At 74.8% G+C, this 55869-nt stretch carries 52 protein-coding genes and 1 tRNA gene (2 of these 53 cut by a window edge); 28 read left to right on the top strand and 25 right to left on the bottom strand.

Features of this window, described 5'->3' with window-relative positions:
* A protein-coding gene (locus tag ABEB06_RS09165) for a YndJ family protein (RefSeq protein WP_345696315.1) crosses the window boundary here: on the bottom strand, positions 1-372 show its 5' end (the start). The gene continues 471 nt to the left of window position 1, outside the view; 372 of the gene's 843 nt are visible here — the first part of the coding sequence; it begins with the start codon at positions 370-372; its stop codon lies beyond the left edge, outside the window.
* Positions 373-544: 172 nt separating this feature from the next.
* On the opposite strand from ABEB06_RS09165, the gene ABEB06_RS09160 reads away from it, so the two are divergent.
* Entirely contained in the window at positions 545-808 is a 264-nt protein-coding gene (locus ABEB06_RS09160; protein WP_345696314.1) for a DUF1876 domain-containing protein, read from the top strand.
* Between the two features lie 62 nt (positions 809-870).
* Here ABEB06_RS09160 and ABEB06_RS09155 read toward each other — a convergent pair whose 3' ends face one another.
* The 3 genes from ABEB06_RS09155 to ABEB06_RS09145 form a co-directional block, all read right to left on the bottom strand.
* Entirely contained in the window at positions 871-2115 is a 1245-nt protein-coding gene (locus ABEB06_RS09155) for an MFS transporter (RefSeq protein WP_345696313.1), read from the bottom strand.
* A 357-nt stretch (positions 2116-2472) separates the two neighbouring features.
* Positions 2473-3480: an SCO2583/SCO2584 N-terminal domain-containing protein gene (locus ABEB06_RS09150; RefSeq protein WP_345696312.1), complete on the bottom strand. Its 1008-nt coding sequence runs from the start codon at positions 3478-3480 to the stop codon at positions 2473-2475.
* A 43-nt stretch (positions 3481-3523) separates the two neighbouring features.
* Positions 3524-4747 (bottom strand): NAD(P)/FAD-dependent oxidoreductase, encoded by a 1224-nt coding sequence (locus ABEB06_RS09145; RefSeq protein WP_345696311.1) that lies wholly within the window; start codon positions 4745-4747, stop codon positions 3524-3526.
* Positions 4748-4911: 164 nt separating this feature from the next.
* On the opposite strand from ABEB06_RS09145, the gene ABEB06_RS09140 reads away from it, so the two are divergent.
* Positions 4912-5682, top strand: a complete 771-nt coding sequence (locus ABEB06_RS09140; RefSeq protein WP_345696310.1) for a VOC family protein — start codon at positions 4912-4914, stop codon at positions 5680-5682.
* A 288-nt stretch (positions 5683-5970) separates the two neighbouring features.
* Here ABEB06_RS09140 and ABEB06_RS09135 read toward each other — a convergent pair whose 3' ends face one another.
* Both ABEB06_RS09135 and ABEB06_RS09130 read right to left on the bottom strand, forming a co-directional pair.
* Positions 5971-6810, bottom strand: a complete 840-nt coding sequence (locus ABEB06_RS09135; RefSeq protein ID WP_345696309.1) for a DUF2470 domain-containing protein — start codon at positions 6808-6810, stop codon at positions 5971-5973.
* 91 nt (positions 6811-6901) lie between these two features.
* Entirely contained in the window at positions 6902-7513 is a 612-nt protein-coding gene (locus ABEB06_RS09130; RefSeq protein WP_345696308.1) for a TetR/AcrR family transcriptional regulator, read from the bottom strand.
* 115 nt (positions 7514-7628) lie between these two features.
* Between ABEB06_RS09130 and ABEB06_RS09125 the strand changes: the two genes are divergently transcribed.
* From ABEB06_RS09125 to ABEB06_RS09115, 3 genes are read left to right on the top strand one after another with little or no spacing between them, the layout of a single operon-like run.
* Positions 7629-8384 (top strand): SDR family oxidoreductase, encoded by a 756-nt coding sequence (locus ABEB06_RS09125; protein ID WP_345696307.1) that lies wholly within the window; start codon positions 7629-7631, stop codon positions 8382-8384.
* A gap of 31 nt (positions 8385-8415) precedes the next feature.
* The gene (locus ABEB06_RS09120) at positions 8416-9201 is read left to right on the top strand and encodes an SDR family oxidoreductase (protein ID WP_345696306.1); all 786 of its coding nucleotides are present in this window, start codon (positions 8416-8418) and stop codon (positions 9199-9201) included.
* Positions 9198-10166, top strand: coding sequence for an NADPH:quinone oxidoreductase family protein (locus ABEB06_RS09115; RefSeq protein WP_345696305.1), 969 nt, complete (start codon positions 9198-9200; stop codon positions 10164-10166). The genes ABEB06_RS09120 and ABEB06_RS09115 overlap by 4 nt, the downstream gene beginning before the upstream one ends.
* Positions 10167-10227: 61 nt before the next feature.
* Here the strand turns inward: ABEB06_RS09115 and ABEB06_RS09110 are convergent, their stop codons facing one another.
* The 4 genes from ABEB06_RS09110 to ABEB06_RS09095 form a co-directional block, all read right to left on the bottom strand.
* A complete protein-coding gene (locus ABEB06_RS09110) occupies positions 10228-11460 on the bottom strand; it encodes an acyl-CoA dehydrogenase family protein (RefSeq protein WP_345696304.1) in 1233 nt (410 codons plus the stop codon).
* Between the two features lie 3 nt (positions 11461-11463).
* On the bottom strand, positions 11464-12483 hold the full coding sequence (locus ABEB06_RS09105; protein ID WP_345696303.1) for a phosphotransferase family protein: 1020 nt from the start codon (positions 12481-12483) through the stop codon (positions 11464-11466).
* Between the two features lie 140 nt (positions 12484-12623).
* Positions 12624-14276 (bottom strand): APC family permease, encoded by a 1653-nt coding sequence (locus ABEB06_RS09100; RefSeq protein ID WP_345696302.1) that lies wholly within the window; start codon positions 14274-14276, stop codon positions 12624-12626.
* 307 nt (positions 14277-14583) lie between these two features.
* The gene (locus ABEB06_RS09095) at positions 14584-15186 is read right to left on the bottom strand and encodes a COG4315 family predicted lipoprotein (protein ID WP_345696301.1); all 603 of its coding nucleotides are present in this window, start codon (positions 15184-15186) and stop codon (positions 14584-14586) included.
* 215 nt (positions 15187-15401) lie between these two features.
* On the opposite strand from ABEB06_RS09095, the gene ABEB06_RS09090 reads away from it, so the two are divergent.
* The 3 genes from ABEB06_RS09090 (at position 15402) to ABEB06_RS09080 (ending at position 18172) form a co-directional block, all read left to right on the top strand.
* Entirely contained in the window at positions 15402-16349 is a 948-nt protein-coding gene (locus tag ABEB06_RS09090) for an ABC transporter ATP-binding protein (RefSeq protein ID WP_345696300.1), read from the top strand.
* Positions 16346-17176, top strand: a complete 831-nt coding sequence (locus ABEB06_RS09085; protein WP_345696299.1) for an ABC transporter permease — start codon at positions 16346-16348, stop codon at positions 17174-17176. The genes ABEB06_RS09090 and ABEB06_RS09085 overlap by 4 nt, the downstream gene beginning before the upstream one ends.
* A 111-nt stretch (positions 17177-17287) precedes the next feature.
* Positions 17288-18172: an IS5 family transposase gene (locus ABEB06_RS09080; protein ID WP_345696298.1), complete on the top strand. Its 885-nt coding sequence runs from the start codon at positions 17288-17290 to the stop codon at positions 18170-18172.
* Positions 18173-18229: 57 nt separating this feature from the next.
* On the opposite strand, the gene ABEB06_RS09075 is transcribed toward ABEB06_RS09080, so the two are convergent.
* From ABEB06_RS09075 to ABEB06_RS09055, 5 genes are all read right to left on the bottom strand, one after another.
* Positions 18230-18529 (bottom strand): hypothetical protein, encoded by a 300-nt coding sequence (locus ABEB06_RS09075; protein ID WP_345696297.1) that lies wholly within the window; start codon positions 18527-18529, stop codon positions 18230-18232.
* Positions 18526-19107 (bottom strand): hypothetical protein, encoded by a 582-nt coding sequence (locus ABEB06_RS09070; protein ID WP_345696296.1) that lies wholly within the window; start codon positions 19105-19107, stop codon positions 18526-18528. The genes ABEB06_RS09075 and ABEB06_RS09070 overlap by 4 nt, the downstream gene beginning before the upstream one ends.
* A 100-nt stretch (positions 19108-19207) precedes the next feature.
* The gene (locus tag ABEB06_RS09065; RefSeq protein WP_345696295.1) at positions 19208-20239 is read right to left on the bottom strand and encodes an NAD(P)/FAD-dependent oxidoreductase; all 1032 of its coding nucleotides are present in this window, start codon (positions 20237-20239) and stop codon (positions 19208-19210) included.
* The gene (locus tag ABEB06_RS09060; RefSeq protein WP_345696294.1) at positions 20236-20754 is read right to left on the bottom strand and encodes an isoprenylcysteine carboxyl methyltransferase family protein; all 519 of its coding nucleotides are present in this window, start codon (positions 20752-20754) and stop codon (positions 20236-20238) included. Before ABEB06_RS09060 ends, ABEB06_RS09065 begins: the two co-directional genes overlap by 4 nt.
* A gap of 6 nt (positions 20755-20760) precedes the next feature.
* Positions 20761-21822: a type III polyketide synthase gene (locus ABEB06_RS09055; RefSeq protein WP_345696293.1), complete on the bottom strand. Its 1062-nt coding sequence runs from the start codon at positions 21820-21822 to the stop codon at positions 20761-20763.
* Positions 21823-22366: 544 nt separating this feature from the next.
* On the opposite strand from ABEB06_RS09055, the gene ABEB06_RS09050 reads away from it, so the two are divergent.
* Entirely contained in the window at positions 22367-23122 is a 756-nt protein-coding gene (locus ABEB06_RS09050) for a UbiA family prenyltransferase (protein WP_345696292.1), read from the top strand.
* Between the two features lies 1 nt (position 23123).
* Here ABEB06_RS09050 and ABEB06_RS09045 read toward each other — a convergent pair whose 3' ends face one another.
* From ABEB06_RS09045 to ABEB06_RS09035, 3 genes are all read right to left on the bottom strand, one after another.
* Entirely contained in the window at positions 23124-23546 is a 423-nt protein-coding gene (locus ABEB06_RS09045) for a hypothetical protein (protein WP_345696291.1), read from the bottom strand.
* The gene (locus tag ABEB06_RS09040) at positions 23543-24217 is read right to left on the bottom strand and encodes a DUF6313 family protein (RefSeq protein ID WP_345696290.1); all 675 of its coding nucleotides are present in this window, start codon (positions 24215-24217) and stop codon (positions 23543-23545) included. Before ABEB06_RS09040 ends, ABEB06_RS09045 begins: the two co-directional genes overlap by 4 nt.
* A gap of 114 nt (positions 24218-24331) precedes the next feature.
* Positions 24332-25924: an alpha-amylase family glycosyl hydrolase gene (locus tag ABEB06_RS09035; protein WP_345701784.1), complete on the bottom strand. Its 1593-nt coding sequence runs from the start codon at positions 25922-25924 to the stop codon at positions 24332-24334.
* 297 nt (positions 25925-26221) lie between these two features.
* On the opposite strand from ABEB06_RS09035, the gene ABEB06_RS09030 reads away from it, so the two are divergent.
* Both ABEB06_RS09030 and ABEB06_RS09025 read left to right on the top strand, forming a co-directional pair.
* Positions 26222-28387, top strand: coding sequence for a CHAT domain-containing protein (locus ABEB06_RS09030; protein WP_345696289.1), 2166 nt, complete (start codon positions 26222-26224; stop codon positions 28385-28387).
* Positions 28384-29805: a lipase family alpha/beta hydrolase gene (locus tag ABEB06_RS09025; RefSeq protein ID WP_345696288.1), complete on the top strand. Its 1422-nt coding sequence runs from the start codon at positions 28384-28386 to the stop codon at positions 29803-29805. Before ABEB06_RS09030 ends, ABEB06_RS09025 begins: the two co-directional genes overlap by 4 nt.
* A 73-nt stretch (positions 29806-29878) precedes the next feature.
* Here ABEB06_RS09025 and ABEB06_RS09020 read toward each other — a convergent pair whose 3' ends face one another.
* Positions 29879-30763, bottom strand: coding sequence for an IS5 family transposase (locus ABEB06_RS09020; protein ID WP_345696287.1), 885 nt, complete (start codon positions 30761-30763; stop codon positions 29879-29881).
* A 517-nt stretch (positions 30764-31280) separates the two neighbouring features.
* On the opposite strand from ABEB06_RS09020, the gene ABEB06_RS09015 reads away from it, so the two are divergent.
* Positions 31281-32183 carry a DMT family transporter gene (locus ABEB06_RS09015; protein ID WP_425559766.1) on the top strand — a complete coding sequence of 301 codons (903 nt, stop codon included), beginning with the start codon at positions 31281-31283 and terminating at the stop codon, positions 32181-32183.
* A 14-nt stretch (positions 32184-32197) separates the two neighbouring features.
* On the opposite strand, the gene ABEB06_RS09010 is transcribed toward ABEB06_RS09015, so the two are convergent.
* The 3 genes from ABEB06_RS09010 to ABEB06_RS09000 all read right to left on the bottom strand — a co-directional run bounded on the left by ABEB06_RS09010 (position 32198) and on the right by ABEB06_RS09000 (position 34632).
* Positions 32198-33220 carry a C40 family peptidase gene (locus ABEB06_RS09010; RefSeq protein ID WP_345696285.1) on the bottom strand — a complete coding sequence of 341 codons (1023 nt, stop codon included), beginning with the start codon at positions 33218-33220 and terminating at the stop codon, positions 32198-32200.
* Between the two features lie 96 nt (positions 33221-33316).
* Positions 33317-34213, bottom strand: coding sequence for a M56 family metallopeptidase (locus ABEB06_RS09005; protein ID WP_345696284.1), 897 nt, complete (start codon positions 34211-34213; stop codon positions 33317-33319).
* Positions 34210-34632 carry a BlaI/MecI/CopY family transcriptional regulator gene (locus tag ABEB06_RS09000; RefSeq protein WP_345696283.1) on the bottom strand — a complete coding sequence of 141 codons (423 nt, stop codon included), beginning with the start codon at positions 34630-34632 and terminating at the stop codon, positions 34210-34212. Before ABEB06_RS09000 ends, ABEB06_RS09005 begins: the two co-directional genes overlap by 4 nt.
* Before the next feature lie 168 nt (positions 34633-34800).
* On the opposite strand from ABEB06_RS09000, the gene ABEB06_RS08995 reads away from it, so the two are divergent.
* A complete protein-coding gene (locus tag ABEB06_RS08995) occupies positions 34801-35358 on the top strand; it encodes a LemA family protein (RefSeq protein ID WP_345696282.1) in 558 nt (185 codons plus the stop codon).
* The gene (locus tag ABEB06_RS08990; protein ID WP_345696281.1) at positions 35355-36989 is read left to right on the top strand and encodes a DUF2207 family protein; all 1635 of its coding nucleotides are present in this window, start codon (positions 35355-35357) and stop codon (positions 36987-36989) included. The genes ABEB06_RS08995 and ABEB06_RS08990 overlap by 4 nt, the downstream gene beginning before the upstream one ends.
* 43 nt (positions 36990-37032) lie before the next feature.
* Here ABEB06_RS08990 and ABEB06_RS08985 read toward each other — a convergent pair whose 3' ends face one another.
* Together ABEB06_RS08985 and ABEB06_RS08980 are read right to left on the bottom strand one after the other, a co-directional pair.
* The gene (locus tag ABEB06_RS08985; protein WP_345696280.1) at positions 37033-40026 is read right to left on the bottom strand and encodes an AfsR/SARP family transcriptional regulator; all 2994 of its coding nucleotides are present in this window, start codon (positions 40024-40026) and stop codon (positions 37033-37035) included.
* A gap of 518 nt (positions 40027-40544) precedes the next feature.
* Positions 40545-40632 (bottom strand) — tRNA-Leu (locus tag ABEB06_RS08980).
* Positions 40633-40798: 166 nt separating this feature from the next.
* On the opposite strand from ABEB06_RS08980, the gene ABEB06_RS08975 reads away from it, so the two are divergent.
* On the top strand, positions 40799-41593 hold the full coding sequence (locus tag ABEB06_RS08975) for an HdeD family acid-resistance protein (RefSeq protein WP_425559594.1): 795 nt from the start codon (positions 40799-40801) through the stop codon (positions 41591-41593).
* A 222-nt stretch (positions 41594-41815) separates the two neighbouring features.
* A complete protein-coding gene (locus ABEB06_RS08970; RefSeq protein ID WP_425559593.1) occupies positions 41816-42370 on the top strand; it encodes an ATP-binding protein in 555 nt (184 codons plus the stop codon).
* Positions 42371-42417: 47 nt separating this feature from the next.
* Here the strand turns inward: ABEB06_RS08970 and idi are convergent, their stop codons facing one another.
* Complete coding sequence (gene idi, locus ABEB06_RS08965) at positions 42418-43005, bottom strand: isopentenyl-diphosphate Delta-isomerase (RefSeq protein WP_345696279.1); 588 nt, start codon at positions 43003-43005, stop codon at positions 42418-42420.
* Positions 43006-43355: 350 nt separating this feature from the next.
* Here idi and ABEB06_RS08960 point away from each other — a divergent pair, with 350 nt between their 5' ends.
* The 12 genes from ABEB06_RS08960 to ABEB06_RS08905 all read left to right on the top strand — a co-directional run.
* Complete coding sequence (locus ABEB06_RS08960; RefSeq protein ID WP_345696278.1) at positions 43356-44111, top strand: phosphocholine cytidylyltransferase family protein; 756 nt, start codon at positions 43356-43358, stop codon at positions 44109-44111.
* Positions 44099-45160, top strand: coding sequence for an iron-containing alcohol dehydrogenase family protein (locus ABEB06_RS08955; protein WP_345696277.1), 1062 nt, complete (start codon positions 44099-44101; stop codon positions 45158-45160). Before ABEB06_RS08960 ends, ABEB06_RS08955 begins: the two co-directional genes overlap by 13 nt.
* Positions 45161-45230: 70 nt before the next feature.
* Complete coding sequence (locus ABEB06_RS08950) at positions 45231-45968, top strand: CDP-alcohol phosphatidyltransferase family protein (protein ID WP_345701781.1); 738 nt, start codon at positions 45231-45233, stop codon at positions 45966-45968.
* Positions 45965-46846, top strand: coding sequence for a glycosyltransferase family 2 protein (locus tag ABEB06_RS08945; protein WP_345696276.1), 882 nt, complete (start codon positions 45965-45967; stop codon positions 46844-46846). The genes ABEB06_RS08950 and ABEB06_RS08945 overlap by 4 nt, the downstream gene beginning before the upstream one ends.
* Before the next feature lie 91 nt (positions 46847-46937).
* Positions 46938-47909 (top strand): ABC transporter permease, encoded by a 972-nt coding sequence (locus ABEB06_RS08940; RefSeq protein ID WP_345696275.1) that lies wholly within the window; start codon positions 46938-46940, stop codon positions 47907-47909.
* The gene (locus ABEB06_RS08935) at positions 47902-48711 is read left to right on the top strand and encodes an ABC transporter ATP-binding protein (RefSeq protein WP_345696274.1); all 810 of its coding nucleotides are present in this window, start codon (positions 47902-47904) and stop codon (positions 48709-48711) included. The genes ABEB06_RS08940 and ABEB06_RS08935 overlap by 8 nt, the downstream gene beginning before the upstream one ends.
* Before the next feature lie 136 nt (positions 48712-48847).
* Positions 48848-49774, top strand: coding sequence for a squalene synthase HpnC (gene hpnC, locus ABEB06_RS08930; RefSeq protein ID WP_345696273.1), 927 nt, complete (start codon positions 48848-48850; stop codon positions 49772-49774).
* A gap of 41 nt (positions 49775-49815) precedes the next feature.
* Positions 49816-50673 (top strand): presqualene diphosphate synthase HpnD, encoded by an 858-nt coding sequence (gene hpnD, locus ABEB06_RS08925; protein WP_345701780.1) that lies wholly within the window; start codon positions 49816-49818, stop codon positions 50671-50673.
* 88 nt (positions 50674-50761) lie between these two features.
* Positions 50762-52153, top strand: coding sequence for a hydroxysqualene dehydroxylase HpnE (gene hpnE / locus ABEB06_RS08920; RefSeq protein ID WP_345696272.1), 1392 nt, complete (start codon positions 50762-50764; stop codon positions 52151-52153).
* Positions 52150-53274, top strand: coding sequence for a polyprenyl synthetase family protein (locus ABEB06_RS08915; RefSeq protein ID WP_425559592.1), 1125 nt, complete (start codon positions 52150-52152; stop codon positions 53272-53274). The genes hpnE and ABEB06_RS08915 overlap by 4 nt, the downstream gene beginning before the upstream one ends.
* Positions 53275-53281: 7 nt before the next feature.
* Positions 53282-55237 carry a squalene--hopene cyclase gene (gene shc / locus ABEB06_RS08910; protein WP_345696270.1) on the top strand — a complete coding sequence of 652 codons (1956 nt, stop codon included), beginning with the start codon at positions 53282-53284 and terminating at the stop codon, positions 55235-55237.
* Positions 55234-55869: the 5' portion of a phosphorylase family protein gene (locus tag ABEB06_RS08905; RefSeq protein WP_345696269.1), read on the top strand. The gene runs 36 nt beyond the window's last position; only the first 636 of its 672 coding nucleotides appear in the window; the start codon lies at positions 55234-55236; its stop codon lies off the right edge, out of view. The genes shc and ABEB06_RS08905 overlap by 4 nt, the downstream gene beginning before the upstream one ends.

Below are 55869 nucleotides of genomic sequence, written 5' to 3'. Positions count from 1 at the left end.
GATGTCGAGGTCGAAGCCGAGCAGCCGGTGGCCGGAGCGTTCGGCGACCAGGGCGAGGCCGGCGACGGACGGCGCGGCGAGCGCGGTGACGGCGGCGAGCTCCCGGCAGAGGTCCGCCGGTCCGGCGGCCCGCCGCAGGGCGGCGGCGCGGCGGAGAGCGAGCACCGCGAGCAGGGCGGTGGCGGCGGCGTAGCAGGCGGCGAGTGCGGTGGCGAGCGGTCCGCGCGGCAGCCAGAGGCAGACCGCGCCGGGTGCGGCGAGCAGCGGCCACCGGCGGGCGAGCCGGGCGGCGGGCCCGTCGAGCAGGCCGAGGCCGAGCGGCAGTACGACCAGCATGCCGAGCAGCACGATGAGGTCGACCAGCATGGTCATCGGACGTCCCCCATGGTCGAACGTTGCATTGAACGTGTTCAAATCGAAGCGTCGCCGACTCTACCCCGGCGAATTGAACATGTTCAACACTGGGGTGGGGTGGACCCCGGGCGGGTCGGCGCGCACGCTGGAATGACCGGAATGCCGGACCCGCACCCCGGAGGTGGCGGCCATGCACACGCTCGTCGGATGGCACATCGAGATGGAGTTCCAGGAGGACGGCGACCGGACCAAGGCCGCCGCCATGGTCCGCCTCGCGGACGGCACCGAACTCCGCGCCCACGGCTTCAGCACCCGCCACCACGCCGACGCCCCGCAGCTGCGGGTCGGCGAAGAGGTGGCCGGCGCGCGGGCGCTCAACGAACTCGCCATGCAACTGCTGACCAAGGCCCACGGAGAGCTGAAGGGCAGGTCCCCCGACTCCCCGCTGATGTGACCCGCCCCACCGGCTGACCGGGCCTCCGCCCCACCGGCCGACCGCCCCACCGGCCGTCCGGGCTACCCGGCCTCGACGGGCGCGGCGGCCGGAACGGCGGTGCCCGGGCGCCGGGTGCGCTCGGCCCAGCGCGCCGCGGGCGCCATCGCCGCGCCCGCGGCGACGAAGACCCCGCCCAGCACCAGCCAGCCGGGCGGGCCCCAGCCGAGCACCAGCGTGGTCAGCAGCGCCGGGCCGAGCGTCCTCGCCACGGCCACGCCGGTCCCGAAGAAGCCCTGGTACTGGCCCTGTCGGTCGGCCGGGGCCAGACCGAAGCCGATCTCCCACGCACCCGACGCCAGCATCATCTCGCCGAGCACCTGGACCGCGCCCGCCGCCACCAGCACCCCGGCCGCCGCCCAGCCCGAACCGCCCGCCGCCGAGGCCGCGAACCCGGCACAGGACAGCCCCAGCAGCAGCCCCGCCCGGCGCACGTACCGGCCCGCCGAGCCGACCGACGTCACGCCCCGGGCCACCCGCACCTGGAACGCCACCACGCTCAGCGTGTTCAGCACCAGCAGCGCGGCCGCGGTCCAGTCCGGCGCCGCCGTCCAGCGGACCACCCACAGCGGGAGGATCAGCGACAGCAGCGGCATGTACAGCAGCATCACGGCGTTGATCAGCGCCACCAGCGCGTACGGGCGGTCCCGCAGCACCGCGAGCCGCGGCTCGCCGGGCGCGGACGGCACCGGCGGGACGGCCGGCAGCCGCAGCAGCAGGACGGCCGCCAGCAGGAAGCTCGCCGCGTCCAGCGCGAACACGGTCAGATACCCGGCGCGGGTGTCGACGTGCAGGGCCACGCCGCCCAGCGCGGCGCCCACCGCGAGGCCCGCGTTCACCGTCGACTGCAGGTACGCCCGGATCTCCGTCCGCCGCTCCGGCTCCACCAGTCCGGCCAGCAGTGCCTGCCGGGCCGCCGACAGGCCGGTCTGCACGCAGCCGTACACCACCGCCGCCAGCACGAACCCGGCGAACGAGCCGACCGTCAGGAACGCCGTCACCGCGACCGCGGTGGCCACCGCGAGCAGCACCGCCGTGCCGCGCGGGCCGCGCCGGTCCGCCAGGTGCCCCAGCGGCACCCCGGCGAACGCGCCCACCGCCCAGCCCACCGTCAGTCCGATACCCACCTGCGACGCCGACAGCCCCACCACCCGGGTGAAGTACAGCGCCGAGGTCACCAGATACGCGCCGTCGCCCAACGCGCTCGCCAACTGCGCCCCGGCCAGCCGCCGCCCCACCCCCGCGGGCGGTATCAGCCTGCTCCCCATCCCGGCCCCCCGTCCCAGCCCGCCCCCGGGCCGCAAGTGATCGACGCCCAGCGTAGGCCGTCGCCCCCCGACCACGCCGGTCAGCCGCCGCCGAACCACGCCCGCCGGGAGGCGCCCCCGCCCACAGCGCGACGCACGCCCGCGGCGGCCCCAGGCGGCTCTGCCGCACGGACTCGGCGCTGCCGGGCCACGTGTGCCCTTGGCCTCCGGCAGGGTGGTGCGCCGCGGCGCCTGCTCGCCGGGTGCCCCAGGCGCCCTTGCCGCAGGGACTCGCCCAGGCCTCCGGCCGGGGGGTGCCGAGTGCTGGGTCGCCGTGGTCCGAACGGGTCGGCCCGGGCCGTGCGGGCCGTCTACGGGTCAGTGGCCGGGGACGCCGTTGTCGGCGCTGAGGACGTTTCCGTGCTCCGGTGCGCCGGCCAGGCGGCGCAGGTCGCCGACGGCGGGGTCGGAGATCGACACGGTCAGGGTGTACGACGGCTGACCGGTGATCGTGTTGTTCGCGTCCGTGGGCGCGACCAGCTGCTTCTGGACCGCCAGGCCGTCGAAGCCGGGGCAGAGCGCCTCGGCCGGCATGGTCACGGTGGCGGTCGCGCCGTCCTCCCGGCCGACCCGGATCTTCCCGTCCGGGCTGTGCGTGGTCGCCCCGTCCATGGTGACCGGCAGGTGGTGCGCCCCGCCGACCAGGCCGTCGGGGCCTTCGATCTCGACCGCCACGCCCTCCGGGCCGAGCGGCTCGGTGAGGTCCAGCGGGCGGTCGCCGCCCGGCCCGAGCACGAGAGTGAAGGTGAAGTCACCCGGGTCGCTGCCGTGCTTCATGAATCCGTACTCGTGGAGGTCCAGCTGCGGGCCCGGCGGCGGGTCGTCCTGTTCGACGAAGCCGACGGGCACGGCCGGGGCGGCCGACGGCAGGGGGAAGTGGTGGTAGTCCTTCTGCCCGCACCGGCTGCCGTCGGAGACGCCCCCGCCGGGCAGCGGGACGTCGGCCGCCGGGCGCGGCGCGGCCTGCGCGGCGCGGTCCCGCAGGCCGGACAGGCCGTTGATCAGGCCGCTCTGCGGGCCGACCGCCACGGTCAGCGCCGTCACCGCGACCACCGCGGCGGCCATCACCACGTGCCGGAGCCGGACCCGGCGCCGCCCGCCGACCGCCGCCGTGCGGACGGGCGTCGGCGACCAGCGGCGGCCGCCCGGGTCGACCGGGGGCTCGACCCGCCAGCGGGCGGTCAGCATCCGGGTGCGGGCCGAGGGCTCCTGCACGGCGGCGCCGCGGACGAAGGACTCGTCGAGGACCAGCCCCTCGAACGGGTCGCCGCCCTCCGGCTCGGGCCGGTCGGCGGGGCGGGGGTCGGGATCGTCGGCTATCGGCACCGCGCCAGTATGCCCGCACCCCCGGACGGGCCCGCACGGGGTGTCAGGACGCTGCGTCCGCCAGGTCGGTGAGCGGGACGGCCGGGTCGGCGAGGCGTCCGGCGTCGACCGGGCGTCCGGAGCGGCACAGCGCGCGGATCGGGTCGACGACGTCCCAGACGTTGACGTTCATCCCGGCCAGCACCCGGCCGTCGGCGGCCAGCCAGAAGGCGATGAACTCCCGGCCCGCGACGTCGCCGCGGAACACCACCCGGTCGTAGCCGCCGGGTTCGGCGTAGCCGGTGTACTCCATGCCGAGGTCGTACTGGTCGGTGAAGAAGTACGGCACCCGGTCGTACACCGCGTCCCGGCCGAGCATCGACCTCGCGGCGACCGCGGGCTGGTTGAGCGCGTTCGCCCAGTGCTCCACCCGGATCGGCCGGCCGTACAGCGGGTGGAAGGCGTTGGCGACGTCGCCAGCCGCGAACACGTCCGGGTGCGAGGTGCGCAGGTGCTCGTCGGTGCGGACGCCGTTGTCCACCGCCAGGCCGGCGGCCTCCGCCAGGCCGGTGTCGGGGGAGATGCCCACGCCGACCAGCACCGCGTCGGCGGGCACCGCGGTGCCGTCGCCCAGCAGCACCGCGTCCGGCCGGATCTCCGCGACCTGGACGCCGAAGCGCAGGTCCACGCCGTGGGCCCGGTGCAGGTCCGCGAAGACCTGCGCCACCTCGCGGCCGAGCACCCGAAGCAGCGGCAGTTCCGCCGCCTCCAGCACGGTGACCTCGCAGTCCGCCGCCCGGGCCGCGGCCGCCGCCTCCAGCCCGATCCAGCCCGCGCCGACGATCACTACCCGGGCGCCCGGCCGGAACGCCGCGCGCAGCCGCTCGCTGTCCTCCACCCGACGCAGGTACAGCACGTGCTCGGCGTCCCCACCGGGCACCGGGATCCGGCGCGGCGAGGAGCCGGTCGCCAGCAGCAGGCGGGTGAAGCCGAGCCGCTCGCCACCCGCCAGGGTGACCGTCCGGGCAGCCGGGTCCACGGCCGTCACCGCAGTGGACAGGCGCAGGTCCACGTCGTGCTCGCGGTACCAGTCGGCCGGGTGGACGAAGATCTTCTCCCGCCCGGCCCTGCCCAGCAGGTAGTCCTTGGACAGCGGCGGCCGCTCGTACGGACGCTCGCCCTCCTCGCCGATCAGCACCACCGGCCCCGCGTGGCCCTCCGCGCGCAGCGCCTCGGCGGCCTTGGCACCCGCCAGGCCCGCCCCCACGATCACGAACGCGTCATCCATGCCGTCTCTCCTTCCCGGGCCGCCGTCCCGACGCCCTCCTCGACCTTCGCACCCGCGACCGCCCACCCGGACGAGCCGCGCCAGGGCGGATGTCGTGCCCACTCGATCGGAACCTGAACACCTAGGCTGGGCGGGAGCCAGTGACCTCGGAAGGAGACGGCTGGATGGGTGAGCAGACGGCCAGGGTGCGCTGTGTTCCGGCCGCGCCGTGCTGGGTCAGCCTGATGGCCCGTGACCTGGACACCGCCAAGGCGTTCTACGGGCCGCTGCTGGGCTGGGAGTTCGTCCCCGGTCCGGACCGCTGGGGGCCCTACCTGCGGGCCGCGGTCGAGGGCGTCGAGGTCGCCGGGATCGGCGTGGTCGCCGGCGACTGGCAGCCTCCCGTCGCCTGGACCACCTACTTCGGCACCGAGAGCGCCGACACCGCCGCGGAGGGCGTCCGCGAGCGGGGCGGCACCCTGGGCGTCGGCCCGCTGGCCTTCGACGCCGGACGGCTGGTGCTCGCCGCCGACCCGGCCGGGGCCGCGTTCGGCATCTGGGAGGGCGAACCCGGCGACGACAGCTGGACGGCCACCCCGGGCGCCCCCGTCTGGATCGAACTGCGCACCGGCGACCCGTTCGCCGCCGCGCTGTTCTACGGCGAGGTGTTCCGCTGGGACGGCCGCGACCCCTCGCACTTCGAGGTCCGGTACGAGCACGAGCGGGTCGTGCTGCGCTCCGAGGGCCGCAGCGTCGCCGCCCTGCACACGGCGAAGGACGTGGCACCGCACTGGGAGGTGTTCTTCTCCGTCGCCGACACCGACGCCGCCGTCCGCCGCGCCGCCGAGCTCGGCGGCCGCGCCGCCGGCGAGACCACCGACACCCCGTACGGCCGCGTCGCCCGCCTGGCCGACCCCGAGGGCGGCCTCTTCTCGGTCATCGGCCCCGCACTCTGACCCGCCGGGCAAAGACCGCTGCCGCGAGTCCCGCGGTCCCGGCGGCCCGCCGCAGCGGGAGTGGTCCGGGGCGGTCCGAGCGGGCGCCGGGCGCGCCACCCCGTTCCGCCCGAACGCCGGCCCGCTCCGCGGGGAACGCCCGGCGGCCCGGCGCTGCGCGCGGACGCGCGTGGGTCGTCCCCGGTCGGGGCGCGCGGTCGCGGGGGCGGCGGCCCCGGCGGCCCGCCGCAGCGGGAGTGGTCCGGGCAGCCCCCAGGTGCCGCTGTGGCGGTGCGGCCTGCGTCCGGGTCAGCCGGTCCGGTGGGTGAAGAGGCGGTGGATGGCTTCGGGGAGGTCGTCCGGGCCGGTGACCGGGTGGTGGAACTCGAAGCGGGCGTCGAGCACCGGCCCGTCCGGGCCGGCACCGAGGAGGCGCACGCGCAGGCCGTGCCGGTCGAGCGCGACCGGCCGGACGCCGACCAGCTCGTGGGCGGCCAGGTCGCCGGCGGCCGCCGGGTGGGCGAGGGCCTGCGCGCCGAGCGCGTACAGTTGGTCGGCGTGGGCGGCGGCGAGGTGCTGGAGCAGTCCGGCCTCCTGGCCCGCGACCGGGTCGGGGGCGGCGCCGGCGAGCAGCGCCGGGTCGACGCAGCACTCGCTGCCCCAGAGGTCGTCGACGGCGAGGTGGTCGGGGTGGAGGTGGAGCACGGCCCGCCCGGTGGGGGAGTGGCGGGGGAAGTGCGCGGCGATCCGTTCCCGGGAGTCGGCGGGGGCGAGGGCGAGCCGTCCCCGGACGTGGGCGCGGCCGCGGATGCGGTGGGGGACGGCGACGGGGGCGACGTCGACCGCCTCCAGTTCGGCGAGGGGCCGCTGGTCGTGGGAGAGGGCGGCGACGGCGGCGATCCGGTGGAGCGGCGAGTCGGTGTCGACGAGGACGGCGACCGTGCCGTCGGGCAGGACGGTGCAGGCGACCAGCGGCGGGATGCCGGGCCGGGCGGTGAGGTCGACGCCGGGCACGTCGAGCACCACGGAGGAGGCGAACTCCAGCAGGGTGCGGGCTCGTTCGGCGGCGGCCGGGACGGGCGCGGCGCGTCGGCGGGCGGGTCGCGGCGCGACGCGGGCGGCGACGGACTGGTGGTCGGCGTCGGGCATCCAGGCCTCCTCGATCAGGTAAGGCTAGGCTAACCTAAGTCGAGAGTCCTTGGGAAGTGGTGGCGGCCGCGCGCCGCGCGCCGGGCGGGGCTCAGGCTTTGGCTCCCAGCATGCGCAGCACCAGCACCCCGTACCGCCGCCCGAGCTCCTCCGGCGACTCGCTGCTGCGGTCGGTGTACCAGCGGGCGACGTCCACGCCGAGCGAGGTGACCGCGCGGGCGGCGGTCCGCAGGTCGGGGACCTCGAAGGCGCCCGCCTCGACGCCGCGCGCGATGATCCGCTGCACGGTCTCCTCGATCCGGATCCGCAGCGCGGCGACGGCCGCGAAGTCCTCCTCGGGCAGCGCGTGCAGCTCGTTGTTGACGATCCGCCCGACGGTGTGGCCGCGGGCGTGCCAGCGGGTGAACTCCTCGACCAGGGTGCGCATCTGGGCCACCGGCTCGTCGCCGCCGGCCTCCGCGCGCTCGACCAGGTCGAGGGTGGCCTGGTGGCCGGTGCGGGAGATCTCGGCCAGCAGGGCGGCCTTCGACGGGTAGTGGATGTAGAGCGCGGCCGGGCTCATCCCGGCGGCGGTGGCGATGTCGCGGGTGGTGGTGGCGTGGAACCCGCGCCGGGCGAAGGAGTCGACCGCGGCCAGCAGCAGCCGCCGCGCCGCCTCGGTGCTCTCCCCGGGCCACAGGTCGGCGGTGGCTTGCTCGCTCATGGGCCCAATCCTCGCAGATCCGTCGCGACCGGCCGGTGCCGGGCTGTTGACAGTGTGGCCCCGCACCAAGATGCTGAGCAAGCGCTTAGTCAGCCTCACAGTGAAAGGTCCGGCGATGACCCTCTCCTTCAAGGGCCAGGTGGCCGTGGTCACCGGAGCCAGCCGTGGCATCGGCCTCGGCATCGCCCGCGAACTCGTCCAGCGCGGTGCCAAGGTCTGCGTCACCGCCCGCGGCGCCGAGCCGCTGGCGGAGGCCGTCCGCGAGCTCGGCGGCCCCGACCACGCGATCGCCGTCGCCGGCCGCGCCGACGACGCCGCGCACCAGGAGGAGGCGGTCGCCCGCACCATGGAGGCGTTCGGCCGGCTCGACCTGCTGGTCAACAACACCGGCATCAACCCCTTCTACGGCCCGGTCCTGGACACCGACCCGGACGCCGCCGCCAAGATCTTCGCGGTCAACGTGCTCGCGCCGCTCGCCTGGACCCGTCGGGCCCGCGACGCGTGGATGGGCGAGCACGGCGGCGCCGTCGTCAACGTCGCCTCGGTCGCCGGCCTGCGCGCCTCCCAGGGCATCGGCATGTACGGCGTCTCCAAGGCCGCCCTGATCCGCCTCACCACCGAGCTCGCCGTCGACCTCGGCCCCGGCATCCGGGTCAACGCGGTCGCCCCCGCCGTGGTGAAGACCAGGTTCGCCGAGGCGCTGTACGAGGGCCGCGAGGAGAAAGTCGCGGCCGCCTACCCGCTGCGCCGCCTCGGCCTGCCCGAGGACATCGCGGGCGCCGTCGCCTTCCTGCTCTCGCCCGAGGCCGGCTGGATCACCGGCCAGACCCTCGTCCTGGACGGCGGCCTCACCCTCGGCGGCGGGCTGTGACCGGCCCGGCCGGCCGCGAGGAGGCCGGACGATGAACGCCTTCACCGGCCAGGGGGCCGTGGTCACCGGCGCCGGCCACGGCATCGGCGCGGCGCTGGCGACCGCCCTGGCGGCGGCCGGCGCCCGGGTCGTGGTCAACGACCTGGACGCCGACGCGGCCCGCGAGGTCGCCGAGTCCGTCGGCGGCGTGGCGGTCCCCGGCGACGCCGCGACCGAGGAGGGCGTCGCCGACCTGGTCGCCGCCGCCCGCCACGCCCTCGGCACCATCGACCTGTACTGCGCCAACGCCGGCGTCGGCCCGTCCGGCGGCCCGGACGCCGATCCCAAGGTCTGGGAACTCTGCTGGGACGTCAACGTGCTGGCCCACGTCCGGGCCAGCCGCCTGCTGCTGCCGGACTGGCTGGAGCGCGGCCGCGGCCGCTTCCTGTCCACCGTCTCCGCGGCGGGCATGCTCACCATGCTCGGCTCGGCGCCCTACTCGGTCACCAAGCACGCGGCCCTCGCCTACGCCGAGTGGCTCTCCGCCACCTACCGGCACCGCGGCATCAAGGTCCACGCGCTGTGCCCGCAGGGCGTCCGCACCCGGATGCTGGACTCCACCGGCGAGGCGGGCAAGGTGCTGCTCACCCCGACCGCCATCGAACCGGCGCAGGTCGCCGAGGCGGCCCTCGACGCGATGGCCGCCGACCGCTTCCTGATCCTGCCCCACCCCGAGGTCGCCGACTACTACGCGGCCCGCGCCACCACCCCGGACCGCTGGCTGGACGGCATGAGCCGCCTCCAGCAGGCCATCGACAGCCGCGAGGAGTCCGCATGAGGGCCTGGCAGGTCACCGAACTCGGCGAGCCCGACCGGGTCATGCGGCTGGCCGAGGACGTCGCCGAACCCGTCGCCCGCGACGGACAGGTGCTGGTCCGGGTCCGGGCCGCCGCGGTCAACTTCCCGGACGCGCTGATGGTCCGCGGCCACTACCAGGTCCGCCCGCCGCTGCCGTTCACCCCCGGCGTCGAGCTCTGCGGCGAGATCGCCGACGGGCCGCGCCGCGGCGAGCGCGTCCTCGGCACCGCCGCCGTCCCCGCCGGGGCCTTCGCCGAGTACGCCCTGATGGACGCCGCCGGCGCCTTCCCCGCCCCCGACGCCCTCGACGACGCCGAGGCCGCCGCCCTCCACATCGCCTACCAGACCGCCTGGTTCGGCCTGCACCGCCGGGCCGCGCTGCGCCCCGGTGAGACCCTGCTGGTGCACGCCGCCGCGGGCGGGGTCGGCAGCGCCGCCGTCCAGCTCGGCAAGGCCGCCGGGGCGACCGTGATCGGCGTCGTCGGCGGCCCGGAGAAGGCCGCCGTCGCCCGCGGGCTGGGTGCCGACCTGGTGGTCGACCGGCACGGCGAGGACTTCGTGGCCGCCGTCCGCGCCGCCACCGGAGGGCGCGGCGCCGACGTGGTCTTCGACCCGGTCGGCGGCGACGCGTACACCGGCTCCACCAAGTGCATCGCCTTCGAGGGCCGGATCCTGGTCGTCGGCTTCGCCGGCGGCACCATCCCCGCGCCGGGCCTCAACCACGCCCTGGTGAAGAACTACGCCATCCTCGGCCTGCACTGGGGCCTCTACAACGCCCACGACCCGGCCGCCGTCGCCCACTGCCACCGCGAGCTCACCGCGCTGGCCGCCAAGGGCGTCGTCAAACCCCTGGTCAGCGCCCGCCACCCGCTGGCCGGAGCCGCCTCGGCCGTCCAGGCGGTCGCCGACGGCACCACCACCGGGCGGCTGGCGATCGTCCCGTAGGAACGCGTCAGGGGCGCGGGGAACCGAACCGGTTCCCCGCGCCCCTTCCTCCGTGTCGCGGTCAGCCGAGGTGGCGCTTGAGCTCCCGGCGGGCCAGCGAGCGCTTGTGCACCTCGTCCGGGCCGTCGGCCAGGCGCAGGGTGCGGTTGCCGGCCCAGAGCTGGGCGAGCGCGGTGTCCTGGCTGACGCCGGCCGCGCCGTGCGCCTGGACGGCCTTGTCGAGGATCCACTCGACCGTCGCCGGGACGGCGATCTTGATCGCCTGGATCTCGGTGTGCGCGCCCCGGTTGCCGACGGTGTCCATCAGCCAGGCGGTCTTGAGCACCAGCAGCCGGGCCTGCTCGATCCGGACCCGCGCCTCGGCGATCCAGTCCTGCACCACGCCCTGCTCGGCCAGCGGCCTGCCGAACGCCACCCGCTCGACGACCCGGCGGCACATCAGCTCCAGCGCCCGCTCGGCGACGCCGATCGCCCGCATGCAGTGGTGGATCCGCCCCGGTCCGAGGCGCGCCTGGGCGATGGCGAAGCCCGAGCCCTCCTCGCCGATCAGGTGGCCGGCCGGCACCCGGACGTCCTCGAAGAGGATCTCCGCGTGGCCGCCGTGGTCCTCGTCCGGGTAGCCGAAGACGGTCATCCCGCGCACCACCGTCACCCCGGGGGTGTCGCGCGGCACCAGGATCATCGACTGCTGCCGGTGCGCGGGCGCGTCCGGGTCGGTCTTGCCCATCACGATCAGGATCCGGCAGTCCGGGTTCATCGCCCCGGTGATGTACCACTTGCGGCCGTTGACCACGTACTCGTCGCCGTCGCGCTCGATCCGGGTGGTGATGTTGGTGGCGTCCGAGGAGGCGACGTCCGGCTCGGTCATCGCGAAGGCGGAGCGGATCTCGCCGGCCAGCAGCGGCTCCAGCCACTGCTTCTTCTGCTCCTCGCTGCCGAACTGGGCGAGCAGCTCCATGTTCCCGGTGTCGGGCGCGGCGCAGTTGAGCGCGGGCGGCGCGAGCAGCACGGAGCGCCCGGTGATCTCGGCGAGCGGCGCGTACTGCAGGTTGGTCAGCCCCGCGCCCTCCTCCCCGGGCAGGCCGTGCTTGTCCACAAAGAACAGGTTCCACAGGCCGCGGGCCCTCGCCGCCGCCTTCAGTTCGCCGATCACCGCCGGGACGGTCCACGGTTCCCGGGCGGGGTCGGCGAGTTGGGCGGCGAGCACCGGCTCGGCCGGGTACACGAACTCGTCCATGAAGGCGAGCAGCCGGCCGCGCAGCTCCTCGGTGCGGGCGTCGTACGAGAAGTCCACGGTTCAGCTCTCCTTGAGTGATTCCAGTCCGAACTGCACGAAGGCGGGCACCAGTTCGCCGATCCGGTCGAAGCCGGCGCCGACCGTGCCGCCCTGGCTGTGGCGGTAGTGGATGCCCTCCAGCACCACCGCGAGCTTGAACGAGGCGAAGCCGGTGTACCAGCCGAGCCCGGAGACGTCCCGGCCGGACAGCTCGGCGTAGCGCCGGACGAGTTCGGCGGCCGGGGGGAAGCCGGGGGCGAGCGCCGCGCCGGGCAGCACGCCGTCGAAGCGCCGGGCCAGCTCGGTGTACATCACCAGCAGGCCGACGTCGGTCAGCGGGTCGCCGAGGGTGGACATCTCCCAGTCCAGCACGGCGAGGATCCGGTCGTCCGGCCCGACCAGGACGTTGTCGAGCCGGTAGTCGCCGTGCACCAGGGCGGGCGCGGGCGAGGTCGGCAGGGCCTCGGCGAGCCGCGCGGCGAGGGCGTCGAGCCCGGCCACCTCTCGCGAGCGGCTGGCGTCCAGCTGCTTGCCCCAGCGGCGCAGTTGGCGCTCCAGGAAGCCCTCGGGCCGGCCGAAGTCCGCGAGGCCGACCGCTCCGGGGTCGACGGAGTGCAGCTCGACCAGGGTGTCCACCAGGTGCAGGCCGAGGGCGTGGGTCCGCTCCGGGCCGAGGGCGGCGAGCTCGTCGGCGTCGCGGTGCGCGGTGCCGGGGACGTACCGCATCAGGTAGAAGGGCGCGCCGATCGGCCCGGTGTCCTCGACCAGCAGCAGCGGCTCGGGGACCGGCACGGCGGACGGGTGGAGGGCGGCCAGCACCCGGTACTCGCGGGCCATGTCGTGGGCGGTGGCGAGCACGTGGCCGAGCGGCGGGCGGCGGAGCACCCAGCGGTGCTCGCCGTCCTCCAGCAGGTAGGTGAGGTTGGACCGGCCGCCCTCGAAGAGGCGGGCCCGCAGGGGGCCGGTGACGGTACCGGGCAGGTCGGCGTCGAGCCGGGCCCGCAGCCGGTCGAGGTCGAGGCCGGGCGGGGTGTCGGGCACGGGGGTCCTCCTCGCGGGGGTGAAGCGTGACTAAGCGCTTGCTTAGCATAGGTGGAGGAGGCGCGGGGCGGAAGAACGGAAACGGGGCCCGACCGGTCCGGTACCGGTCGGGCCCCGCTCAGCGGTGCTGGTCCAGGGGGTCAGTGGCCGCCCTCGTCGACCACCTCGACGTCCTCGATGTTGCGCTGGATCGCCTCGGCGGGCAGCGCCACCCGGGTCGCCCAGGCGTAGACGGCCACCGAGAAGGCGGTGACGGCGGCGATGTCCCAGCCCAGCGGCAGGTTGCCGGTGCCGTCGCCGAAGCCGCCCTGCCAGGAGATCAGGCCCATGCCGACCAGGTAGACCGGCAGCCACTGGGCGGCCCGCCACTCCAGCTTCGGCGCGTTCGGCAGGCCCTTGCGGATGGCGTACGCCGCGTAGCTGCCGAGCAGCAGGTAGCCGATCAGGATGGCGACCGCCAGGCGGGAGAGGGTGTGCCAGCCGGCCCAGTAGATGATCAGGCTGGAGACCACGAACGCCAGCGGGGCGATCAGGCCGCCGCCGGGCAGGCGGTACGGGCGCTCGTGGGCGGGCAGCCGGCGGCGCAGCGCGCCGAAGGCGAGCGGGGCGCCGGCGTACATCAGCACGCTCGCGGAGACGATGAAGCCGACCAGCTCCTGCCAGCTCGGGAAGGGGAGGAAGCAGACCACGCCGGTGACGAAGGAGATGGTCAGGCCGAACCACGGCACGCCGCGCTTGTCGATCCGCTCGAACAGCTGCGGGGCGTAGCCGTTCTTGGAGAGGCCGTAGGAGATCCGCGAGGTGGAGGTGGTGTAGATCAGGCCGGTACCGCCCGGGGAGACGATCGCGTCGAAGTACAGCACCCAGGCCAGCCAGCCGAGGCCGACCAGGGTCGCCAGGCCGGCGAACGGGCCGCTGATGCCCGGGAAGTCGAGGTTGTCCCAGCCGTTGACGAAGGAGCTGACCGGCAGCGCGCCGATGAAGACCACCTGCAGGCCGACGTAGATCAGGGTGCCGATGGCGACCGAGCCGAGCACCGCGCGCGGGATGTCGCGCTTGGGGTTCTTGCTCTCGCCGGCCAGCTGGATGGCCTGCTCGAAGCCGAGCAGGGCGAAGATGATGCCGCTCGCGCTGACCGCGCTCAGCACGCCCTTGACGCCGAACGGCGCGAAGCCGTGCGAGGTGAAGTTGGAGCCGTGGAAGTTGGTGACCGCGAGCACCAGGATGGTGCCGAGCGGCACGGCGATCTTCAGCCAGGTGGTGATCGAGTTGGTGTGGCTCAGCACCCGGACGCCGAGGAAGTTGACCGCGACGAAGACCGCCATCAGGAACACCGCGACCACGAAGCCGCTGGTGGTCAGGGTGCCGTTGTCGTTCAGGAAGCCCTTGGCGAACTCCCAGTGGCCGGCGTAGCCGATCATCGCCTCGACCTCGATCGGCGCGACAGTGGCCGCCTGCAGCCAGGAGAACCAGCCGAACGACATGCCGGCCAGGCCGCCGAAGGTGTAGTGCGGGTAGCGCGCGGTGCCGCCCGCCACCGGGAACATGCCGCCGAGCTCGGCGTGCACGAAGGCGAGCAGCACGATCGCGACCGCGCCGATGCCCCAGGAGATCATCGCGGCCGGGCCGGCCACGACGACGGCGTTCTTCGCGCCGTACAGCCAGCCGGAGCCGATGATCGACCCGACGGATGCCCAGAGGAGTCCGATCAGCCCGACCTCCCGGCGCAGCGAGCGCCCGGGCTTTCCGGTCGGTGGGGAGACTGAGGAGACCAGCTGGTCGACAGATGCCATGGGGGAAGCAGGACCTCTCGGTGAGGGGCAGGGGTGCTGAGAGGTGCCCCACGCTAGGCAGCCGCCATGGCCCGGCAACAGTCCTCGAATCCGAATAGTTATATTCGGGCCGCCATTTTTGCAAAACCGAGATGCTTGGCATACATGCAGGTCAGGATCGGTTTCACGAGAATTTGAGCCTCACTTGAGGAATCCCCGCTGATTGCATCTATTCACGGTGGCATGCATAAGAATGAAAGGAATCGGGCGGCGTCGCGCCGGTTACCGGCGGGGACTATGTCTCACCATGCGGACAGCTGACGTCTCGTCAGCCGCCGCGGACCGGGTCGCCGAGCGCGTTGACGGCGTACCAGACGCCCGCGTACTCCTCGCTCTCCTGGCCGGCCGTGTCACCGGAGACCCGGTCCGCCGCGCAGCGGTACAGCGGGTGGCCCTTGTAGAGCACCTGGGCCGTGCCGTCACCGCGCTGTGCCGCCCCGAGCAGCCCCTCGTCCACCCCGGCGCCCGCCACCGGATCGCCCAGGGTGAGCAGCGCGGGCCACGCCGCGGCGCACTCCTCGGCGCAGGTCGAGCGGGTCGAGGAGTCGGCGCCGTACAGGTAGAGCGTGCGGCCCTGGTCGTCCACCAGGATCGGGCCGAGCCGGCCCACGCTGACCAGCGACACCACCGTGCCCGCGCCGGTCGCGGCGGGCGAGGCGGACGGAGACGGCTGCGCGGCCGCGGACGCCGCGGCGCCCTGCGCGGCCTGGGCGGCCTGCGCCGCGGCCGCCGAGGGGGAGAGCGCGGACTGCTCCGGGCTCGGCGAGAGCGCCGGCAGCGGGGCGAGGGTCGGCGGCGGGGCGCACGCGCCGGCCGCGGCGGCCAGCAGGACGGCGGCGACCGGGACGGCGGACGGACGGTACCGGGTCACGGAGACTCCTACGGACGGAAGGGGTACGGGCGGTACTGCCTCCACTACCGCCCGGCACCGCCCGCCCGGCCACTCCAGGGGCCGCCCGGTCGGCGGATGGAGTGAGCCCGCTGCCCTGGATGGTCGACCCCGGCCGGTCCGGTCGACACTGGGCATGAGGCCCTGCCACCGTGACGAGGCCCCGCAGGAGCAGCCACGCGACAGGGGGTGCCCCGATGACCGCGCCCGCGATCCGGGTCGCCGGACTGACCAGACGGTTCGGCGGGGTCACCGCACTCGACGCGATCGACTTCGCGGTGCCGGCCGGCACCGTCTTCGGCCTGCTCGGCCCCAACGGCGCCGGCAAGACCACCGCGATCCGGATCCTCACCACGATCCTGCGGCCCACCGCCGGGCGCGCCGAGGTGCTCGGCCGGGACGTGGTCGCCGCCGCCCCCGCCGTCCGCCGGCTGATCGGCCTGGCCGGCCAGTACGCGGCCGTCGACGCCAACCTCACCGGCCGCGAGAACCTCCGGCTGATCGGCCGGCTCACCCGCCTCCCGGCCACCCGGCTCGCCCCGCGCGCCGCCGAACTGCTCGACCGCTTCGACCTCACGGGAGCCGCCGACCGGCCGGTCCGCACCTACTCCGGCGGGATGCGCCGCCGCCTGGACGTCGCCGCCGCGCTGGTCGCCGACCCGCCCGTGCTCTTCCTCGACGAACCCACCACCGGACTCGACCCGCAGAGCCGCACCGCCCTGTGGCAGCTGATCCGCGAACTCGTCGCCGACGGCACCACCGTCCTGCTCACCACCCAGTACCTGGAGGAGGCCGACCGGCTCGCCCACCGGGTCGCCGTCCTCGCCGAGGGCCGGGTGGTCGCCGACGACGCGCCCGGCGTCCTCAAGGCGCGGCTCGGCACCACCGTCATCGAACTCGGCATGGGCGAGGACCCGCGCGCCGCCCGCGCCGCCGGCCTGGTCCGCGACCGCCTGCGGCTGGCCCCCGAACAGGAGGGCGCCCTCCTGCGGCTCGCCACCCCCGACGGCTCGCTGCTGCTGCTCGACCTGCTCCACCTGCTCGAGGGCGAGGCCCTCGCCCCGCGCACCATCGCCGTCCGCGAGGCCAGCCTGGACGACGTCTACCTCGCCCTCACCGGCCACCGCACCGGAGGCCCGACGTGACCGCGACCCCCCTGAAAGCCCGCGCCGACGCCGGCGCCGACGCCGAACCGCTGGGCGAACGGCTGCTCGCCCCCGTCCGCGACGGCCTCGCCGTCACCGGGCGCAACCTGATCGCCCTGCGCCGGGTGCCCCGGCTGCTGATCTTCTCCACCGTGCAGCCGATCGTCTTCGTGCTGATGTTCCGCTACGTCTTCGGCGGCGTCGTCGGCGCCGCCCTGCACGGCGTCCCGTACGTCGACTACCTGATGCCCGGCGTCTTCGTGCAGGTCGTCACCTTCGGGGCGGTCAACACCGCGATCGGCCTCGCCACCGACCTGCAGACCGGCCTGATGGAGCGCTTCCGCTCGCTGCCGATGGCCCGCTCGGCGGTCCTCTCCGGCCGCACCACCGCCGACCTGGCCCGCAACGTCTTCGTCGTCCTGCTGATGACCGGCGTCGGGTTCGCCGTCGGGTTCCGGGTGCACACCGGCGTCTGGGGCTACCTCGGCGGGGCGCTGCTGGTCCTCGCCTTCGGCTTCGCGATGTCCTGGATCTTCGCGGTGGTCGGCCTCGCCGTCCGCGACCCCGAGACCGCGATGGCCGCGTCCTTCCCGGTGCTCGCGCCGCTGGTCTTCGCCTCGTCCGCGTTCGTCCCCGTCGCCACCATGCCCGGATGGCTCCAGGTGTTCGCCGAGCACCAGCCCGTCACCATCACCGCCGGCGCGGTCCGCGCCCTGATGCTCGGCGGCCCCGCGGCCGAGCAGGTCTGGCACGCCCTCGCCTGGGACGTGGGCATCGTCGCCGTCTTCGCCCCGCTGGGCGTCCGGCTCTACCGGCGGGCCGTCTGAGGGCGCCGTCCGAGGGCGCCGTCTGAGAAAGTGTTGGGTAATTGATCAACTGCTTGGTGTGATGCCCTGGCGGTGATCTTTGCGGCCACGGTGTCCGTGAAGATCACCGCCATGTGTGTCTGTGCGTGCAAGCCTTCCTATTCCTCGTCGTTGACGGATGCCCAGTGGGCGGTGATCGAGCCGCTGCTGCCGGTGCGGGATCCGCGCAGGGCGGGTCGGCCGCTGAAGTTCCCGCGCCGGCTGGTCGTGGACACGGTGCTGTATGTGCTGGTCAGCGGTTGCGCCTGGCGGTTGGTGCCGCACGATCTGGCCCCGTGGGACGCGGCCTACCGGTGGTTCCGGGCCTGGACTGCGGACGGCACCTGGAACCGGGTCCACGACACGCTGCGCGAGCGGGTGCGGGTGGCGGACGGGCGGGATCCGCAGCCCTCGGCGGCGGTGCTGGACTCGCAGTCCGCCCGCAGCCACCAGGGCGGGCAGGCGGTCGGCTACGACGCCGGCAAACGGGTGCGGGGCCGCAAGCGGCACCTGCTGGTGGACACCTGCGGACTGGTGCTGCGGGCGGTGGTGCACTCGGCCTCGGTGCAGGACCGGGCGGGCGCGAAGTTGGTTCTCGCCGGGATCCGGAGCTCGTTTCCGCAGGTCGGGCTGGTCTGGGTGGACGGCGGATACGTGAACGTGGTCGACGCGGGACTGGTCGGCTGGGCGGCCGAGCACGAAGGGCTGGAGATCGTTGCGGTGCCGCGCAACGCCGATGTGAAAGGGTTCCAGGTACTGCCCCGCAGGTGGGTGGTCGAGCGGACATTCTCCTGGCTGGGACGGTGCAGACGGTTGGCACGGGACTACGAGCGCAAGACCGCGCACGCCGAAGCGATGATCAAGGTCGCGATGATCCGGCTCATGGCCGCCCGCCTCGCCGGCGAGGAGATCGAACCGCACGGTCCCATCGAGACCGAAGCGGCCCGCCGCCTCGCCGACGACCTCAAGAACGAGTAATCATCCGATTACCCAACACTTTCTGAGAGCTCCGAGGGCGGAGGCCCGGTCAGGTCGCTATTCGGCGGGTGCCGGGGCCTCCGGGGCGTGGGGTCCGGGGGCGGCCTGCTCGGCGGCCCAGACCGTGCGGCCGCCCCCGCGCCAACCCACCAGATCGGGATCGTCCAGGTCCGGATCGGCCACACCCGCCCGGCGGACGAACTCGGCGACGTCCTCCGCCGTGAACGCCTTGCCGACCGTCCGCCCGTAGATCTCCACCCGGCGGTACGGCTTGGCGCCGTGCGTCGGCGGCCGCACCACCACCGGCGGGTGGAAGATGTCCCCGCCGCCGGCGGTGCCGTCGCGTGAGTCATTCATGCATCCAGTGTCCCTCGCTCCGGCCCGCTCCTCCCGGGCGGCGACGGATCGACCAGCAGCCGCGCCCGGTGCAGCGGCGGCGGATCGCCCGGCAGCCGGGCCAGGTGCCAGTAGATCCGCAGCACCGTGCGCAGGATCCCCCGTACTCTCACCAGCAGCAACGCCGCCAGCGGCAGCTCCAGCAGCAGGGCGGTCAGCAACGCGGCCCGCAGGTCCCGGGTGCCCCACGACAGCAGCACGTCGAACCACGCGTCGCACAGCAGCAGCACCGCCGCCGCCTGCGCCCACGGCACCAGCAGCTGCCGGCGCCGCCAGCCGTACCACGCCGTCGCCGCCAGTGCGCACAGCAGCGCCACGTCGAAACCCACCCACGCCGCCCGCCACTGCTGCGACTCGTACCGCACCGGGAGGTTCGCCGCCAGGTAGCCGATCCACGGCAGCAGGACCGCGCAACACACCAGCAGCAGCGTCAACCCGCGACGCCGCCGCCGGGCCGCCTTCCGCTCGTAGTCGGCCCCGAGCACCGCCGTCAGGTCCACGTGCCCGCACCGGGGACACTCCGGGGGCTCCTCGGCCATGCACGCTCCTTCCGGTAGGGCGACGGACACCGGCACCGGGGGCCGCAGGGCCCCGCCAGGGCGGGGCCGGGGGCGCGGCGGGGGCGGTCGGGGCGGTCGGTCACGCGAGCAGGTTCACTCCCGCGCGGAAGAGGGCCGGGAGGGCGGCGGCGGCGGGCACGATCCGGTCGGCGAGGAGCGGTCGGCGCCGGGCCCACAGCAGGGACTCCGTGAGCAGCCGGTAGTCCCGGCTCACCCGGCGCCACGCCTGCTCGTACGCCTCCGGGCGCCCCGCGACCACGCACCGGACCAGCGCCTCGGCGGACGCCACCGCCATCGCCACGCCCTCGCCGGTCAGCGCGTCCACGTACCCCGCCGCGTCGCCGACCAGCAGCACCCGCCCCGCGACCCGCGCCGCCGCCCGCTGCCGCAGCGGCCCCGCGCCGCGGACCGCCGAGACCGCCGCCGCCTCCGGCAGCCGCTCCGCCAGCCGCGGGAACCGCGCCAGCTGCCGGTCGAACGGCGCCCGCTCGCCGCTCAGCACCGCCACCCCCACCACCCCGTCGGCGACCGGTGTCACGTACGCCTCCGCGTGGCGTGCCCAGTGCACCTCGACCAGGTCGCTCCACGGCGGGACGGCGTAGTGCCGGCGCAGCCCGTACCGGGCCGCCGGGCCGCCGCGCTGCGGGCGGTGCAGGCCGAGGGCGCGCCGCAACGGCGAGTGCAGCCCGTCCGCCGCCACCGCGTGCCGCGCCGACAGCCCGCCCAGCCGCACCCCGGCGGCGTCCTGCTCGACCTCGGCCACCGCCCGGCCGCGGACGGTCCGGACGCCCAGCTCCGCCGCCCGCGCCGCCAGGGCCGCCTGCAGCTCGGTGCGGCGCACCCCGAGCCCCGGGCCGGCCGTGAACCGGGCCTCCGCGCACCGGGCGCCGTCCGCCTCGACGTAGCGGATCCCGTGGAAGGGCCGGCCCCGCAGCTCCACCCCCAGCTCCCGCAGCGGCCGGACGGCCGAGGGCATCAGCCCCTCGCCGCACGCCTTGTCCACCGGTGCGGGCCGCTGCTCCAGCACCACCGTCTCCAGGCCCGCCAGCGCCGCGTGGACGGCCGTCGCCAGCCCGGCCGGCCCGCCGCCGACCACCAGCAGGTCGATCACGCCGCCACCCGGCACAGCGTCAGCGCCCGCTCCTCGCAGCGCACCCGCACCGCCAGCAGCCACGCGTTCAGCACCGTGAAGCAGAACGCCGTCACCCACGCCGTGTGCACCAGCGGCAGCGCGAACCCCTCGACCACCACCGCCACGTAGTTGGGGTGCGCCAGCCACCGGTACGGTCCGCCGCCGACCAGCGGCAGCCCCGGCACCACGATCACCCGGGTGTTCCAGCGCGGCCCGAGCGTGGCGATGCACCACCAGCGCAGCGCCTGCGCGCCGAGCACCGCCGCCAGCATCGGCCAGCCCAGCCACGGCAGGAACGGCCGTTGGCCGGACCACACCTCGAGCAGGCAGCCGGCCAGCAGCCCGGTGTGCAGCAGCACCATCGGCGGGTAGTGGCCCCGCCCGTACTCGGTGCCGCCGCGCGCCAGGCTCCACGCCGCGTTGCGCCGGGCCACCACGAGTTCGGCCAGCCGCTCCACGGCGACCAGCAGCACCAGCACGGTGTACGCGAGCATCGCCGACTACCAGCGGAGCAGCACGAGTTCGGACGCGAACCCGGGCCCGAGCGCCAGCATCAGCCCGTACCCGCCCGGCGGCGGTGGCGACTCGGCGGCCAGCGCGTCGCGCAGCACGTGCAGCACCGACGCGGACGACAGGTTGCCCACCGACGCGAGCGAGCGGCGGCTCGGTTCCAGCGCGGACGGCGGCAGGCCCAGCTCCTCCTGGAGCGCGTCCAGGACCCGCGGGCCGCCCGGATGGCAGATCCACGCCGCCACGTCACCCGGCTTCAGGTCGTGCTCCGCCAGGAACGACGACACCTCCTCACCGACGTGCAGCCGCACCAACTCCGGCAGTTCGGCGCCCAGGACGATCCGGAAGCCCTCGTCACCGATGTCCCAGCCCAGCAGCCGCTCGGTCCCCGGGTAGAGCCGGCTGCGCGAGGCCACCACCTCCGGACCGGCCCCGGCGAACGCCGGATGCCGCGGGCCGACCGCGAGCAGCGCGCCCGCACCGTCGCCGAACAGCGCGGTGGCGACCAGGTTCGCCGTCGACCGGTCCGCGCGCTGCAGGGTGAGCGAGCACAACTCCGTCGCCAGCAGCAGGGCCACCCCGTCCGGGCGGCCCAGCAGGAAGTCGTGCAGGCGGCCGACCGCCGCCGCGCCGGCCGCGCACCCCAGACCGAACACCGGCACCCGGCGGACGTCCGGCCGCAGGCCCAGCCGGCCCGCGAGCCGCGCCTCGATCGACGGCGCCGCGATGCCCGTCACCGAGGTCGACACCACCAGGTCCACCTCCGACGCCGCCACGCCCGACGCCGCCAGCACCTGCTCCACGGCTGCGCCGCCCAGCTCCAGCGCGGCCGCGATGAATGCGTCGTTCGCGGCGCCGAAACCGGTCAGCCCGGCGTACGCGTCCAGCGGCAACGCGAGGTGGCGGGTCGTCACCCCGGCCGCGCCGTACACCCGGTCCAGCACCGCCCGGTCCGCGCCCGGCGGCCGCAGCGCGGCCAGCGCATCCGCCAACTCGCCCTGGCCGTAACGGTGGGGCGGAAGCACCCCGCTCACTGCCGCGATCCGTGTCACCGGCCCAGAATAGGGAAGAACCCGACATCCACCCGCCAACCCACCCACACCGGGCGCGTCCCGCCCACCGCCGCTCCGCGGGTGTGCCGCCGCGGTGGGGCGCCCGTGCCCGTTGCGCTGCGTGTCGCCGCTCTGCGGGGGCGGCGCTGTCCGTACCTGCGGTGATCGGCCGTTGCCGGGTGCGCCGCAGGTGCGGGGCCTGTGTGCTGCCGCGTGCGTCGGGCTGTGCGTCGCCGCTTCCCGGGTGTGACGCCGCGGCGGCGTCCGCCGCAGGCGGGTCCGGGGCGGGGTGGCCGTGCCCGTTGCGCTGCGTGTCGCCGTTCTGCGGGGCAGCGCTGTTCGCACTTGCGGTGATCGGCCTCTGCCGGGTGCGCCGCAGGCGGGTCGGGGGCGTCGGCTCCTGATGTGCGGTCCGTGCCCGTCGTGTCGGCGGGGGGCGCTGTCGGGGCGGCTCTAGCATCGGGGCGTGCCGAGCGTGAGTGTCGTGTCGCGGTCCGGGGTGTCCGGGTTGGTGCGGGCGTGTCATCCGTTGCCGGCGGCGGCGGTGACGGTGCTCGCCGGGGTGCTGGCCACGGCGGTGGGGCGCGGGCCGGCGGGGACGGCGCTGGTGGTGGCGGCGGTCGGGGCGGGGCAGTTGTCGGTCGGCTGGAGCAACGACTGGATCGACGCGGCCCGTGACCGTGCCGCCGGCCGGGTCGACAAGCCGTTGGCCGTCGGTGAGTTGCCGCCGCGGTCGGTGGCGGTGGCGGCGGGCTGCGCGCTGGTGCTGTGCGTGCCGCTGTCGCTGGCGAGCGGGTGGCTCGCGGGGGCGGCGCACCTGGTGGGCGTGGCCGCGGGGTTGGCGTACAACGTGCGGTTGAAGCGGACGGTGCTGTCCTGGGTGCCGTACGCGCTGGCGTTCGGCCTGTTGCCGGCGTTCGTGGTGCTCGGTCTGCCGGGCGGGCCGCGTCCGGCGGCCTGGGTGCTGGGGGCGGGGGCGCTGCTGGGTGCGGGCGCGCATTTCGCCAATGTGCTGCCGGACCTGGACGAGGACCGGGCGGCGGGCGTGCTGGGCCTGCCGCAGCGGCTGGGCCGGGTGGTCTCCGGGGTGGTGGCGGCCGTGCTGCTGACGGCCGCCACCGTGGTGCTGGCCGTGGGCCCGCCCGGTCCGCCGGGTCCGGCGGCGTGGGCGGCGCTGGCCGCGACCGTGCCGCTGGCGCTGGCGGCCGTGGTGGCTCCACGCTCCCGGCTCCCGTTCGTGGCGGCGATCCTGGCCGCCGCGGTCGACGTGGCGCTGCTGGTCGGTACCGCGCTCGGCTGACCTACAGGTCGGGTACGGCGCCCCGGCCGCCGCCTTCGCCGTCGGGCCAGTGCGGTTCCTCCTGCGGCCGCGAGAGGTGGGGGAGCGGCTGCATGCCTTCGGTGCGGGACCAGGTGCGGTACTCGGCGGCCGTCGCCTCGCCGACGTGGCGGCGGTCCTCGGCGGGGCGGAAGGTCAGCGGGGGGTGGACCCGCTCGCCGAGTTCGCCGCGTTCGGCGCGTTCGGCCCGTTCGCCGGCGACTTCGAGCAGGTCGAGGATCAGCCGGTCGGTGAGCGGCCGGTCCAGGTGCTGGGCGACGTCCTCGGAGCCCCAGCGGATCACGGTCTCCGCCGCCCGGGTGAGCCCTTCGGCGCTGGCGGTGGGGAGGGCGAGCGCCAGGGTGGCGCGGACGATCTCGACGGCGTCCTCGGAGCGCACGGTCACCGCCTCCTCTCGCAGACGATGCAGTGTCCGGCGGTACCGGCGACGGTGAGCACCAGCAGGCTGGTGTTCTGGGTCTGGCGCAGGCATTCGTGCCGGTCGAGGTGCGCGTACTGCTGGGTGGACATCAGGTCGCGGACGAAGACCTCCCAGTGGTCCTGGGCGCGGGCCCAGTCGTTGCGGTGGGCGATGCGCACCCACGCGTCGGCGAGGCCCTGCTGGGCGTGCGTGCCGTGGAAGTAGCCGGCGAGGTCGTCGATCAGGCCCGGGGGGCGCAGCCGCTGGAGCAGGGTGCGGCGGCGGAAGATCGTCCGGGTGGAGATGGCCTTGACGCTGCTGATCCGCTGGGCGATGACGTGTCCGGCGAAGCCGCCGATGATGGCGGGCACCAGCAGCCAGCCGATCAGCGAGGCGATCCAGAGCAGGACGCCGTCCGGCGGGACGATCAGGGTGAACGTGCGGTAGACCTCGTCCGGGCCGGCGGCCCGGGCGGCGAACAGGTACAGCACGCCGAGCGCCGCGAGCATCGGCAGGCCCCAGTCGAGGATCCACTGGGTGATGCCGGTGAGGGCCTTGCGCGAGCGCCAGGTCCGCCGGATCCGGCGGGTGGCCGGCTGGCGCCGGTACGGCAGTTTGAGGTGGGTGGGGATCGGGACGGGTCCGCCGACGGGCAACTGCCCTCCTCCTGGTCCGCGTGGATGAACAGATCATCCACGCCGACCCGGGCCGACGGATCCTTCCCGGTGGGACCGTTACCGGATCCTGACCGACCGTCAGAATCCTTCCGGCTACAGCTCGAACACCGCGTACGAGAAGCCCTCGGCGTGGACGGTGCCGTCGGGATCGGTGTGGACGCCGTGCGCGATCAGGGCGGTGCGGGGGACGTGGCGCTGCTCCAGCGCGAAGCGGGCCGGTTCGCGGCGCGGGTTGACCACGACCAGGAAGCGGCCGCCGCGGAGGTAGACCAGGGGGTAGCCGGTGTGGAGGACTTCCAGGCTGCCGTGGGTGCCCAGGGCGGGGTGGCTGCGGCGCAGCGCGATCAGGCGGCGGACGACGTGCAGCAGGGAGCCGGTGTCGGCGCGCTGCGTGGCGACGTCGGGCCGGTCGGCGGCGGGGTCGACGGGCAGGTAGAGGCGGTCGGCGGGGGCGGTGGAGAAGCCGGCGTTGGGGCCGGAGTCCCACTGCATCGGGGTGCGGGAGCCGGCCCGGTTGTACTGCGGGCCGAGGACGCTGCCCTCCTTGTCGGGCAGGCCGGGGACGTACCGCATGCCGATCTCGTCGCCGTAGTAGACGGCGGGGACGCTCGGCCAGGTCAGCTGGAAGGCGAACGCGGGGGCGAGCTGTTCGCCGGTGCGCGGGCCGCAGGCGAGCCGGGAGAGGTCGTGGTTGGCGGTGGGGAGGATCGCGTGCCCGCTGCCGGGGGCGTCGGCGAGCGCGTCGACGGTGCGCTGCCAGGCGGCGACGAAGGTCTCCATGCTGCCGGCGCCGTCGGCGTCGAAGTAGCAGGCGGCGGGGGGCCAGGTCTCGTCGACGGTGCCGGTGCCGTTGTGCCAGAGGGAGCGCAGCGCGGCGCCGTCGCCGGGGCCGCCGAAGTGCAGGAAGAAGTCGCCGTGGAAGCCCATCGGGACGGAGACCGCGGGGTCGCCCCACTCGGCGAGCAGGATCGCGTCGGGGTGGCGCTCGGCCAGCCAGCCGCGCATCTCGCGCCAGAGCCGGCCGGTCTCGGTGAACCCGGGGTCGTCCTTGACCAGCGAGGACGCCATGTCGACCCGGAAGCCGGACACGCCGGCGGCCAGCCACTGGGCCATGGTCTCGCGCAGCGCGGCGCGGTTGGCGCGCGGCCCCTCGGCGTCGATCGGCTGCCGCCAGGGCTCGGCGGGGTCCTGGCGGGCGTAGCCGTAGTTGAGGGCGGGCTGGCAGTCGAAGAAGTTGGGGCGGTACCAGCCGGCCCGGCGCCCGGGGGAGGCGACGAAGCCCTCGGCGGCCCGGTCGGACCAGATGTAGCGGTGGTCGGCGGGGTCGTCGGCGGAGGCCAGGAACCAGGGGTGCTGGTCGGAGGTGTGGCCGGCGACCAGGTCGAGGACGACCCGGATGCCGTACCGGCGGGCGGCGTCGGTGAGCTTGGCGAGCTCCTCGTTGCTGCCGTAGCGCGCCGCGGTGGTGAGGTAGTCCCGCACGTCGTACCCGGCGTCGCGGAACGGCGAGTCGAAGCACGGCGTGAGCCAGACCGCGGAGACGCCGAGCCAGGCGAGGTACTCCAGCCGCGCGGTGAGGCCCGCGAAGTCGCCGATGCCGTCGCCGTCGGAGTCGGCGTAGCTCTGCGGGTAGATCTGGTACAGCACGGCGTCGGCGGGCCACTCGGGCCCCGCGGGGTTCGGCATCGGCGGTCGGGTCACGGCGGGGGCCTCCTTGCGGCTGCCGGCTGAGGGTGGGTGCGGGCAGCGGGGCTGCCGAGGTCCACCTTTCCCCCGATCGGGTCCGGTACGCCGCCGGGTGCCGGGCCCCCGGGCCGACTACGGCATGTCCACGCCCGTATTACCAGGTACGCGCCGAGTTGACAGGGGTCGAGTGACATGCGCCACTGAGAAGTGAATCGGACAATTCGAGCACCTTCTGCGGGTGTTCGCCACTCGGGCGCGTCCGGACGGGGGTCCGGCGGCACCGAGGAAGAGGGGCCGATGGACGCCGCCACCGTGAAGATCTCCGACCTGCTGGACCGCCCGCCGATCCCGGCCAACCCCGGCCCCGCCGCCGGACCGGACACCCCCGCGCAGCCGCCGCCGGACACCGTCCCGACCCGCAGCCTCACCGTCACCGTGGTCTGGGGCGACCTGGTCGAGCAGCCCGCCGACGTCCACCTCGCCGGCCACTACCAGGACGTCGCCCCGGCCGCCGCCGAACTCGCCCTCGACCACGCGATCTCCAGCGGCCCGCACAACGTTATCACCGAGCACACCCGGCACGGCTGGATCGACGCCGCGCTCGGCGAGGTCACCTACTTCCCGGCCCGCTCCGGCACCATCCGCTCGGCCGCCGTGATCGGCATGGGCCGGCTCGGCACCTTCACCGAGCGCCGCTCCGTCCAGCTGTACGAGTCGCTGCTCACCGAACTGCTCGGCCTCGGCCACGTCCGCACCGCCGCCACCGTGCTGATCGGCTCCGGCGCGGGCAACCTGCAGGTGCCGCAGGTCGCCCGGGCGATGATCGGCGGCTTCGGCGCCGCCCTGCGCGGTGCGGCCGGCGCCCGGGTCGGGATGCCCGACGGCGCGCCCGCCGCGCTCACCGACGTCTACGTGGTGGAGATCGACCGGTTACGCGCCGCCCAACTGCTGCGCGCCCTCGCCGAGGAGACCCGCCGGGTGCCCGCCGTCCACGTCACCACCGCCCTGGCGAGCGCGCCCGGCGGCGGGCTCTCCCGATCCTCCGCCGCGGTGTACGCGGTCACCGGCCTGACCCGGCTCGCCCGCGCCGCCGCCACCGCGCCCGCCACCGCCGCCGACGCCCCGGCCGGCGGCAACGGGGACGGCGCGGCGCTGGCCGGCGTGCTCGCCGCGCTGGACCCCGAGGTCCGCGAGCCGATCCGCCGCCAGCTCGTCCGACTCGCCGAACTCGACTTCACCGACCTGGCGTTGAGCGTCCGGCCGTCCACCGACCTGTACGGCGGCAGCATGCCGGTCCGGATCTCGGTGCTCTCCGGCGACGGCGGCTTCCGCTGGGCCGCGCTCACCGAGCGCGCCACCGTCCCCGAACGGCAGGTCCCGGTCGACGCCGACCTGCTGCGCCAACTGGTCGCCCGCCTCACCGGGCCCACCCTCGACGACGCCGCCACCCTCCCCGACCTGCTCTCCCGGCTGGTCGTCCCGCTGGACTTCCAACGCCTGATCTCCGACGAGGCCTCGCTGGAACTGGAGTTGGACCGGGAGACCGCCGCCGTCCCGTGGGAGTTCCTCACCGACCTCCAGGAGGGCGCCAGCGAGCCCCGGCCGCCGCTCGCCGTCCGCACCCCGCTCGCCCGGCGGCTGCGCACCGGCTACGCCCGGGTCGCCACCGACAGCCGGGCCGGCGAACCGCTGCGGGTCCTGGTGATCGGCGACCCCGGCGACCCGGAGAAGGGCATGCAGCTGCGCGGCGCCCGCGAGGAGGCCAAGGCCGTCCACGAGGTCCTGCAGCAACTCGGCGTCCAGTCGAGGCTGTTCATCGGCGCCGCGAACGCGCTCCGCGAGCCGGACGCCGAACCCGCCACCCGGCTGGACGTGCTGCGCACCCTGCTGCGCGGCGACTACCAGATCGTCCACTACTGCGGCCACGGCACCTTCGACGACAGCGGCACCGTCCGGCGCTCCGGCTGGGTGTTCGCCGACGGGCTGCTCAGTGCCCAGGAACTCGCCCAACTCGACCGGCCGCCGCGGATGGTGGTCGCCAACGCCTGCTGGTCCGCGCGGCTCGACGGCGGCGCCGAGGCCCCCGGTGCGACCGGTGCGGACCCGGCGGTGGCGGAACGCCGGGCGACGCTGATCCCCAGCCTCGCCGACGAGTTCCTGCGGGCCGGCGTCACCCACTACATCGGCGCCGGCTGGCAGGTGCCCGACCAACAGGGCATCGGCTTCGCCCGGACCTTCTACACCGAACTGCTCGCCCCCCTGGTCGGCCGCGCCCCCGGCGGGGTCGGGGACGCGGTCAAGGCGGCCCGCGAGCAGATGTTCAAGACCCGTGACCTGCACCGGTCGGACACCGCCCCCGGCACCCCCGAGCCGCTCGGCTGGAGTGCCTGGGCCGCGTACCAGCACTACGGGGACCCGGCCGACGAGTTCGGCTCGGCGACCCTCGGGGAGAGTCCACGATGAGCAAGATCCCGATGCCCGACGTCCTGGTCCTGCTGCCCGGCATCACCGGCAGCACGCTCAGCCGCAACGGCGTACCGGTCTGGGCGCCCGAACCCGGCGCGGTCGTCAGGGCGCTGATCAGCCTGGGCGGTTCGATCGACGCGCTCGCCCTGCGCCAGGACGACTGGCGGGCCGACGACCTCGGCGACGGCATCGTCGCCGACGGGCTGATGCGCGACATCCACACCCTGCCCGGACTGTGGAAGATCGACGGCTACACCGCGGTCCAGGACTTCCTGAAGGCCGAGTTCGACATCACCGAGGGCCGTAACTTCTTCCCCTTCCCGTACGACTGGCGCCGCGACAACCGGGCCTCCGCCCGGAAACTCGCAGCCGCCTCGGCCGGCTGGCTGCGGGACTGGCGGCAGTCCTCCGGCAACCAGGACGCCCAACTCGTGCTGATCGGCCACTCGATGGGCGGCCTGGTCTCCCGCTACTTCGTCGAAGCGCTGGAGGGCTGGCAGGACACCCGGGCCGTGGTCACCTTCGGCACCCCGTTCTACGGCTCGCTCAACGTGGTCGACTTCCTGGTCAACGGCTTCCGCAAGGGCTTCGGCCCGTTCGCCGTCGACCTCACCGGGATGCTGCGCTCGCTCACCGCGCTGCACCAGATGGCGCCCCTCTACCGCTGCGTCTACCTCGACGCCGACGACAGCGCCCCACTCACCCCCGCCGTCGCCGGACTGCCCGGCTGGCAGGACGCCTGGTCCGCGCACCTCAACGAGTTCCAGGAGGAGATCGAGAAGGCCGCCGCCGCCAACCGGCTCGACCCCGCCTGGGAGACCAACCCGGTCCGCTACCACCCGATCGTCGGCATCGACCAGCCCACCCACCAGAGCGCGCGCCTGGCCGGCGGCCGGGTCACCGTCGAACTCACCCGCGGCGGCAACGACGAGGGCGGCGACGGCACCGTGCCGAAACTCTCCGCCGCGCTCTCCGGCAGCGAGGAGGCCCGCACCTTCGTCCCGCAGCTGCACGCCAGCCTGCAGAACGACGGCCCGATGCTCCACCACCTCAAGGGCGTCCTGCAGTCGCTCCACGACATCCGGGTCAGCGACCTGCGGGCCGCCGCCCAGGCCTGGTTCGGCTACCTCGGCGACGACCTCTACCTGCCCGACGAGGAACCCGTCGTCGGCATCACCCTGGAGAGCTCCCTCGGCGAGAGCCAACTCCCGCACCTCGAGGCCCTGGTGACCGTCACCGACCGCACCGCCGGACAGCCCGTCCGGGCGCTCCCGGTCACCCTCACCCGCCGTCCCTCCCGCGTCCCGCTCGGCCCCCTCCCGGCCGGCGCCTACCAGCTCACCGTCACCGCCGACGCCGCCGCCCCCCTCACCGACGTCTTCCTGGTCGCCTCCCGCGAGGACCTCGCGGCCTGACCGCCCTCGCCGACCACCCGACCGTCGAACACCCGGCCCCCGCCGCCTGAGAAAGTGTTGGGTAATCGGATGATCACTCGTTCTTGAGGTCGTCGGCGAGGCGGCGGGCCGCTTCGGTCTCGACGGGACCGTGCGGTTCGATCTCCTCGCCGGCGAGGCGGGCGGCCATGAGCCGGATCATCGCGACCTTGATCATCGCTTCGGCGTGCGCGGTCTTGCGCTCGTAGTCCCGTGCCAACCGTCTGCACCGTCCCAGCCAGGAGAATGTCCGCTCGACCACCCACCTGCGGGGCAGTACCCGGAAGCCTTTCACATCGGCGTTGCGCGGCACCGCAACGATCTCCAACCCTTCGTGCTCGGCCGCCCAGCCGACCAGTCCCGCGTCGACCACGTTCACGTATCCGCCGTCCACCCAGACCAGCCCGACCTGCGGAAACGAGCTCCGGATCCCGGCGAGAACCAGCTTCGCGCCCGCCCGGTCCTGCACCGAGGCCGAGTGCACCACCGCCCGCAGCACCAGCCCGCAGGTGTCCACCAGCAGATGCCGCTTGCGTCCCCGCACGCGCTTGCCCGCGTCGTAGCCGATCGCCTGCCCGCCCTGGTGGCTGCGGGCCGACTGCGAGTCCAGCACCGCCGCCGAGGGCTGCGGATCCCGCCCGTCCGCCACCCGCACCCGCTCGCGCAGCGTGTCGTGGACCCGGTTCCAGGTGCCGTCCGCAGTCCAGGCCCGGAACCACCGGTAGGCCGCGTCCCACGGGGCCAGGTCGTGCGGCACCAACCGCCAGGCGCAACCGCTGACCAGCACATACAGCACCGTGTCCACGATCAGCCGGCGCGGGAACTTCAGCGGACGCCCGGCCCGGCGAGGGTCCCGCACCGGCAGCAGCGGCTCGATCACCGCCCACTGGGCATCCGTCAACGACGAGGAACAGGAAGGCTTGCACGCACAGACACACATGGCGGTGATCTTCACGGACATCGTGGCCGCAAAGATCACCGCCAGGGCATCACGCCAAGCAGTTGATCAATTACCCAACACTTTCTGAGCCGGCGGACGCCGAGGCGACGGCCCTCCGTCCGGTCGGCCGCGCCGTGCTCCGTGCCTCGCCGCAGGCTTCGGGGCCCGCCGCCCGCCGCCCGCCGCCCAACGCCGTGGTCCGTCGTGGATCCGGAGGCGAGCGGGCCGCGCAGCGGGCGGGGGTCTGCCCGTGCACCACGCGGTGGCGCGTAAGGTGTCGGCCATGACCGCAGCAGTTCTCGCGCCTCCGGCCCGCTAGGGCGAGGCGCCACCAGCAGCAGCGCTCCGGCGGACCCGTTCCGCCGCGCGCCGGCCGGTCGTGCCCGCGGACGGGAGACCACGACCACCTGCTGCTGACGGAGAACCATCCGTGTCGAACACCGCTGTACCGACCCGCACGACGGCCGCCCGCGCGGCCGACCACCCCGCCCGCCGGGTCCGCCGGGGCCTCGCCGGCCTGGCGGCCGCCGCAACGGCCTGGGGCACCACCGGCGCCGCCGTGGAGCTGGTCCACCGCTCCGCCGATCTCGGCCCGTCGGCCGTCTCGTTCTGGCGCTTCGTCAGCGGCCTCGCGCTGCTGCTCCTCGCCCGCGCGTTCCGCCGGGCCCACCGCCACCCTGCCGCGGTCCGCCACCGCACGGTCCGCCGCCCGGTCCGCCACCGCGTCCTGCTGCTGACCGGGACGGGGCTGGGTCTGGCGGTGTTCCAGACCGCCTACTTCGCGGCCGTCCGGGACACCGGCCTCGCGGTCGGCACCGTCGTCACGCTCGGCGCGGCCCCGCTGCTCACGGCGGCCGGTGGGCGGGCGTTCCTCGGTGAGCGGGTCGGCCGGGGCGGCCTGCTGGGCCTCGCGGGTGCGCTCGCGGGTCTGGCCGTGCTGGTGCTCGGCGACCGGCAGGGCGCCGTCCATCCGCTCGGTGCGGCGTTCGCGGTGCTCTCCGCCGCGGGGTACGCGGTGACCAACCTGCTGGGCCGCCGGTCGGGCCGGCAGGGTGCGGGGGAGGACCCGCTCACCCTCACGCTGTGGTCCTTCGCGATCGGCGCCGCGGCCCTGCTGCCGCTCGCCCTGGCGGAGGGCCTGCTGCCGCAGACCGCCCACCCGGTGCGGGTGCTGCTGCTGATGCTGTACGTCGCGGTCGTCACCACCGCGCTGGCCTACCCGCTGTACTTCGCCGGTGCGGCGGTCGTCCGGGCGGCGACGGCTTCGGTGGTGATGCTGGTGGAACCGGTCAGTGCGGCGGTGCTCGCCGTCCTGCTGCTCGGCGAGCGGCTGACCGCGGCCACCGTGCTCGGCACCGTCGTCCTGCTCGCGTCGGTCGCGGGGACGGCGTTCACCGAGCCGGCCGGGGCCGGCCGGTAGCCGCCGGCGGCGGCTCAGAAGCGCACGGCCCCCGCGTACGGCATGACGTCCCAGGGGACGATCTCGACGTTCTTGCCGGTGCGCGGGGCGTGCAGCAGCTGGCCGTTGCCGATGTAGATGCCGACGTGGTGCAGGTCGTTGTAGTAGAAGACGAGGTCGCCGGGCTGGACCTGGTCGCGGGCGATCTTGCGGCCCGCCGCGTACTGGTCCTGGGAGACGCGCGGCAGCGACACGCCGCCGGCGGCGAAGGCCTTGAGGGTGAGGCCGGAGCAGTCGTACGAGTCGGGGCCGGTCGCGCCCCACCGGTACGGCTTGCCGAGCTGCGCGTACGCGAAGCCGAGGATGTCCTTGACCCGCCCGGTGGCCGGTCCGGTGTAGGCCTGGGGGCGGGCGGCGCCTCGGGACGCGGCCTGGGTGCCGTCGCCGAGCACCCGGGCGCGGTCGGCGGCCTTGAGTCCGGCGAGGATCCGTTCGACCTCGGCGAGCTTGGACTTCACCTCGTCCTTGCGGCGGCCCGCTTCGGTGGCGGCGCGGTCGAGTTCGGCGAGCCGACCGGTGGCCTCGGCGCGGTCGGCGTCCATCCGCAGCTGTTCGAGGCGGAGCCGGCGCAGCGCGTCGGCCTGCTGGGCGGTGAACCGTTCGGCGCTGCCGGCCCGGGCGAGGTAGTCGTCGGGGTCGCTGGAGAGCACGAGTTGGACGGTCGGGTCGATGCCGCCGCTGCGGTACTGGGCGGCGGCGAGGCCGCCGAGGCTCTCGCGCAGGCCGTTGATCCGCTCCTGCTGCTGGGCGATCCGGTCCTGCAGGCGGGCGGTGTCCTGTTGGTGCCGCTGCTGCTGTTCGCGCGCCTTGTTGTACGCCTCGGTGGAGGCTTCGGCGTCCTCGTAGAGGGCGTCGACCCGGGCCTTCGCCTGGTCCACCGAGGGGGTGGGCTCGGCGTGCGCGGCGAGCGGCGAGGCGAGGGTCGCCGCGCCGGCGGCCGCCGTCACGACCGCGACGCGGGCCCGGCCCGGTGCCTTTGCCCGACGGTGACTGCCCATTCCACGCTCCTCCGCTCGCCCACCCCGACAACGAAGGAACTTAGTAGTTCGTCCCCGTGGCTGGCAACCGGGGGTCCGCGCGCGGGGGCGGGGGGCTCAGTTCGCGGCCGGTCCGCAGGTCAGGAGGAAGGGGAGCAGCGGCACCGCCAGGGCCAGCGCGCCGGTCGCGCAGCGGGCCAGCGGGTGCGGTGCGCGGGCGGGGGAGAGCAGCCGCCGGACGCGGGCGACCACCGGGGAGCCGGTCGCGCCGAGGCCGGCCCCGGGTGCGAGGCCCGCCGCGACCGTACCGAGGGCGGCGGCGAGGTCGCGCCGTGCGTGGTGGCGGACCGCGCGGTCGTCGGCGGCCATCTCCAGCAGCGCCGCGGTCTGCTCCCGGCCGGCGGTGCCCAGCGGCAGCCCGGGGAAGGCCTCCGCGAACCCCTGCGCCGCCGCCTTCAGCAGGTGGTGACGGCCCGTCAGGTGTGCCTGCTCGTGGGCCAGTACGGCGTGCAGCTGGGCCGGCGGCAACTGCTCCAGCGCACCCCGGGTGAGCACGATCCGCCGGCGCCGGCCGGGCAGGCAGTACACCGCGGGCACCTGGTGGTCGAGGACCAGCGCGGGCAGCCCGGCGGCCGGACGGGCGACCAGGTCGAGCACCGCGGAGTGCCGCCGCCGCTCCCGGCCCGCCCGGACCAGCACGGCCGCGACCCGTCCGAGCGGCCAGGCCGCCACCAGGGCCGGGACCAGGGCGGCCGTCGACAGTCCGAGGTCGGTGAGGTGGGTCAGCCCGCAGGCGTGCAGCAGGCTGGGCAGCCCGGCGTGCCGGTGCTTCTCCGGTTCGACCAGGTGGTGGGCGGCGAGAGCCAGCGAGGTGACGAACGACAGCATCAGGCCGAGCCAGACCAGGACGGCCACGCCCGGCGCCCGCTGGGGCCAGCGCGCGCGCCGCAGCAGCGCGGGTGCGGCGAACCCCACGAACAGCGCGAACCCGGCCAGCGCCTCGGTCCCGCTCACCGCGACCTGCCCGGTCCGTCGTCCGCGCCCGGTCCGTCGCCGGCCCCCGGCCCGTCGTCCGCCCCCGGTCCGTCGTCCGCCAGCAGCCGGCGGATCACCTCGGCCTCGTCCGCCGACACGCCGCGGATGAAGTGCGCCAGCGCGGCCGAGCGGTCCTGGCTGGCGCCCAGCGCCTCCCGCATCAGGGCGGCGGTGTACGCCTCGCGGCTGCCGGTCGGCTCGTACAGCCAGGCGCGGCCCTGCTTCGCGCGGCGCAGCATGCCCTTGCCGTGCAGGATGTCCGCGACGGTCATCACCGTGGTGTAGGCGACGGGACGGGTGCGGTTGATGTCGTCGACCACCTCGCGGACGGTCGCCGGCCGCTGCCAGGACCACAGGCGGTCCATGATCTCGGCCTCCAGCTCGCCCAAGCGCCGCACGGTTCCTCGCCCTCCTCCGTCCCGGGTGTGCCCGGCCATCGTAGACGCCCCGGCCCTGCGGAAAACCCTGTTGACATGCGGTCTACGATCGCCGGGACCGGCCTGCGGGGCCGGTGATCCACAACGGGAGAGCATCGGGGGCGGGCCATGGGCGCGGCAGTCGGTTTGGTGGCAGGCATCGCGGCGGTGGTCGTGGTGGCCCTGCTGGTGGTCACGGTCCGGATCCACAACCGGCTGGTGAAGCTGCGCAACCAGACCCAGGCCTCCTGGGCGCAGATCGACGTGCAGTTGGGGCGCCGCCACGACCTGATCCCGAACCTGGTCGAGTCGACCCGCGCGTACGCCTCGCACGAGCGCGGGACCATCGAGGCGGTCACCGCCGCCCGCACCAAGGCCCTGGACACCGCCGCGACCGCCACCACCGCCGAGCGGGCGTTCGCCGAGGACCTGCTCTCCGGCTCGCTCGGCCGCCTGCTGGCGCTCTCCGAGAGCTACCCCGAGCTGAAGGCGGACGACCGCTTCGCCCGGCTCCAGTCCGAGCTGACCTCGGCCGAGGACAAGATCGCGTACGCGCGGCAGTTCTACAACAGCGCCGTGCAGTCGTACAACACCGCGCTGGAGACCTTCCCGGCCAACCTGGTCGCCGGGCTCGGCACCCACCAGGCCCGCGAGTACTTCCGCACCGACGCGGCCGCCCACGGCCCGGCCGAGGTGCGCTTCGCATGAGCACCCACCCCGCCGACCCGATCGTGAACCTCGCCTCGCCACTGGCCCCGGACACCCTGCCGGGACAGCTCGCGCTGGCCGCCGCCGTGGCCTTCGCCGCCTGGCTGCTGCTGTACGCCGGCGCGGTGGTCGCCACCCGCAACGGCACCGTCGTCCCCGCGCCCGCCGGCCAGGACCTCGGCCCGGACCCGGAGCCGCCGGCCGTGGTCAACCTGCTGGCCAACGGCTGGCGTTCGCTCGCCCAGGCGGCCCCCGCCACCCTGCTCGACCTCGCCGCCCGCGGCCTGGTCGAACTGCGCCAGCCGGGCGACGACCCCGCCGAGACCACCGTCCACCTCACCGCCCGGGCCGTCGAACAGGTCGGCACGCTCACCCCGTACGAGCGCCGGGTGCTGGCCCGGGCCGCCGAGGCGGCCGGTCCGGCCGGTGCGCCGATCGGGGCGATCGCCTTCCGCGAGACGCAGAAGGCGGCCGCCTGGAACCGGTCCCTGCGCCGCGAGGTCATCGCCGACAGCCGGGTCCGCGGGCTCTCCCGGCCGCGAGTCGGCGGCGCGCTGGGCAGCGTCCTGTGGTTCTCCGCGTTCGCCCCCGCCGTCCCGGCCGCGCTCGCCGTGATCGTGGACGGCCACGCGGTCCGTGCCGCCGTGACGGTCGGCATCCTCTGCCTGCTGCCCACCCTGGGCCTGCTGGCCCTGCTGCTCACCGAGCGCTCCACGCCGGAGGGCCTGCGCCGGGCCGGCCACTGGGCGGGCCTGCGCGACTGGCTCGCCGGGCACGAGGAGTTCGCCCAACTGCCGCCCGCCGCCGTCGCGGTGTGGGACCGCTACCCGGCGTACGGCACCGCGCTGGGCGTGGTCAGCCGGACCGCCCGGCTGCTCGGCTTCGACTCCGGCGACCGCCGCCGGGTCTGGTCCGACCACGGCGGCACCTGGCGGCCGGTCCGGATCTCCTACCCGCGGCTGCGGCCCGGCTTCGGCGGGACGCCCGCCCACCTGCTGAGGCTCGCCGGGGCGGCCGCCGCGGTCGGCGCCGCGCTGCTGCTCCTCACCCTCGTCCGGCAGCCCGACTGGGTGCTGACCGGCGCCGCCGCCGAGCACGAACTCCGCCGCCCCGGGCTGGTCCTGGGCGCCGGCTGGGTGCTCGTCGGGCTGCTCGGCTTCGCCCTGCTCGGCCGGATCGGCAGGTGGACCCCGCTGGTCCTCTTCCTCTCGCTGATGCCCGGCGCGATGGCCCCGGTCGACGGCTGGTGGGCCGACACCGCGCTGCGCGGCGGCCCGGCGCCCGTCGAACTCGCGGTCGTCGTCGCCGCGTTCGCCCTCGCGGCGGTGCAGCTGGCGTACGCCGTGCTGGCCCGGCGCGCCCCGGTCGCCGTCGACGGCGAGCTGCTGCGCGTCGAGTCCCGCCGCTCCAAGCACGCCCCGCGCCTGGTCGCCCTGGACGGGGGCGCCACCGACCGCACCACCGCCTGGGCGCTGCCGCGCGACAGCCACGTCCGGGTGCCGGGCCCGGGCGCCAAGGTCCGACTGAGCGTCAACCCCTGGACCCGGGTGATCACCGCCGTCGAGCCGCTGCCCGTCGGCGCGCCCGTGCCGGGCCCGGCCGACCCCGGCCGGTCGGCCGTCCCCGCCTGAGCGGCGGCCGCCCGCGGCCCGGTGCCCGCCTCCCGGCCACCGGTCAGGAGGCGAGCCCGGCCAGACCCCGCTCGCTGAGGCCGATGAAGTGCTCCAGGCGGTGCCGGCGGGCCAGGGTCAGCGCCTGCGACCAGTACTGCCGGGCCGCCTCCGGGTCCCCGCCCTCGAAGTGGGTCCGGGCCAGCGTCTCCAGGGTGTCGGCGACGTTGCCGTGGCTGCCCAGCTCCCGCCGGATCTCCAGCGACTCGAGCAGCGGCGCCACGGCGTCCCGCGCCCGGCCCTGCGCCCGCAGCGTGTCGCCCAGGTTGTACAGCGCGAGGGACAGCTGCGAGCGCGAGTCGAGCCGCCGCCACTCGGCGATCGCCTCCCGGTACGACTGCTCGGCCCCCGGCAGGTCGCCCTGGCGGAAGCGCAGGTCGCCGAGGGACGCCAGCCGCGCGGCGTCCGGCTGCACGGCGAGCCGCTCCGCCAGCGCCATCGCCCGGGTCGCCCACTCCTGGGCCCGCTCGGTGTCGCCCGCCTGGCTGTAGGCGGCGGAGAGGTTGCTCACCACCGCCTTCTGCGCGGCGAGGTCGTCGATCGTCCGGAAGAAGCCGTACGCCTTCTCCAAGTGCTCGATGCACGGCTCGACCGCCCGGGTCAGGCCGTGCGCCACCCCGAGCCGGCCGTGCAGCCACGCCTGGCCGGCCGGGTCGTCCGCCGCGGCGGTGGCCTCCAGCGCCTCGTACAGGCACTCGGCCCATTCGCCGTTCCACCAGTACGTCAGGCCGTAGCCGAAGAGCGCCGCCGCCAGCCGCCAGGACAGGTCCGGCCGGTCCAGCGCCGCCGCCCGCCGGACCGCGTCGCGGATCGCCGCCAGCTCCTCGCCGCACCACTCCAGCGCGGCCTCCTCGTCCGCGTACTCCGGCAGCTCGAACAGCTCCCAGTCCGCCGACACCCCCTCCACCGCCGGGATCGGCAGCGCCAGCGGGGCGATCGCCAGGTTGGCCGCCGCCACCGCCGAGGTGTACCAGCCCAGCAGCCGCACCAGCGCCTCGGCGCGCGCCTGCTCCGGCTCCTCGGCCAGCACCCGCTCGGCCGCGAACTCGCCCAGCAGGTCGTGGAAGCGGTACCGCCCGGGAGCCGAGACGTCCAGCAGATGGGCGTCGACCAGGGTGTCCAGCACGTCCAGCGCGTCGTCCACCGGAGCCCCCAGCAGCGCCGCCACCGACTCGGCCGAGTGGTGGTGCGCCGGCCACAGCCCCAGCAGCCGGAACGCCCGCGCCGCCTCCTGCTCCAGCGGGCGCCCGCCCGCCAGCAGCGAGGTGTAGCTGAACGAGAACGCCTCCCGGACGGCCAGGTGGTCCACGGCCAGCGCCTGCAGACGGTCCGTCCGGTTCAGCCGCCGGGCCAGCTCCGACAGCCGCCAGGTCGGCCGGTGGGCCAGCCGGCTGCCCGCTATCCGCAGGGCCAGCGGCAGACCGGCGCACGCCGCCATCACCTGCCCGGCCGCCACCGGGTCCGCCGCCACCCGGTCCGCGCCGCACATCGCGGCCAGCAGCGCGCGCTGCTCCGGTGCGCTGAGCGGACCGAGCGGGATCCGGGCCGTGCACTGCACCCCGGACAGCTTGTGGCGGCTCGTCACCACCACCGCCGACCGGCCGCTCCCCGGCAGCAGCGGGGCCACCTGCCGGCCGTCCCGGGCGTTGTCCAGCACCACCAGGACCCGCCGCTCGGCCAACAGCGACCGGTACAGGGCGGCCCGGTCGTCGGTGTCCTTCGGCAGTGCCTCGCCGGCGACCCCCAGATCGGCCAGGAACCGGCCGAGCAGGTCGTGCGGGGTCCGCGCCTCGCAGACGCCGAAGCCGCGCAGGTCGGCGTAGAGCCGGCCGTCGGGGAAGTCCTCGGCGGCCGCGTGCGCGCCGTGCAGCACCAGGGACGTCTTGCCGACCCCGCCCATCCCCGTCACCAGCACCACCCGCGCGGGCCCGCCCGGCTCCCCGGGCCGCAGGTACAGCGCCAGCGCGTCCAGCTCGCCCTGCCGCCCGGTGAAGTCCCCCGGCGCCAACGGCAGCTGCGAGGGCGTCGCGACCGCGGCAGCCGCACCGTCGTCGGCTGCGCCCCCGTCGGCTGCGCCCTCGCGGGCCGCCGACCCGTCAGGTGCCGTCCCGTCAGCAGCCTTCCCGCCGGCGCCCGCTTCGGTGCGTTCACCGCCGCCCGCTTCGGTGCGTTCGCGGCCGTCCCGTCCGCCGACCGACCCGGCGTCAGCACCCCGACGGTCGGCCGTCCCGCCGCCGTCGCCCCTTCCGGCGGCCGGTCGGGGCTCGTCCGCGAGGATCTCCCGGTGCGTCAGCTGGATCGCCGTACCCGGCTCCAGGCCCAGCTCCTCCACCAGCGTCCCGCGCAGCGTCCGGTACACCGCGAGCGCGTCCGCCCGCCGGCCGCCGCGCCACAGCGCGAGCATCAGCTGCCGGTGGAAGGACTCGCGCAGCGGGTGCTCGGCCGTCAGCAGGGCCAGCTCGGCCGCCAGTCCGTGGTGCCGGCCGAGCGCCAGCTCGGCGTCGAAACGCCACTCCAGCGCCTGCAGGCGCAGCTCCGCGAGGCGCGCCGCCTCGGCCGGACCGACCGCCGCCGAGTCCTCCGGCGGCCCGCCGCGCCAGAGCTCCAGCGCCGCGGCCGTCTCCAGCGCGACCGCCGTCCACTCCTGCCCGGTGTGCGCCGCCCGGGCCCGCCCCAGGTGCCCCGCGAAGACGGCGCTGTCCAACTCGCCGTCCTCGACCCGCAGCCGGTACCCGCCGCCGGTCGCCGCGAGCCGGTCCTCCAGCCGCGGCCCGAGCGCCCGCCGCAGCCGGCCGACGTGGTTGTGCAGCGACGCCGCCGCGGTGCGCGGCGGCCGCTCGCCCCAGACCAGGGTGAGCAGTGCGTCCGCGGTGACGGCCCGGCCGGCGTTGAGCAGCAGGTGGGTGAGGAGAAGCCGGTGGGTGGGACTGGTGATCGGGCGCGGCTCCCGGCCGTCATGGACGGTCAGCGGGCCGAGCACTCCGAACGTGATGGGCATGGGCTCCCCAGCTCGGGACGGTCTGTTAGGCGCATGTTAGTTCGCTGTGTCCGGCGTCCCGCAGGCTGGTCCCAGGTCGCCGGTCGAACCCTTGCCGGCCCGCCGGACCATGGGAGGAACACCGATGAACCGCCGTACGTCCGCCCCGCAGAAGCCCGCCCGCGACACCGCCTGGAACTGACGGGCCGTAGGGCAGCGCTCCATCCGTCTCCCTCCGTCCGCCGGCGGAGGGGCACCACGACACCGCACGGGCCTGTCAGGGGGCGGCCCGTGCGGTGCTTCGTCCGTCCTGCCGCAGTCGGCGCCCTCCCGGTCTGTCGGGACGCTTCGCCGACGGCGGGAGGCCCTGATCGCGCTGGACGGGTTCGACCGCGCGCCACGGTGCCTGCGGGAACTGCCGACCTGTCAGTTCCCGCGCGCGCCGGCGGGCTGCTGCGGGACGTGCCCGGCGCCGAACGGGCCGGGGGCTCCGGGGCGGGACAAACCAGAAGGACCCCGGCTCCGCCGGGGTCCTTCGTTGGTGTCCGAGGGGGGACTTGAACCCCCACGCCCGATAAAGGGCACTAGCACCTCAAGCTAGCGCGTCTGCCATTCCGCCACCCGGACCGGGTGTCCGCCTCGGGGCTTTCTTCCGTCTTCCCCGTGGCGACAGAGAGAACACTACCAGGCTCGCGGAGCGCTTCTCACCTGCGTTTCTGTGCCCCGGGCGGGGGAGTGCGGGCGTAGTCGGAGCGGGAACGGGATAAATGATCACAAGACGGACATTCGGCTGGTGGGCGACGGTGCGGAGGCGGAGGCGGCGATGCGACGGGGTGCGCGGGTGGCGGACGGGCGGGACGGTACGGCGACCGTGCCGGAGGCGGGGCTGCGGCGCGGTTTCGGGGCGCTGGCGGTGCTGGGGGTGGTGCTGGTCGGGGCGGCGGTGTTCGGGTTGCTGTACACGGCGTTCGCGACGCTGACGAGCGTGCTGCTGTTCGGCTGGCTGCTGCTGATCGGCGGCGCGGTGGGGCTGGTGCACGCGGTGCTCGGGCGGAAGGGGAACTTCTTCTGGCTCGGGGCGGCGGTGGCGGCGCTGAACATCGCGGCGGGCCTGGTGATGATCGCCCGCCCGGACGAGGCGGCGGAGGCGCTGACCCTGTTCGCGGCGCTGCTGTTCCTGAGCGCGGGCGCGTTCCGGCTGGTGGGCGGGGTGGTGGTGCGCGGGCCGCAGTTCGGCTGGACGCTGGCGCTGGGCGCGCTGGACCTGGTGATCGGCGTGCTGGTGCTGAAGGAGTGGCCGAGCAGCTCGCGGTACGCGCTGGGGGTGTTCTTCTCGCTGGCGCTGCTGTTCGACGGCCTGGCGCTGGTGAGCATCGGGGTGGGCGGCCGCCGGGTGATCGGCATGGTGGACGACGCCCGGCGCGCCGCCGAGCCGGAGCCCGGGACGCAACCGGAACCGCAACCGGAACCGCAGCCGGGGGCCGCTGCCGGGCCCGGGCCGGCGCCCGCGCCCGGCAGCGGTGGGGCGCCGTGGCCGGACCTGGAGAAGCCGGCGCCGCCCGCGCAGTCGGACCAGCAGACCGGGTGACCGCTCCGGGCGCCACGCCCGGCAGGAGCGGACGGATCCTGGCGCCGTCCGGTCGTTTGCGGTCGGAAGAGTTCACCCGGCGCATAGTTCCAGTCCCGATCGTGGTGACCGGGCCGTGCTCTCCTAGCCTCTGTGGACCAGGGGAGCGTTGAGCGGAGCGCCCGATTCCCGACCGGCCGTCGGCGGCCGTGCCTCCCGTCACCGTACGAAGGGCGGGTTGTGGTGGAGCGACAGACCAGCGGCGGTGCCGGTCCTGCGGTCCGGCGGACGGCTCCGGGCCGGGTGGTGGAGCGGCCGGGCGAAGGGGTGTGGCGGTTCGCTGCGGTGTCGAACGACGCCTCGGTGCCGCGGACCAGACACGCGGTGCGGGACCGGCTGCTGGCGCAGGGGATGGGCGGCGAGCTCTACCAGGAGCTGGTGGACGACCTGCTGCTGATCGTCTCCGAGCTGGTGAGCAACGCGGTGACGCACGCGGCGGTGCTCTCCCCGGAGGTCTCCACCGAGCTGACCATCGGGGACGGCCGGGTGCGGATCGCGGTGGAGGACGGGCACCCGTACCGGCCGAAGGCGCAGGAGAGCGACCTCGGCCGGCTGGGCGGGCGCGGCCTGCTGCTGGTGAAGAGCGTGACGCTGCAGGCGGGCGGGGTGTGCGACGTGGAGCGGACGGCGGACGGCGGGAAGGTGATCTGGGCGTCGCTGCCGCTGCCGGAGGCGGCCGACCCCGAGCCGGAGGACGGTCCGGACGCGGCGGTCGACCTCGACCTCTGGCGGCACTGAGCGGGCGCTGCGGACGGCAGCGGGCGGCGCCGGGCGGCCCGCCGGGGCTACCAGTCGCGGCCGGCGATCTCCCGGATGCCCGGCAGGGCCGCCTCGAAGACGGTCCGGAACCACACCGAGAACGGCTTCTCGGCCTGCAGCTCGCGCAGCTCGGCGGCGGTGACGAAGCGGGTCGACTCGACCTCGTCCGGGTCCGGGGCGACGTCGGTGGTGACCAGGCCGACGAAGAGGTGGTTCCACTCGCGCTCGATCAGGCCGGAGGCCTCGTCGGGGAGGTCGTAGCGGACGGTGCCGGCCTCGCACAGCAGGGCGGGGGCCAGGCCCAGCTCCTCGGCGGTGCGGCGGGCGGCGGCGACGAAGGGCTGCTCACCGGGGTAGGGGTGGCCGCAGCAGGTGTTGGACCAGACGCCGGGGGAGTGGTACTTGCCGAGCGCGCGGCGCTGGAGCAGCATCCGGCCCTGGCGGTCGAAGAGGAAGACCGAGAAGGCCCGGTGCAGTCGGCCGGGCTGCTGGTGGGCCCAGAGCTTCTCGCCGGTGCCGATGGTGACGCCCTCGTCGTCGACCAGTTCCAGCAGGATCTCGGTGGTGGTGGAGAGCTCGGCCGGAACGTCGGTCTGGCTGATCGCGGGGCTCATGGGCGGGCGGCACCTTTCGGCGGGACGGTTCGACACACTTCGACCGGCGTGGCCGGGCCCGCCCAGTCTGCCGCATGGCCCGCCGCGGCTGCCGCTCTGACGCACGCCATGGAGGGTAAGGGCCGAATGATTGGCAGGGTTGTTCGACCGGTGAACGCTTCGCGTCCACTCCTTCCACACAGGTGTTCACCTTCTCGACCGGTTGTGCCTGCGAAGAGGGCCGTGCCCGCGTTCTGCCAGGTCGCCGGGGTCGCCTACCATCACCAGTACACGGTGGCCGGTAACCGGCCACCGGCGTGCCGCGACGGACACCCGGCCGGCCCGATCCGAGATGACGCAGGAGACACCGCATGATCGGCCTCGTTCTGGCCGCCGGCGCCGGCCGCCGGCTCCGGCCCTACACCGACACCCTGCCCAAGGCGCTGGTGCCGGTCGACGGGGAGCGGACGGTGCTGGACCTGACCCTCGGGAACTTCGCCGAGGTGGGTCTGCGCGAGGCCGCGATCGTGGTCGGCTACCGCAAGGAGGCCGTGTACGACCGCAAGGACGCGCTGGAGCAGAAGTACGGCGTCAAGCTCACCCTGGTCGAGAACGACAAGGCCGAGGAGTGGAACAACGCCTACTCGCTGTGGTGCGCCCGCGACCTGTTCGGCGAGGGCCTGCTGCTGGCCAACGGCGACACCGTGCACCCGGCCTCGGTGCAGCGCACCATGCTGGACGGCAACGACCGGCTGATCAAGGAGGGTGCCGCGCCCGGCATCCTGCTGGCGCTGGACACCGTGAAGAAGCTGGCCGACGAGGAGATGAAGGTCGTCGTCGACCCGGAGCTCGGCATGCGGCGGATCACCAAGCTGATGGACCCGTCCGAGGCGACCGGTGAGTACATCGGCGTCACCGTGATCAACCCGTCCGCCGGGGACGCGCTCGCCGACGCCCTCAAGGCGACCTACGAGCGCGACCCGCAGCTGTACTACGAGGACGGCTACCAGGAGATGGTCCACCGCGGCCTGCGGATCGACGTGCAGCCGATCGGCGAGGTGTCCTGGGTCGAGGTGGACAACCACGACGACCTGAACAAGGCGAGGGAGATCGCGTGCCGGTACTGACCCGCCTGCTGCCGTCCCCGGTCTTCGTCGAGATCCGCCCGCGCGCCCTGGAGTCGCTCGGCGGCATCCTCGCGGACGGCCGGCTGTCCAGCTCCGGGCGGATAGCGGTGGCGATCAGCCCGGGCTCCGGGCGGGCGCTGCGCGAGCGCCTGGAGCCGGTGCTGCCGGGCGCGGACTGGTACGACGTGGCCGACGGCACCCTGGACGGGGCGGTCCGGCTGGCGGAGGCGATGCGCGGGGGCCACTACGACGCCCTGGTGGGCCTCGGCGGCGGTAAGATCATCGACGCGGCGAAGTACGCGGCCGCCCGGGTCGGTCTGCCGGTCGTCGCGGTGGCCACCAACCTCGCGCACGACGGCATCTGCTCGCCGGTCTCCATCCTGGACAACGACGCCGGCCGGGGCTCCTACGGGGTGCCCAGCCCGATCGGGATCGTGGTCGACCTGGAGGTCGTCGCCAAGGCCCCGAAGCGCTTCGTCGCGGCCGGGATCGGCGACGTGCTGTCCAACATCTCGGCCTGCGCGGACTGGGAGCTCTCCCAGCGGGAGACCGGCGAGCCGGTGGACGGGCTGGCCGTCGCGATGGCCCGCTCGGCGGCCGAGAACCTGCTCCGCCACCCCGGCGGGCTGGAGGACCAGGACCTGCTGACATCGCTGGCGGAGGCCCTGGTACTGTCCGGCATCGCGATGAACATCGCCGGCAGCACCAGGCCTTCGTCGGGCGCCTGCCACGAGATCTCGCATGCCCTGGACCTGCTCTACCCCAAGCGGTCCGCCCAGCACGGCGAGCAGGTCGGCCTCGGCGCGGCCTTCGCGAGCCACCTGCGGGGCGAGCGCGAGCTGACCGGCCGGATGGTGGACCGCCTGCGGTTCCACAACCTGCCGGTGACCGCCGATCAGATCGGTTTCACCGAGGCGGAGTTCACCGATGCGGTGCACTACGCTCCGAACACCCGCCCGGGGCGCTTCACCATCCTCGAGCACCTCGACCTCTCCCCTTCCGACATCAGGGACGCGTACGCCGACTATGTCCAAGCAGTCAACAGCTGAACGCCCCCCGGTGGACCTGACCCGCCGCCCCTCGATCGAGGAGCTGCGCGCGGTGATCCACCCGGAGGGCATGCTCCAGCGCCGCAGCGCCGAGCACTGGGCCGGCCGCCTGTACATGCGGAAGATCTCGCTGCGGATCACCCGGATACTCTCGACGGTCACGGCGATCACGCCCAACGGCCTGACCTACCTGATGATGGTCACCGGCATCCTGGCCGGTGCCGCCCTGGTGGTGCCGGGTCTGGCGGGCGCCGTCCTGGCCGCCCTCCTGATCCAGGTCTACCTGCTGCTCGACTGCGTGGACGGCGAGGTGGCCCGCTGGCGCCGGCAGACCTCGCTCACCGGCGTCTACCTCGACCGGGTCGGCCACTACATGTCCGAGGCCGCACTGCTGACCGGCCTGGGCCTGCGCGCCACCGACCTGTTCCACCAGGAGGGCGGCGCCGCGCACTGGGAGTGGGCCTTCCTCGGCACGCTGGCCGCGCTCGGCGCGATCCTGATCAAGTCCGAGACCGACCTGGTGGACGTGGCCCGCGCCCGCAGCGGGATGACCGCCGTCGAGGACAGCGCCTCGGTGCCGCGCTCGGCCGGTGTGGCCAAGGCCCGCCGGGCCGCCTCGCTGCTGAAGTTCCACCGCCTGGTGGGCGCGGTGGAGGCCTCGCTGTTCATCCTGGCCGCCGGGATCGCCGACGCGGTGCAGGGCGGGCTGTTCTTCACCCGCCTGGCCGTGGTGGTGCTGGCCGCCATCGCGATGCTCCAGACCGTGCTGCACCTGCTGTCGATCGTCCTGTCGAGCAGGCTGCGATGAGCGACCTCAAGCTCGGCGCCGTGATCATCACGATGGGCAACCGGCCGGCCGAACTGAACGCCCTGATCGACTCCGTCCGCGCCCAGCAGGGCCCGGCCGTCGAGCTGGCCGTGGTCGCCAACGGCGCCCCGCTGCCAGCCCTGCCGGCCGGGGTGCGCACCGCGGAGCTGCCGGAGAACCTCGGCATCCCGGGCGGGCGCAACGTCGGCATCGAGCTGTTCGGCCCGGACGGGCGCGACGTGGACGTGGTGCTCTTCCTGGACGACGACGGCCTGCTGCCGCGCACCGACTCCGCCGCGATCCTGCGCGAGGCCTTCGCGGCCGACCCGGGGCTCGGCATCGTCTCCTTCCGGATCGCCGACCCGGAGACCGGCACCACCCAGCGCCGGCACGTCCCCCGGGTCCGGGTGGGCGACCCGATGCGGGGCTCCCGGGTGACCACCTTCCTGGGCGGCGCCTGCGCGGTGCGCACCGCGGTCTTCCCGCAGGCCGGACAGCTGCCCGCGGAGTTCTTCTACGCCCACGAGGAGACCGACCTGGCCTGGCGCGCGCTGGACGCCGGCTGGTCGATCGACTACCGCCCGGACGTGGTGCTGAACCACCCGGCGACCTCCCCGGCCCGGCACGCCGCGTACTTCCACAACGTGGCCCGCAACCGGGTGTGGCTGGCCCGACGGAACCTTCCGGCCCCGATCGTGCCTCTCTACCTGGGGACGTGGTTGCTGCTCACGCTGGCCCGCCGTCCGTCGTCCGACGGGCTCAAGGCCTGGCTCGGCGGCTTCCGGGCCGGCTGGAGCGAACCCTGCGGGCCGCGCCGGCCGATGCGGTGGAGCACGGTCTGGCGCTTGACCAGACTCGGCAGACCGCCAATCATCTGATCGCAGCCGGGCGGCGCACCCCGCTCCCGGGAACCGCGAACCGCGCACCCCTTGTCCCCCGTGGTTGCAGCACCTGTTGTGAAGGACGAACGTGTCGACACTGAGTGACCCCGTCAGCCTCTCCTCACCGAGGGGAGAGGACGCGGGCCTGAGCCCCAAGGAACTGGCGGCCAAGTACCGGCTGACGGTCAGCGGCCGGCGGCCGGGCCTGTTCGAGTACATCCGGCAGCTGTGGGCCAGGCGGTCCTTCATCACCGCCTTCGCCACCGCCCGCCTGGTGGCGCAGTACACCACGGCCAAGCTCGGCCAGCTCTGGCAGGTGCTGACCCCGCTGCTGAACTGCGCGGTCTTCTACCTGGTCTTCGGTGTGATCATGAACAGCCGGGACACCGTCCCGGTCTACATCGCCTGGCTGTGCGTCGGCGTCTTCGTCTTCCAGTTCTCGCAGAGCGCCATCCAGGCGGGCACCCGGTCCATCTCGGACAACCTGGGCCTGATCCGCGCCCTGCACTTCCCGCGGGCCTCGCTGCCGATCGCGTTCACCGTGATCCAGCTCCAGCAGCTGCTGATCTCGATGGTCGTGCTGGTCGCGATCGTCCTGCTGAACGGCATCTCGCCGGGCATGACCTGGCTGCTGATCGTTCCGGCGCTCGCCCTGCAGGCCCTGTTCAACACCGGCCTGGCCCTGGTGATGGCCCGGATCGGCGCCAAGACCTCGGACATCTCGCAGCTGATGCCCTTCCTGCTGCGCACCTGGATGTACGTCTCCGGCGTGATGTACAGCGTCTCGGGCTACATCGAGAAGTGGCCGACGATCTACCAGAAGCTGTACTCGTGGAACCCGGCGACGGTCTACATGGACCTGATGCGCTACGCCTTCATGCCGGAGAGCTTCGACAAGGCGAAGTACCCGGGCGGCTACGACGCGGCCGGCAACGCGCTGCCGAAGGCGCTGATCCTGCCCGACCACATCTGGATGATGGCCGCGGTCTGGGGCGTCGGCGCCTTCGTCCTCGGCTTCGTGTTCTTCTGGAAGTCCGAGGAGGAGTACGGCCGTGGCTGATGCAGCTCTGTACAAGGAGGAGACCGCGGTGGACGCCCAGCGGGCCAAGGTGCCGACGGTGATCGTGGACGACGTCCACATCGTCTACAAGGTGCACGGCGCGGGCGCCGGCAAGGGCAGCGCCACCTCGGCGCTGAGCCGGATCATCACCCGCAAGAAGGCGCCGACCATCCGCGAGGTGCACGCCGTGCGCGGGATCAGCTTCACCGCGTACAAGGGTGAGGCGGTCGGCCTGATCGGGTCCAACGGCTCCGGCAAGTCGACCATGCTGGCGGCCATCGCCGGCCTGCTGCCGACCGAGCGGGGCGGCATCTACACCAACGGCCAGCCCTCGCTGCTGGGTGTGAACGCGGCGCTGATGGACGACCTGACCGGTGAGCGCAACGTGGTGCTGGGCTGCCTGGCGATGGGCATGAGCCCGGCCGAGGTGCGCGAGCGCTACCAGGGCGTCGTCGACTTCTCCGGCATCAACGAGAAGGGCGACTTCATCTCGCTGCCGATGCGCACCTACTCCTCCGGCATGGGCGCCCGCCTGCGGTTCTCCATCGCGGCGGCCAAGACCCACGACGTGCTGCTGATCGACGAGGCGCTGGCCACCGGTGACCAGGCCTTCCAGAACCGCTCCAAGCGGCGGATCGAGGAGCTGCGCAAGGAGGCCGGTACGGTCTTCCTGGTCAGCCACGACAACAACTCGATCCGCGAGACCTGCGAGCGGACCATCTGGATCGAGCACGGCGAGCTGGTGATGGACGGGCACACCGACGAGGTGGTCCGGATGTACGAGAAGGGCGAGCGCCCCTGACCCGGGTGCGTCCGCACGCCAGGGCCGGTACCGGATCCTCCGGTACCGGCCCTGCGCTGTGCGGTGACCGTGTGACGTGTGCGTGTCCGAGCCGCCCGGTCGGGCGGCGCCGGTGTAGAACGGGGGAGTGACCGCAGTGTCGGCTTCAGCCAAATCAGATAACCAGACAGACGGTGCCACGCTGGAGAAGGCGGACCTGGAGAACTTCCCGGTCGCCCCCTCCTTCCTGCCCGCCGCCTGGCGCACCGACCTGATGGCGGTCTACGGCTTCGCCCGCCTGGTCGACGACGCCGGCGACGGCGACCTGGCCGACCCGGCCGGCGTCGCCGCCCTGCTGGGCGTCGACGCCGACCCCGGGCAGGAGGGCTTCCGGCCCGCCCTGCTGGACGGCCTGGAGCGCGACCTGGACCGGGTCTTCGAGCAGGCCCTCGAACCGGCCGCCGCCCCGCCCCGGCACCCCCTGATGCGCGACCTGGTCCCCACCGTGCGGGCCCACGCGCTCACCCCCGAGCCGTTCCGGAACCTGATCGAGGCCAACCGGGTCGACCAGCGGGCCACCCGCTACCCCGCCTGGGCGGACCTGCGGCACTACTGCACGCTCTCGGCCGACCCGGTGGGCCGCCTGGTGCTCGCCATCGCGGGCCGCGCCACCCCCGAGCGGATCGAGCTCTCCGACGCGATCTGCACCGGCCTGCAGCTGGTCGAGCACCTCCAGGACGTCGCCGAGGACCTCGGCCGCGGCCGGATCTACCTGCCGCAGGAGTCCATGGCGCGGTTCGGCGTCACCGAGGCCGACCTGGCCGAGCCCGCGGCCAGTGGCCCGGTGCGGGCGCTGATCGCCTCGGAGGCGGCCCGCGCCCGGACCCTGCTCGACCGCGGGGCCCCGCTGGTCGGTACGGTTCAAGGCAGGCTCAGGCTGCTCCTGGCGGGATTCACCGCCGGCGGGTACGCCGCCCTGGCCGCCGTCGAGGCGGCCGGGTTCGACGTGCTCGCCCACCAGCCGAAGCCCGACAAGCGCCGCCTGGCACTCAAGGCGGCGGCACTCTTCGCGAAGGGAAGGTGAGCGCCCTCGTGGCGGCATCACCACTGGCGTCGGCGCCGGTCATGGCGGCCTACCGGTACTGCGAGGCGGTCACCGCCCTGCAGGCCCGCAACTTCAGCTACGGCATCCGGCTGCTGCCGGAGCCCAAGCGACTGGCCATGTCCGCGCTGTACGCGCTCGCCCGCCGGGTCGACGACATCGGTGACGGTGAGTTGCCGACCGAGGAGAAGACCCGGGCGCTGGCGCGCACCCGCGACCTGCTCGACGAGATCCGCGAGGGCCGGGTCACCGAGGACGACACCGACCCGATCAAGGTCGCGCTGGCCCACGCGGCCCGGCGCTTCCCGATCCCGCTGGACGGCTTCGACGAGCTGGTCGAGGGCGTCGAGATGGACCTGCGCGGCGCCGAGTACAAGACCTTCGAGGACCTCAAGGTCTACTGCCGCTGCGTGGCCGGCTCGATCGGCCGGCTCTCGCTCGGCGTGTACGGCTGCACGGACTGGGAGCGCGGCCCCGCGTACGCCGACACCCTGGGGCTGGCCCTGCAGCTCACCAACATCCTGCGCGACCTGCGCGAGGACGCGACGAACGGCCGGATCTACCTGCCGGCCGAGGACCTGGAGCGGTTCGGCTGCCAGGAGGGCTTCGCGCTCTCCGCGCCGCCGCTCGGCGCCGACTTCCTCGGCCTGGTCGCCTTCGAGGCGGACCGCGCCCAGCGGGCCTTCGAGGAGGGCCTGCGGCTGCTGCCGATGCTCGACCGCCGCAGCCGCGCCTGCACCGCCGCGATGGCCGGCATCTACCACCGGCTGCTCGGCCGGATCGCCGCGGACCCGGAGTCGGTGCTGCGCGGTCGGGTCTCGCTGCCGGGCTGGGAGAAGGCGTACGTGGCACTGTCCGGGCTCGCCGGAGGGCGTTCTTGATTCTCTCGCCAGTTATGTCACGCTGTGTCAGCACCACGTCACCGCCGGCACCGGAGCCGCACGAACACCAGGGCAGGGGGAAGGGCCGATGACCGCACCGGCACGCGACACCCGGCCCAGCGCCGTGGTCGTCGGCGGCGGCCTGGCCGGCATCACGGCCGCCCTGCGGCTGGCCGAGGCCGGGCAGCGGGTCACCCTGATCGAGGGCCGGCCGCGCCTCGGCGGCCTGGCCTTCTCCTTCCGCCGCGGCGAGCTGACCGTCGACAACGGCCAGCACGTCTACCTGCGCTGCTGCACCGCCTACCGCGGCCTGCTCGACCGGCTGGGCGCGGGCCCGCTGGTCGACCTCCAGCCCCGGCTGGACGTCCCCGTGCTGGGCCTCGGCGCCGACGGCGGCCGCACCCTGGGCCGGCTGCGCCGCGCCGAGCTGCCCGTCCCGCTGCACCTGGCCGCCTCGCTCGCCACCTACCCGCACCTCGGCCCGCTGGACCGGGCCCGGGTGGTGCGCGGCGCGCTCGCCCTGCAGCGCCTGGACCTGGACGACCCGGCGCTGGACGCGGTCTCCTTCGGCGAGTGGCTGCGCCGGCACGGCCAGACCCCGGCCACCGCGGCCGCGCTCTGGGACCTGGTCGGCGTCGCCACCCTGAACGCCACCGCCGAGCGGACCTCGCTGGCGCTGGCCGCCAAGGTCTTCAAGACCGGGCTGCTCTCCGACCCGGGCGCCTCCGACATCGGCACCGCCCGCGTCCCGCTCGGCGAGATCCACCACGACCGGGCCCGCACCGAACTGGAGCGGGCCGGGGTCACCGTCCTGCTGCGCGCCAAGGCCGCCGAGCTGAAGCCCGCCGACCAGCACGCCGTCCGGCTGGAGAGCGGCGAGCTGCTCACCGCCGACACCGTGGTGCTGGCCGGTGCCCAGGAGTCCGCCGCCGAGCTGCTGCCGACCGGCGCGGTCGACCAGCGGATCGGCGACCTCGGCCACGCGGCGATCCTCAACGTGCACGTGGTCTACGACCGCAAGCTGCTGCGCCGGCCGTTCTTCGCCGCGCTCGGCACCCCCGTCCAGTGGGTCTTCGACCGCACCGCGCACTCCGGCCTGGACGTGCCGGGTGCCCAGTACCTGGCCGTCTCCCAGTCCGACGCCGGGGCCGAGATCGACCTGCCGGTGGCCGAGCTGCGCGAGCGCTACCTGCCCGAGCTGGAGCGGCTGCTGCCCGCCGCCCGGGGCGCCCGGGTGCTGGACTTCTTCGTCACCCGGGAACGCACCGCCACCTTCGACCCGGCGCCCGGCACCGCCGCGCTGCGCCCCGGCGCCCGCACCCGGATCCCCGGCCTGCTGCTGGCCGGCTCGTGGACCGCCACCGGGTGGCCCGCGACCATGGAGAGCGCGGTGCGCAGCGGCCACGCCGCTGCCGACGCCGCGCTGGCGGGCGCCGGCCGGCTGCCGGTCGACCGCGGCGACGGAAGGTGGCCCCGATGACCGCCCACCCGACCACCGACATCGCATCGCACCGAGAGGGATCGCACGTGGAGGCTCGTACCGGCACCCCGGTCAAGGACACGACGACCGTGCTGGACCTGCTGGCCCGCGGACGCACGCTGTGCACCCCGTCGATGCGCGCGGCCGTCGCCCGTTTGGCGGCACCGATGGACACCGTCGCCGCGTACCACTTCGGCTGGATCGACCGGGACGGCAACCCCGCGGCGGGCGACGGCGGCAAGGCCGTGCGCCCGGCGCTGGCCCTGCTCTCTGCGGAGGCCGTGGGTGCTCCGGCGCAGGTCGGCGTGCCCGGCGGGGTCTCGGTTGAACTGGTGCACAACTTCTCCCTCCTCCATGATGATCTGATGGACGGTGACGAGACCCGACGGCACCGTGCCACGGCGTGGACGGTCTTCGGTCCGGCCCAGGCGATCCTGGCCGGTGACGCGCTGGCCACGCTGGGCACCGAGGTGCTGCTGGACGCCGCGGTGACCGGCGGGGCGACCCCCGCGGACGCCGCGCGCGCCGTCCGGCTGATCACCACCGCCACCCGCCGGCTGATCGACGGCCAGGCGCAGGACGTCTCCTACGAGCAGCGCGACGCGGTCACCGTCGAGGAGTGCCTGGCCATGGAGGGCGGCAAGACCGGCGCCCTGCTGGCCGCCTCGGCGGCGATCGGCGCGGTGCTGGCCGGCGCCGACGACCGGGTGTCGGACGCGCTGCAGCGCTACGGCTACCACCTGGGCCTGGCCTTCCAGGCGGTGGACGACCTGCTGGGCATCTGGGGCGCGACCGAGGTCACCGGCAAGCCGCACTGGAGCGACCTGCAGTCGCGCAAGAAGTCGCTGCCGGTGTGCGCGGCCCTCGCCGAGGGCGGCGCCGCCTCCGAGGAGCTCGCCGCGCAGCTGGCCGACCCGACCGGCCGCGGTGAGGAGAGCGAGCAGGAGCTGGCCGCCCGCGCCGCGCTGATCGAGCAGGCCGGCGGCCGGGCGTGGACCCAGGAGGAGGCCCGCCGCCAGTACGAGACCGCCCTCGCCGCGTTGGACGAGGTACCCATGGCCGACCAGGTGCACGAGCACTTCGTCGCACTCGCCGAATTCGTGGTGGTACGAGAGAGGTGACGTGAAGTTGACAGCAACCGCGGGCGGCAGGATCGTCCCCAAAGCCTCAGTTGCAGTACGACAACCTGACGATTCCTCACCCGGGGCGGCGCTCAGCCGCGCCACCGCCCACCTGCTGTCACTGCAGCACGCCGACGGCTGGTGGAAGGGCGACCTGGAGACCAACGTCACCATGGATGCCGAGGACCTGTTACTGCGACAGTTCCTCGGCATCCGCACCGAGGAGCAGACCCGGGGCACCGCCGCCTGGATCCGCTCCCAGCAGCGCGAGGACGGCACCTGGGCCACCTTCCACGGCGGCCCGCCGGAGCTCTCCACCACGGTGGAGGCGTACGTCGCGCTGAAACTGGCGGGCGACGACCCCGCCGCCCCGCACATGGCCGCCGCCGCCGCGTACGTCCGCGGTGCCGGCGGGATCGCGGCCGCCCGGGTGTTCACCCGGATCTGGCTCGCGCTCTTCGGCTGGTGGCCCTGGGAGAGACTCCCCGAACTGCCCCCCGAGCTGATCTTCCTGCCGCACTGGGCCCCGCTGAACATCTACTCCTTCGGGCAGTGGGCCCGGCAGACCATCGTCCCGCTCACCGTGGTCTCCGCGCACCGGCCGGTGCGGCCCGGCCCGTTCGACCTCGACGAGCTGCACACCGACCCGGCGAATCCTTTCCCCGAGCGGCCGATGGCCGCCGCCCGCACCTGGGACGGCCTCTTCCAGCGCCTCGACCGGCTGATGCACCACTACCACCGGCACGCGGTGCGCCCACTGCGCCGGCTCGCCCTGCAGCAGGCCGCCCACTGGATCATCGAGCGGCAGGAGGCCGACGGCTGCTGGGGCGGCATCCAGCCGCCCGCCGTCTACTCGCTGATCGCCCTCAACCTGCTCGGCTACCGGCTGGACCACCCGGTGATGAAGGCCGGGATCGCCTCCTTCGACGGCTTCACCGTGCACACCGAGGACGGCCGGCGCTGGATGGAGGCCTGCCAGTCCCCGGTGTGGGACACCTGCCTGGCCGCCATCGCGCTCCGCGACGCCGGACTGCCCGGCGACCACCCCGCCCTGATCAGCGCCACCGACTGGATGCTCGGCGAGGAGATCACCAAGCGCGGCGACTGGTCGGTCAAGCGCCCCGGGCTGGAGCCCGGCGGCTGGGCGTTCGAGTTCCAGAACGACACCTACCCGGACGTCGACGACACCGCCGAGGTGGTGCTCGCCCTGCACCGGGTCGACCACCCCGCGCCGGAGAAGGTGGACGGCGCGGTGCGCCGGGCGATCGACTGGACGCTCGGCATGCAGTCCCGCAACGGCGCCTGGGGCGCCTTCGACGCCGACAACACCAGCCCGCTGCCCAACAAGCTGCCGTTCTGCGACTTCGGCGAGGTGATCGACCCGCCGTCCGCCGACGTCACCGCGCACATGGTCGAGATGCTGGCAGCCGTCGGCCGGGCCGGCGACCCGCGCTGCCGGCGCGGCATCACCTGGCTGCTGCGCAACCAGGAGGCGGACGGCTCCTGGTTCGGCCGCTGGGGCACCAACTACATCTACGGCACCATGTCGGTCGTCCCCGCCCTGGTCGCCGCCGGCGTCCCCACCGGCCACCCGGCGATCCGCCGCTCGGTGCGCTGGCTGGAGCAGCGGCAGAACGAGGACGGCGGCTGGGGCGAGGACCTGCGCTCCTACCGCGACCCGGCCGCCTGGTCCGGGCGCGGGGAGTCCACCGCCTCGCAGACCGCCTGGGCGCTGATGGCGCTGCTCGCCGCCGGCGAGCGGGACAACCCCGTCGTGGAGCGCGGCGTCCGCTGGCTGATCCGCACCCAGCGGCCGGACGGCACCTGGGACGAACCGCAGTTCACCGGCACCGGCTTCCCCTGGGACTTCTCCATCAACTACCACCTCTACCGGCTGGTCTTCCCGGTCACCGCGCTGGGCCGCTACGTCCACGACACCCCGCTCGGTGGAGGCGTCGCATGAGGGATCCGCTGCTCGTGGTCTGCGCGCTGGCGCCCGAGGTCTGGGCGCTGCGCGGCGGCGACTGGTCCGGGGCGTGCGGCGGGCCCGCCGTGCTGGCCCGGACCGGCATGGGCCGGCGGCGGGCCCGCCGGAGCGCCGGCGCGCTGCTCGCCGCCGGCGGGTACGGGGCGCTGGTGGTGGCCGGGTTCGGCGCCGCGGTCGGCCCCGGCACCGAGCCGGGCGACGTGATCGTCGCCGACGCGGTCCGGGACTCCGACGGCGGGTTCCACCCGCTGGAGTCGGCCCCGGCCCTGGTCAAGGCGCTGGAGGGACACGGCCTGACCGTGCACACGGGCCTGCACCACACCGCCGACCACGTGGTCCGCGGCGCCGAACGGCACGCCCTGCACGCCGCGGGCGCGCTCGCCGTCGACATGGAGGCCGCCGCGGTCCTCGCCGCCCGCGCCGAGCTCCGCCCCGAACTGCCGGCCGCCGTGCTGCGGATCGTGGTCGACACCCCCGAGCGGGAACTGATCCGCCCCGGCACCCTGCCCGCCGGCATCCGCGCCTGGCGGGCGCTGCGCTCCGCCGTACCGGCCCTCATCGAGTGGCACCGGCAGGCCACCGCCCCGGCGCCGTCCACCGAGCTTCAC

It is taken from the genome of Kitasatospora terrestris (assembly GCF_039542905.1).
GTDB classification, from domain to species: Bacteria; Actinomycetota; Actinomycetes; order Streptomycetales; family Streptomycetaceae; genus Kitasatospora; species Kitasatospora terrestris.
Note: the sequence above shows the minus strand (reverse complement) of the source record. Positions and strands in the feature narration are given on the sequence as shown.

Excerpts from the sequence above, each read along its gene's own strand:
- ABEB06_RS09160 (WP_345696314.1), top strand. The coding sequence starts at position 545 with ATGCACACGCTCGTCGGATGGCACATCGAGATGGAGTTCCAGGAGGAC.
- ABEB06_RS09155 (WP_345696313.1), bottom strand. The coding sequence starts at position 2,115 with ATGGGGAGCAGGCTGATACCGCCCGCGGGGGTGGGGCGGCGGCTGGCC.
- ABEB06_RS09145 (WP_345696311.1), bottom strand. The coding sequence starts at position 4,747 with ATGGATGACGCGTTCGTGATCGTGGGGGCGGGCCTGGCGGGTGCCAAG.
- ABEB06_RS09140 (WP_345696310.1), top strand. The coding sequence starts at position 4,912 with ATGGGTGAGCAGACGGCCAGGGTGCGCTGTGTTCCGGCCGCGCCGTGC.
- ABEB06_RS09135 (WP_345696309.1), bottom strand. The coding sequence starts at position 6,810 with ATGCCCGACGCCGACCACCAGTCCGTCGCCGCCCGCGTCGCGCCGCGA.
- ABEB06_RS09130 (WP_345696308.1), bottom strand. The coding sequence starts at position 7,513 with ATGAGCGAGCAAGCCACCGCCGACCTGTGGCCCGGGGAGAGCACCGAG.
- ABEB06_RS09125 (WP_345696307.1), top strand. The coding sequence starts at position 7,629 with ATGACCCTCTCCTTCAAGGGCCAGGTGGCCGTGGTCACCGGAGCCAGC.
- ABEB06_RS09120 (WP_345696306.1), top strand. The coding sequence starts at position 8,416 with ATGAACGCCTTCACCGGCCAGGGGGCCGTGGTCACCGGCGCCGGCCAC.
- ABEB06_RS09115 (WP_345696305.1), top strand. The coding sequence starts at position 9,198 with ATGAGGGCCTGGCAGGTCACCGAACTCGGCGAGCCCGACCGGGTCATG.
- ABEB06_RS09100 (WP_345696302.1), bottom strand. The coding sequence starts at position 14,276 with ATGGCATCTGTCGACCAGCTGGTCTCCTCAGTCTCCCCACCGACCGGA.
- ABEB06_RS09090 (WP_345696300.1), top strand. The coding sequence starts at position 15,402 with ATGACCGCGCCCGCGATCCGGGTCGCCGGACTGACCAGACGGTTCGGC.
- ABEB06_RS09080 (WP_345696298.1), top strand. The coding sequence starts at position 17,288 with ATGTGTGTCTGTGCGTGCAAGCCTTCCTATTCCTCGTCGTTGACGGAT.
- ABEB06_RS09075 (WP_345696297.1), bottom strand. The coding sequence starts at position 18,529 with ATGAATGACTCACGCGACGGCACCGCCGGCGGCGGGGACATCTTCCAC.
- ABEB06_RS09070 (WP_345696296.1), bottom strand. The coding sequence starts at position 19,107 with ATGGCCGAGGAGCCCCCGGAGTGTCCCCGGTGCGGGCACGTGGACCTG.
- ABEB06_RS09060 (WP_345696294.1), bottom strand. The coding sequence starts at position 20,754 with ATGCTCGCGTACACCGTGCTGGTGCTGCTGGTCGCCGTGGAGCGGCTG.
- ABEB06_RS09035 (WP_345701784.1), bottom strand. The coding sequence starts at position 25,924 with ATGCCGAACCCCGCGGGGCCCGAGTGGCCCGCCGACGCCGTGCTGTAC.
- ABEB06_RS09030 (WP_345696289.1), top strand. The coding sequence starts at position 26,222 with ATGGACGCCGCCACCGTGAAGATCTCCGACCTGCTGGACCGCCCGCCG.
- ABEB06_RS09025 (WP_345696288.1), top strand. The coding sequence starts at position 28,384 with ATGAGCAAGATCCCGATGCCCGACGTCCTGGTCCTGCTGCCCGGCATC.
- ABEB06_RS09020 (WP_345696287.1), bottom strand. The coding sequence starts at position 30,763 with ATGTGTGTCTGTGCGTGCAAGCCTTCCTGTTCCTCGTCGTTGACGGAT.
- ABEB06_RS09010 (WP_345696285.1), bottom strand. The coding sequence starts at position 33,220 with ATGGGCAGTCACCGTCGGGCAAAGGCACCGGGCCGGGCCCGCGTCGCG.
- ABEB06_RS08990 (WP_345696281.1), top strand. The coding sequence starts at position 35,355 with ATGAGCACCCACCCCGCCGACCCGATCGTGAACCTCGCCTCGCCACTG.
- ABEB06_RS08985 (WP_345696280.1), bottom strand. The coding sequence starts at position 40,026 with ATGCCCATCACGTTCGGAGTGCTCGGCCCGCTGACCGTCCATGACGGC.
- idi (WP_345696279.1), bottom strand. The coding sequence starts at position 43,005 with ATGAGCCCCGCGATCAGCCAGACCGACGTTCCGGCCGAGCTCTCCACC.
- ABEB06_RS08960 (WP_345696278.1), top strand. The coding sequence starts at position 43,356 with ATGATCGGCCTCGTTCTGGCCGCCGGCGCCGGCCGCCGGCTCCGGCCC.
- ABEB06_RS08950 (WP_345701781.1), top strand. The coding sequence starts at position 45,231 with ATGCTCCAGCGCCGCAGCGCCGAGCACTGGGCCGGCCGCCTGTACATG.
- ABEB06_RS08945 (WP_345696276.1), top strand. The coding sequence starts at position 45,965 with ATGAGCGACCTCAAGCTCGGCGCCGTGATCATCACGATGGGCAACCGG.
- hpnD (WP_345701780.1), top strand. The coding sequence starts at position 49,816 with ATGGCGGCCTACCGGTACTGCGAGGCGGTCACCGCCCTGCAGGCCCGC.
- hpnE (WP_345696272.1), top strand. The coding sequence starts at position 50,762 with ATGACCGCACCGGCACGCGACACCCGGCCCAGCGCCGTGGTCGTCGGC.
- ABEB06_RS08915 (WP_425559592.1), top strand. The coding sequence starts at position 52,150 with ATGACCGCCCACCCGACCACCGACATCGCATCGCACCGAGAGGGATCG.